This window comes from Nitrobacter sp. Nb-311A (assembly GCF_000152905.1).
Lineage (GTDB): Bacteria > Pseudomonadota > Alphaproteobacteria > Rhizobiales > Xanthobacteraceae > Nitrobacter.
Window position 1 is genome coordinate 1 of the sequence record NZ_CH672422.1, and the last position, 56,284, is coordinate 56,284.

Consider the following 56,284-nt stretch of genomic DNA (forward strand, 5'->3'; position numbering starts at 1 on the left):
GTTATGGGAACGCTGTTCGGTTTCATGCTGCGTTTCGGGGGCGCGGCTTGATCCTGTCGTCGCGCTCGCCGTTCTGGCGATTGCTGCGCCGGCGGCTGCGCAGCAGCATGGGAGCCATCCGGCTGCGGCATCACCGGCGCAGCCATCATCGTCGGTGCCGGCGTCTTCACAAGCAACGTCATCGCAGGCATCGACGCCGGCGCAGCCGTCCGCAAAGCCATCGTCCGCATCGCCGCCAACCTCGGTTGCGCCGGCGGTTCCGTCAGCGTCCGGCCCGGCTTCGGCGACATCGCCGCCTGCGGCTGAAGCTGCGTCCGGGGAAGCTTCGCCGTCGTCGCCGCCCTCATCGGATGCGGCTGCCGCCACGTCTTCGGATGCGGCCGCGCCTCTGGATCAGTCCGCTCCGGCGGCCGCGCCGTCGCCTGCGCCGAATGCTTCATCTTCCACGCTTCCGCAAGACCTGTCGCCGTGGGGGATGTTCATGCAGGCCGACATCATCGTGAAGGCGGTGATGATCGGTCTGGCGTTTGCATCCTTGGTGACGTGGACGATCTGGCTGGCGCGGGGCGTGGAGCTTGCGGCGTCGCGGCGGCGGGCGCAGAGCTGCCTGCGCAAGCTGGAGCGCGCCGGCACTCTGGCGGCGGCGCGCGCCGAGATCGCCGAGGGCTGGACCGGCAAGGGCCCGGTGTCGGATCTGATGGAGGCGGCGGAGAACGAATGCAGGCGTTCGAACGATCTGTCCTCCGAGGGCATCAAGGAGCGGCTGGCGATCGCGCTGTCGCGGATCGAGGCCAAGGCGGGGCGCGACATCGCCCGCGGCACCGGACTTCTGGCGACCATCGGGGCGACCGCGCCGTTCGTCGGGCTGTTCGGCACGGTGTGGGGCATCATGAACGCCTTCATCGGCATCTCCCATTCCAAGACCACCAATCTTGCGGTGGTGGCGCCGGGCATCGCCGAGGCGTTGCTTGCGACCGCGCTCGGGCTGGTCGCCGCGATCCCGGCGGTGATTATCTACAACGTGTTCGCGCGGGCGCTTTCCAGCTACCGGGCGCTGCTGTCGGACGCCTCCGGCGAGATCATTCAGCACATCTCGCGCGACCTCGAGCGCCAGGAGCGGGGGCTTGGCCCGTCCGTGGTGCCGCTGTCGCGCGGCCGCTCCGCCGCGGAGTGATGCGCCATGGGGGTATCGCTGAAGAACCCGCAGGACGGCGGCATCGACGAGCTGAGCGAAATCAACGTCACGCCGTTCATCGACGTGATGCTGGTGCTGCTGATCATCTTCATGGTGGCGGCGCCGTTGTCGACGGTGGACGTCGCGGTCGACCTGCCGGTGTCGAACGCGCAGCCGCAGCCGCGTCCCGACAAGCCGGTGTTTTTGACGGTGAAGCAGGACCTGGGGCTGGCGCTCGGCAATGAGGAGGTGCCGCGCAACGCGCTTCAGGCGACGCTGGACCAGCAGACCGGCAATGACCGCGAGCAGCGGGTGTTCCTGCGCGCCGACGGGACGGTGGCCTACAGCGAGCTGATGAAGGTGATGAACCTGTTGCGCGAGGCCGGCTATCTCAAGATCGCGCTGGTCGGGCTTGAGGACACCGGACAGGCGCAGGCGGGTGGCGTGGCCGCCGGTAGCAGCGTGCCGGCGGCGGCGTCGCAGCCATGAGGATCGACTGGCGCGATCCGGACGGGCGGCCCGAGGGCGCGGTGACGAGGGCCGCGGCGCTGCGCTGGACCGCGGCCGGGCTTGCGGTGGTCGCGCTGCATGCCGGCGGCATCTGGCTGGCGCTGCACTGGCCGGCGCAGGCGGAGGCGCCGGGCGATCCGCCGGCCGCGATCATGATGGAGCTGGCGCCGCTGGCGGTGGCGCCCGAGGCGCCGCAGCAGGACATCGCGCCGGGGCCGCAGATGGTGGAGGCCGAGGAGCAGCCTGACGAACCGGACAAGCCGGTCGAGGAAAAGCCCGATCCGACGCCGCCGGAGGTGAAGGAGGCCGAGGTCAAGCTGCCGGAAACCCCGAAGGTGGAGAAGGCGGAGGTGGTGCTGCCGGCCAAGGTCGAGCCCAAGCCGAAACCGAAGCCGAAGAAGAAAAAGCAGAAGAAGGCGCCGCGCACCACCGCGCCGCAGAGTTCGCAGGCGCAGCGCGCCGATCGTGCGGCCGCGCGGCCGCGGGCATGGCGTCGTCGATGTCGCCGGCCTCGTGGAAGGGCGCCTTGATGGCGCATCTCAACCGCCACAAGCGCTTCCCTCCGGCGCCGGCGCCGGCGTCGCCACCGTCGCGTTCACCATCGACCGCTCCGGCCGGGTGCTGTCGGCGCGCCTGGTGCGCTCCGCCGGAGATGGTATGCTCGATGCCGAGGCGGTGTCGCTGCCGCGCCGCGCCAGCCCCGTCCCGGCTCCACCCCCCAACATCGGCGGCGGCTCCATCACCCTCGCCGTCCCAATCAGGTTCAACAGATAATGTCAGAAAGTCTTATGCGAACACGCCTGCTCACCCTTGCCGCCGCGATCGCAATCGCAACCATGACCGCGGCCCAGGCCCAGAAACCGGCCGTGCAGCAGCCGGCCACATCAGCGGCAACGCTGCCCAACGGAGCCTCGTCGGTGAACGAAACCTTCGGCGACTGGACCGTCGATTGCCGGATCATCGAGCGGCGCAAGCAGTGCTTGTTGTCGCAGGCGCAGGGCAACAAGGAGACCGGCCGGCGGGTCTACGCCATCGAGCTGAACCCTCCCGCGGGGGGCAAGACCGAGGGCACCATCCTGATGCCGTTCGGGCTCAATCTCGATGCCGGCGCGGTGCTCAAGCTCGATGACAAGGACCTCGGCAAGGGACTGCGCTTCTCCACCTGCGTGCCGCAGGGCTGCCTGCTGCCCGTGAGCTTCCCGGCCGCGGCCACGGACGCCATGCGTAAAGGCAAGAAACTCGTGGTCGCCTCGCTCAATCTGTCCAACGGCGAAGCGGTTACGTTCAATGTGTCGCTCAACGGCTTCGGTCCTGCGCTGGCGCGCACGGGCGAACTCGCGAAATAGCGGCGTCAGAGAGAACCGATGGTCGGTAAAATCATGCTCAATCGAAAGACAGACCAGGATCAGTGCAACGCAGTTGAGTCAAACATCCACCATATCAGGAGATTGCCCATGCTGACGCTGGTTAAGGATGATCTCTCCGTCCAACAGGATTCGCAGCCGCCGGAACGACGGTCAAGATCGACGCCGCGCGAGAGCAACTATAACCGCCGCCGCTTCCTCGGCTGGCTGCGCGACGAGGTGGCGATCCTGCGCGCGCTCGGCATGGATCATCGCCGCATCGCCGCGCAACTCGACATCGAGGAGCACGACGTGCGGGCCTTCTGTCCGAAACCGAAGGTCCTGCGCCGTAATCTTTCCCGTCGCGCCATCGATGCGCTCCTCCATGGCCGCCACGCCTCGCTCGGCGGCAGGACCGTCGCCAGGCGCAGCCGCCATCTCGTCGAAATCGCCAGCGCCTACACCTGGGACGAACTCATGGCCGAGCCGGGGGTCGGATCCGTTACCGCAAACCAGATCCGGCTCTGGCTCGAGGAGCGGGGCAAGATACTCAAGAAATCGGAAACCGGTGATCGGCAGGCGCTTCGGAGTATCGGCAGGTCTGCCTGATCCAATATTTGTAAAACCTGTTGCCGCTATAAGACGCGAATGCTCGAAGCTTATCTTTCCACTATCGTATTTTCGAGCGACGCCTCTCTTCGGGCTTGCCCCGAAAATGGATGACCTGCTCGCGTAAAGAAACGCGTTAAATCAATCATAGAGCCCGGCTTCTGATTCAATCAGAAAAGTCTCTAGAATCGCGAGACGATATCCGACAGGGCTGGACGAGGCCGGTCCTTGCTGGGCGTGGTCGGGGTGCCGATATGGATAAAGCCCGCGAATCTTTCGTCCGGCTTTAACCCGAAGCCGTCGAGTACGTCGCGATCGTAGGCAAACCAACCGGTCAGCCAGTTAGCGCCGTAGCCAAGCGCGGCGGCGGCATTGACGATACTCATGGCGCTGGCGCCTGCCGACAGCACCTGCTCCCACGATGGCACTTTCGGGTGCGGCTTGATGCAACTCACCACGCCGATCACCAGCGGCGCGTCCATCAGCTGGCGCTTTTCGATTTCGATCTCTTCCTGCGGCGCGGACGGGTTTTTGCGTGCGTAGACACGAGCGATGACGTCGCCGGCGCGTGCGCGTCCGTCGCCTTCGAACACAATGAACCGCCACGGTGCGAGCTTGCCATGATCGGGCACGCGCGCGCCGATCGTGAGGATGGTCTCAATATCGGCAGACGAGGGACCGGGACCGCTCATCTCTCGCGGCTTGACCGAGCGGCGGGTACGCAGGAAATCGATAATATCGGACATAAGTGCTCTCGTTGAACTTGCCGCCGCCTGCTTGGCTTGTACAAGTGGCGACGCGATTGTGATCGATCGATTTGCGGGTAGGCGCGATGGACCGAGCTTGCTGGCGCGTAACTGAAATGTCCCTTCCTTCGTAATCCGAGCCGCTCCTACGCTATTTTTCCGCGTCTGATATCCGGCGGTATGGCTTCCTCCACGAGCGCGGCAATGGCCTCGCCGGTTGGCATCACCTTCTGGCCGTCGCTACCCAAACGGCGGATGGACACCGATTCGGTTTCGGCCTCCTTCTTGCCGACGACGAGCAAAGCAGGGATTTTCGCCAGCGAATGCTCGCGCACCTTGTAGTTGATCTTCTCGTTGCGCAAATCCAGTTCGACGCGAAGGCCGGCACGCCGCGCGGCGCTAGCGACCGCTTTGGCGTATTCATCGCCATCCGACGTGATGGTGGTGACGACCGCCTGCACCGGCGCGAGCCAGAGCGGAAAGTGGCCGGCAAAGTGCTCGATCAGGATGCCGATGAAACGTTCGATCGATCCGCAGATCGCGCGATGCACCATCACCGGCGCTTTCTTGCCGCCGTCCGCGTCGATGTAGAAGGCGCCGAACCGTTCCGGCAGATTGAAGTCCACTTGCGTTGTGCCGCATTGCCAGTCGCGGCCGATGGCGTCGCGCAAAACATACTCGAACTTGGGTCCGTAGAACGCACCCTCGCCGGGATTGATCTCGGTCTTGATGCGATTGTTCGATGCCGCGATGCGCTTGAGGACATCAGCCATCACCGCTTCGGCGTGGTCCCACGCCGCGTCCGAGCCCACCCGCTTTTCAGGACGTGTCGAGAGCTTCACCGTCAGCTCACCGTCGAAGCCGAAATCGGCATAGGTCGACAAGATCAGCTCGTTGATCTTGAGGCATTCGTCGGCGAGCTGCTCCTCGGTACAGAAAACATGTGCGTCGTCCTGGGTGAAGCCGCGCACGCGCATCAGGCCGTGCATTGCACCCGACGGCTCGTAGCGATGCACGACGCCGAATTCGGCGAGCCGCAGCGGCAGGTCGCGGTAGCTTTTAAGTCCGTGCTTGAAGAGCTGAACGTGGCCGGGACAGTTCATCGGCTTGATTGTGAACCATCGCTTGTCCTCGGCCTCGTCCCCAGCCGACTGCGCCGCGAACATGTTCTCGCGGTACCATTCCCAGTGGCCCGAAGTTTCCCACAGCGCCTTGTCGAGCATCTGCGGTGCATTGACCTCGTCATAATCTTCCGCGAGCCGCCGTCGCATATACGCGATCACGGCCTGGAAAATGGTCCAGCCCTTGGCGTGCCAGAACACCACGCCCGGACCTTCTTCCTGGAAGTGAAACAGGTCCAGTTCGCGGCCGAGCTTTCGGTGGTCACGCTTCTCGGCTTCCTCGATCTGCTTGAGATAGGCGTCAAGGTCCGCCTGGTTTGCAAAGGCGGTGCCGTAGATACGCGTCAGCATGGGGTTGTTGCTGTCGCCGCGCCAGTAAGCTCCAGCCACCTTCATCAGCTTGAATGCGTTGCCGATCTTGCCGGTGGAGGTCATGTGCGGTCCGCGGCAGAGATCGAACCAGTCGCCCTGGTAGTAGATCTTGATCGGTTCATTGCCCGGGATGGCGTCAACGAGTTCGACCTTGAAGGTCTCGCCCTTGTCGCGGAAGACCTGCTTGGTCTTCTCGCGATCCCAGACATCCTTGGTGAAAGGCTTGTCGCGCGCGATGATCTCGCGCATCTTCTTCTCGATCGCGGCGAAATCCTCGACCGAGAACGGCTCGTTGCGGAAGAAGTCGTAATAGAAGCCGTTCTCGATCACCGGGCCGATGGTGACCTGCGTGCCCGGCCACAACGTTTGCACGGCTTCCGCCAGCACATGCGCGGCGTCATGACGGATCAGTTCCAGTGCGCGCGGGTCGTCGCGACTGATGAATTCAATTCCGGCATCCCGTTCGATCGGGTCGGCAAGGTCGCTGACGACGCCGTCGAGCGCCATTGCGACAGTTCGCTTGGCTAGCGACGGCGAGATTCCCTTGGCGATTTCGGCGCCTGTGGTGCTTTTAGGGAACTCGCGTTGTGCGCCGTCGGGGAAGGTGAGGGTGATGTTGTCGGCGGGCGGGACGGGCTTCAGGTTAGCGAGGCCGTAGCGGAATCCCGATGCGGATTCGTTATCGTCAGACATCTCTTATTTCTCCTATGGCTCACTCCTGCGAACGAGCGCAGGTAAGCGGGATGCTGCGGTATAGCAGCCGATTTGCGGCATGCAACCGGTGAAAGCCGTAGCCGCCGGGTCATCCCGGAGGGAAAGCGGGTTTTGTCGCCGGTCAGCGCGCCCGATCATGGGCCGGAGGATGGTCGTCCGCCTCGTCCATCCGCGGAAGCCAGATCGCGCGCCGGGTCTCAGTCGGGCCCCCGGTTGCCAATCCGGCGGGACTCCTGAGTATCATGACCGCGGCAACAGTTTCGTCAGCACCGGAATCTCCTTATACATCCGCTTTACAATGCAGCAATCTCCGGAGCATTTGCGTTGACCAATACCATCTACGGCATCAAGAACTGCGATACCATGAAGAAGGCGCGCGCGTGGTTGGATGGCTACGGCATCGCTTATGACTTTCATGACTACAAAACCGCTGGCGTCGATCGCGCCCGCCTCAAGGGATGGGTTGCAAAACTCGGCTGGGAAGCATTGCTCAACCGCGCCGGCACCACGTTTCGCAAATTGCCGGAGGCGGACAAGTCGGGATTGACGGAAGCCCGCGCATTGGCGCTGATGATTGAACAGCCCTCGATGATCAAACGCCCGGTGCTTGAGGTAGGCGACAAGCTTCTCGTCGGCTTCAAGCCGGAGATCTATGAAAAAGAACTTCGGTTGCCGAAAACGAAGTGAAAGCGCTGCCTCGATTGATTTCGTCACGGCGCCCGTCTCAGTCGGTCACGGGAATCCGGCGCCCGATTTTCGTTGTCTGCATGGCCATCGTGGCATGTCATCGAAATTACTCATGATTTTCAAGCGACCGTTGTGAATCCGTCATCCCGGCGGAGGCCCCACAAACCGGTGGATGATCCCCTTGGTTGCGATGCTGATTGTCCACCCCCTGCCGGAAATGGTTTATGACATCCCCGCGGCCGGGACTGGCGGCCCGGTTCTTGTCTGCAAAGTGGATGCTGCGATGCTGCGTTTGTTCCGGTCCTTTCTGCCGAAAGAGGAGCGCTTTTTTCATCTGTTTGCCCGCCATTCGCAAACCGTCATGCAGGGGGCTGAAGCGCTTCAGGGAATGCTGAAGGGCGGGGAAGAAACGCCGTTTTTTTGCCAGCGGGTCAGCCAGCTTGAAAACGATGCCGACGGCATCACGCGCGAGGTGCTGACGGCGGTTCGGCGCACCTTCATCACGCCCTTCGACCGCGTCGACATCAAGAACCTGATCACATCGATGGACGACGCCATCGACCAGATGCAACAGACCGCGAAGGCGGTGGTGCTGTTCGAGGTGCGCAGCTTTGAGCCGCCGATGCGCGAGATCGGCACGCTGATCGTGGAATGCGCCAATCTGGTCCATCGCGCGCTGCCATTGCTGGAGTCGATCAGCAACAACGTCGCGATGCTGATGGCGATTACCGAGGAACTGGGCAAGCTGGAAGGCCGCGTCGATGATCTGCACGATATCGGCCTGAAAGAGCTTTTTCTGAAGCACCGCAACGCCAATGCCATGGACTTCATTGTCGGTGTCGAGATCTACGATCATCTGGAGAAGGTCGCCGACCGCTTCGATGACGTCGCCAACGAGATCAGTAGCATCGTCATCGAGCAGGTATAGGGCAGGGCCGCGCCGTGGACTCCATTGGTCTTTCGGTCCTTGTTGGCCTGATCGCCGTCGCGCTGCTGTTCGATTTCCTGAACGGACTGCACGACGCCGCGAATTCGATCGCGACCATCGTCTCCACCCGAGTGCTGCGACCGCAATACGCGGTGTTCTGGGCTGCCTTTTTCAACTTTACCGCCTTCCTGGTATTCGGCCTGCACGTCGCCAATACCATCGGCACCGGAATCATAGATCCGAACGTGATTGACGCACAGGTGATCTTCGCTGCGCTGGTTGGCGCCATTGTCTGGAACGTGGTCACCTGGGGACTCGGGATTCCGTCAAGCAGCTCGCACGCCTTGATCGGCGGGCTGGTCGGCGGCGGCATCGCCAAGGCCGGCCTCTCGGCGGCGGTCTGGAGCGGTCTGTCGAAGACTTTGCTGGCGATCGTATTGTCGCCGCTGGTTGGCTTTCTGCTGGCCCTCGTGCTGGTCGCCATCGTCTCCTGGCTGTCGGTACGCTCGACGCCGTTCGCGGTCGATCGCGCCTTCCGCATTTTGCAGTTTTTTTCGGCCTCGCTTTATTCGTTGGGCCATGGCGGTAATGACGCGCAAAAGACCATGGGCATCATTGCCGTGCTGCTGTTTTCGCAGGGCTATCTCGGCAGCGAATTCAGCGTGCCGTTTTGGGTGGTGCTCTCCTGTCAGGCCGCAATGGCGCTGGGGACCCTGATGGGCGGCTGGCGGATCGTGCGGACAATGGGTCTTCGCATCACAAAGCTGACGCCGATGCAGGGCTTTTGCGCGGAGACCGGCGGCGCGGCGACACTATTCATGGCGACGTTTCTCGGCGTCCCGGTATCGACGACCCACACCATCACCGGTTCCATCGTAGGTGTCGGCGCGGCGCGGCGGTTGTCTGCGGTGCGCTGGAACGTTGCAAGTTCTATCGTCTATGCATGGGTTATCACCATTCCCGCATCAGCGATCGTCGCCGCGCTGGCCTATTGGGCGGTGGCGCTCGTCAAGTAACGAGCTTTAGTCCGGCAATGCCGGCGACGATGAGACCGATGCAGGCGAGCCGCGCCATCGTGGCCGGATCGCCGAACAGCACGATGCCGAGGATCGCGGTTCCGACTGCGCCGATGCCGGTCCAGACTGCATAGGCAGTGCCGATCGGAAGTGTCTTGAGGGCCAGCCCGAGCAACCCCATGCTGATCGCCATGGCCGTCAATGTCAGCACCGATGGCACCAGTCGCGTGAGTCCTTCAGTGTATTTGAGCCCGATCGCCCAGCCAACTTCCATCAATCCGGCGAGAAAAAGAATGAACCAGGCCATATGGCCCTCCCAGATCGTGAAGGCAGGGCCGTCCCCGCGGGCGGTTGTGTGAGAATGCGGAAGGCCGTCCTTCCGCAGCCTTGATATGGGGCAGGCGGGACCCCCCGGCAAGCTCCCGGCGTCGCTTGAGGCGCGGCATGGAAACCCTCTTGATCCGACCGGCTTTCCCTGCCACACGCTCGCTGATGTCCGACCTCGCTCTACAGGATGAATCCACCTCGACCTCGCCATTGGCTGCCGAGGTCGCGCGCCGGCGCACCTTCGCGATTATCTCGCACCCGGACGCCGGCAAGACCACGCTGACGGAAAAGCTTCTGCTGTTCGGCGGCGCCATCAATCTCGCCGGACAGGTCAAGGCGAAGGGGGAGCGGCGCAATACCCGTTCCGACTGGATGAAGATCGAGCGCGACCGCGGCATCTCGGTGGTCACGTCGGTGATGACGTTCGAGTTCGAAAACCGGGTGTTCAATCTGCTGGATACGCCGGGTCACGAGGATTTTTCCGAGGATACCTACCGCACGCTGACCGCGGTGGATTCGGCGGTCATGGTGATCGATGCGGCCAAGGGCATCGAGGCGCGCACCCGAAAGCTTTTCGAGGTTTGCCGTCTGCGCGATATCCCGATCGTCACCTTCATCAACAAGATGGACCGGGAGAGCCGCGATACCTTCGAACTGCTCGACGAGATCGAGAAGACGCTGGCGCTCGATACCACGCCGATGACCTGGCCGGTCGGACGCGGTCGCGATTTTCTCGGCACCTACGATATCGCGACCGGCGGCATTCGTCTGCTCGAAGGCGGCGGCGCCAAGACTGGCGCGACCGAGCAGATCGATATCGCCGATCTCGCCGCGCGCAACGCCAATCTGAATGTCGATGAGATCAGGGATGAATTGGCGCTGGCAACCGAAGCCTGCAAACCGTTCGAGCTTGAGGCATTTCGGGAGGGGCATCTGACGCCAGTGTATTTCGGATCGGCGCTGCGTAATTTCGGCGTCGGCGATCTTCTGGAGGGACTCGGAAAATTCGCGCCTCCGCCTCGCGCGCAGGAGTCCAACCTGCGCAAGGTCGAGGCCGATGAACCACGCATGACCGCCTTCGTGTTCAAGATCCAGGCGAACATGGACCCCAATCATCGTGACCGCATCGCTTTCGCGCGCCTGTGCTCTGGCAAGCTCACGCGCGGCATGAAGGCGAAGCTGGTGCGGACCGGCAAGCCGATGCCTCTGTCGTCGCCGCAGTTCTTCTTTGCGCAGGATCGCGCCATCGCGGACGAGGCATTCGCCGGCGACGTGGTCGGCATTCCCAATCACGGCACCTTGCGGATCGGCGATACCCTGACCGAGGGCGAGGATGTCACCTTTGTCGGAGTGCCATCGTTCGCACCGGAAATCGTGCGCCGGGTCAGGCTTACGGATGCGATGAAAGCGAAGAAGCTGAAGGAGGCCCTGCAGCAGATGTCGGAGGAGGGCGTCGTGCAGGTCTTCCGCCCGCGCGACGGCGCGCCGGCGCTGGTCGGCGTCGTCGGTATGTTGCAGCTTGACGTGTTGAAAGCACGCCTCGATGCCGAATATTCGCTGCCGGTGGATTTCGAAGTTTGCGAGTTCCAGCTTGCGCGCTGGATTTCATCCGACGACCGCAAGAAGCTCGATGCCTTCATCGCGGCCAACGGCTCCGGCGTTGCGGACGACGTCGACGGCGACCCGGTATTTCTGGCCAAGAATGAATTCTATCTTGGCTACACACGAGAGCGCGCCGAAGGCATCGTTTTTTCGAGTGTCAAGGACGTGAAGAAGAAGCTGTAATCCCGCCGCGAAAAAACGGCCGGTGCGTGACCGGCCGTTTTCTGAAAAAGTGCAGGGTTAGCGCATTGGGCCGCCCGGGCGTGGGGCGCCGTTGATGCCTGCGGGCGGTGGCGCATTCATCGATCCGGAGGCGCCAGCATCGACGTTGCCCCGCCCTGGAGCGGCGCCGACCGTGCCTTTCGCCGATCCTTTCGGATGAACTTTCTGGGTGCGCGCCGACCCGGACGCTCTCGTGTTGCCATGGACGCTGTCGTTCTGCTGGGTCTGGCCGTAAGGCGAGGGCTGCTGCGCCTGGGCTCCCCCAATTCCGAAGGCCGTGACTGCGGCGGCGGCGACGAGAAGTCGGACGTTCATTTGCGTATGCTCCATCAGGTTGGTGGAGCGGCGATAACTGCGCTCGAACTCCCACGTTCCTCGACATTCAAGGTGATTGCTGGGTGTTGTTGCGACAAAAACGTGTTTGCCTCTGTTATTGCGCCGTGTTGCCTGAAACTCCTCAAGAATGGTAATCGAAGGCCCCGTGCTCACAGGAGGATGCGATGGGACTAATGGTGATGATTGCTGGCCTTGTTATGTCCCTCGGTGTGCATCTCGTCGCGACACGACGTGGCTTCCGCGCGCGGTTGATCTCATCCTATGGAGAAGGGCCGTACAAGATCGGGTTTTCTCTGATATCGGCGGTCGGTGTCGCGCTGACCCTCTGGGGATTTCTGAGCTATCGCGCCACCGGGATGATCGACGTCTGGCATCCGCCGCGCGTGATGAAACACATCGCCGAAGCGCTGATCCTGCCCTCCATCATTCTCGTGGTCGCATCGTACGTCCGCGGCCGCATCTACGCGAAGCTGAAGCATCCGATGCTGGCGGGGATAAAGCTGTGGGCGACGGCGCATCTGCTCGCCAACGGCGACCTCGGCTCGATCATCCTGTTCGGATCGATCCTGGCGTGGGCGGTTATCGATCGCATCTCGCTTAAGCACCGCTCGGATCCGGGCGGCCCGCCAATTCCGGTTGGCGGGGTTCGCAACGATGTCATCGCGGTTGTCATCGGTGTCGTCGTCTATATTGCGCTCGGGGCGCTATTTCATCCTTTCGTCCTCGGCGTTCCCGTTTTCGGAGCGTAGCATGTCAATCCAGTCGGCCATCAGGCGCAGGACAGCACCCGATATTCGCGCCCGCAAGAACGGCGATCCGATCGTGATGCTGACCTCGTATCATGCGCATACCGCGGCGCTGGTCGACCGCCACTGCGACGTCATCCTGGTCGGCGACAGTCTGGGCAACGTGATGCACGGTTTCGAGACCACCGTGCCGGTCACGCTCGAGATGATGATCCTGCAGGGCCGCGCGGTGATGCGGGGGTCGCAACATGCATTGGTCGTGGTGGACATGCCGTTCGGTTCCTACGAGGCTTCGAAGGAACAGGCGTTTCATTCCGCCGCGCGCCTTCTCAAGGAGACGCTTTGCGGCGCGGTGAAGCTCGAAGGCGGCGTGAAGATGGCGGAGACCATTGCGTTTCTTTCCGAGCGCGGAATTCCCGTGATGGGGCATGTCGGCTTGACGCCGCAATCGATCAACACGCTCGGCTCGTTTCGCGCGCAGGGGCGCGAGGAAGGGACATGGCAGCCGATCGAGGATGATGCGCGCGCCGTGGCGGAAGCCGGCGCGTTCTCGATGGTGATCGAAGCGGTCGCGGAGCCCCTGGCGCGCAGGATCACGGAAACAGTGGCGATCCCGACGATCGGCATCGGGGCCAGTCCCGCCTGCGATGGTCAGGTGCTGGTGCTGGAGGACATGCTCGGCCTGTCGCCGCGCGCGCCGAAATTCGTCCGGCGCTACGGCGAACTCGGCCCCATGATCGAGGCCGCGATCGAAGGCTATGCGCGCGACGTGCGCAGCCGCGCCTTTCCTGGCCCGGAATACGTTTATGCGATGAAGCAGAAAAGCTAGATCGGGAGTCCCCCGGTTCGATTTCGTCATCAACTTTATGATCGCTTAACTAGAATTTTCTCGCTATCTCAACTCTTGCGAGAACACGTTATCCGTGCGAAGAACGTTCGCCGCTCGCCAGCGGCGCGTTAACAACAACACGACAGCCACAATGGCTGTGCGCTCGGAGCACAGATGCGAATCCTTATTCTGGCCTTCGTCCTCCTGAATTTTTCAGTCGTCACATCATCCTTTGCTGATGAGTCTGGTCCGGTATTCGTTGACCAGGGTCCAGCTTGGGATATGTCCAGCCGAACCGATTTCTACACACGCGATCAAGGTTCGCGCCTCATTCCATTGGCCTGGCTCAAGGCGCTCAAACAAGCTGACGGTGCTCCATTTCTCTCCGGCCGATTGGCGAAATACGGCTACTTGCCGGCTCTCGATGCTTCGAACGAACTCCCGGTAGGTTTTTACGCGTCCGGTCCGACCGGCGCAAAGGTCGTCGGGATGACCTGCTCCGCCTGTCACACCCGCCAGATCAAGGTCGCAGACCGGCAGTACCGTATCGATGGAGGACCGGCTCTCGTCGATTTCCAATCGTTTCTGAGTGATCTTGATAAAGCGGTTGCGAGGGCAACGTCCGACGATGCCGCATTCAACACATTCGCGGCATCTGTTCTCCAGACGGCCAAGCCCGATAGCGATAAAGTTGCTGCGCTGCGGAGCGACGTCGACGCATGGTACGTTCGCTATCACACCATTATTGATCGATCTCTTCCGAACCCTGCATGGGGGTTGGGACGTCTCGATGCAGTGGGCATGATCTTCAATCGCGTGACCGGGTTGGGCATCGGCCCGGAGCCGACATTTTTGATTCCGGAGAACATTCACAGGGCCGATGCGCCGGTCCGTTATCCTTTCCTCTGGAACGCGCCCAAACAGGACAAGACGCAGTGGCCGGGCTTCGCCGATAACGGGAGCGATATCCTCGGGCTGGCCCGGAATGTCGGCGAGGTGATGGGCGTGTTCGGCAATTTCCAGCCGACGCGCGACGGCCTGTTCATCGACTTCCTGAACAACAACTCGGTGAATTTCGACGGGCTGGAAAAACTTGAGGACCTTGCAAAGAAGATCGGGCCGCCGAAATGGCCATGGTCTATCGACACCGCGCTCGCGGCCAAGGGCAAGGCGGTCTTTGAACGGTCGGCTGCTGACGGCGGATGCCAGGAATGCCATGGCCAGAAAGCCGGCAAGGAGCGCTTCCCCTTTCAAAAGACCTGGGCAACACCAATTCAGAACGTCGGGACGGACACGCGTGAGTACGATATCCTGGGATGGACGGCTAAATCGGGTGTGCTGAAAGGCGCCTACATTCCGTTCGCGACCAAGCCTCTGAAAGAAACCGACCTCGCATTCAACATTCTGTCGACATCGGTGATCGGCACGATCGGAGAGCATGTCCTGAGCTTGTCGAAAGGCGCCTCTCCACGCGCTCTTGGCGCCTCTGTTCAGTCCGAGGCCGCGCCGGGCGCACCCCAGCCCGTCGACGCCACGCGTCTCCCTGCCGTCTTGCAGGACTTGCCGGGTGCATTCAGGTTTCCCGACGCCGCGGCAACTCCTGAAACCCGTCTTCGACTGGACATGGGTGCGGGAAAATCGAACGCCGATGTTGCAACCCCCGCACCTCCAAAGGGCGCGTATGAATCGCGGGTTCTTTACGGCATCTGGGCGGCTGCTCCGTATCTGCACAATGGTTCGGTCGCGAGTCTTGCCGAGTTGCTCAAGCCTGCAAGCCAGCGGCAGCAGCGTTTTGCGATCGGTCCCGACTATGACGTGAATAACATCGGCATTGCCGCCAGCCAGACCCAGGCCGGCAACGTTCGCGAAACGACCGGTTGCGACGATCTGAACTCCGGCAACAGCCGTTGCGGCCACGAGTTCGGGACCAGTCTGCCGGACACCGACAAGAAAGCTCTTCTCGAATATCTGAAAACGCTTTAGCCGACCGGACTCGCTTTTGCCTTGTGGGTGCCATAACGCTAGGATATCGCGGTCGCCATTGGTGGGGAGCGCGGCGGCGCCGTGGCTTGCGGGACGGGAAATAATAAGTGACTGAGCTATTTAGTGAAATAGATGATGAGCTGCGGCGCGAACAGGTCCAGAAGTTTTGGAGTCGCTATTGGGCGCTAATCGTTGCCGCCGTCATTCTCGTGATTGCCGCCGTCGGCGGCTGGCGCGGATACCAGTATCTCCAGACCCAGAAGGCCGCCGAGGCCAGTTCAACCTTTGAAGCAGCGGCTGCGCTGGCCGCTCAAAACAAGCATGCCGAAGCGGAAGCGGCCTTCACCAAACTGGCGGAGACCGCGCCATCCGGATATCGTACTCTGTCGCGGCTTCGCGCCGCTGCCGAAGCCGCCAGGCACGACACCAATGCTGCGGTGAAACTTTATGATGCGATCGCCAGCGACAGTGGGCTCAGCAGCGCCGAGCGTGATCTTGCGCGGGTGAGCGCCGCCAGATTGCTGGTGGATACCGAGACCTACAATAACATGCTGCCGCGGCTCGAGCCGGCAACCGCACCCGAAGCGACTTACCGCCATACCGCGCGCGAACTTCTGGCGCTATCCGCCTGGAGCAACGGCGACACCACGGCTGCGCGGAAGTGGCTCGACATGATCAGCGAGGACGGCCAGACGCCGTCCAGCCTGCGCCGCCGCGCCGAAGCCCTGCAGGCTTTGCTGCCGCCGGTTGCGAAGAACTGAGCGGATGTGTCGAACTCAAGCTTGAACGAGAACCGTCGATGCGCTGCTCGCAACGCCTGATGACTTTCGCTGTTCTGATTTCGTTGTGCGGCGTGCTGGCCGGTTGCGGCGGTGGCGGCTTTAGCAATTGGGATCCGACCGATTTGCTCGGTTTCCTCGATACGAAGAAGAAGATTAAGGGCAACCGTCAGCCGGTTTTTCCCGAGGGTGTTCCGGGCATCGAGCAGGGGGTGCCGAAGGATCTCTACAAGAGCAACGCCGAGCCTCAGCAAGCTCAGGAACCTGTCGCGGCGCCGTCGCCGGATGAGTCGGGGCGGGCGCGACGATCAGGCAAAGTGGACGGCTCCGAGGATGCCGAAGCCTCTGCCGCTGATGCCGGCACGGCCGCTGCCGCGCCGCGTAAGCCCAAGCGTTTCGTTCATCGCCGCGCCACGTCTTTGCCAAAGGAAGAACCTTCCTCAAGGCAGCAGGCTACGCCGCCGCCACCGCCTGCCGCGCAACAGTCCGAGCCGGCGGCGTCGCCGTTCCCGGCGCCGCTGCCCAGCGGCAGCTTCGCGCGCTGACAGCTGTATCGGCGCTGGTGAAACACTGGTATTGAGACGCCGCGCGGAGCGTCGATGTCCTTCACCATTGCCATCATAGGCCGACCCAATGTCGGCAAATCGACCCTGTTCAACCGTCTGGTCGGGCAGAGACTGGCGCTCGTCGATGACGAGCCGGGTGTGACGCGCGATCGCCGCGAAGGACAGGCCCGGCTTGGCGATCTCGATTTCACGGTGATCGACACCGCCGGTCTCGACGAGGGGCCGCGGGGCTCGCTGACGGCCCGCATGCAGGAGCAGACCGAGACCGCGATTGCAGCCGCCGATGCCCTGATGTTCGTATTCGATGCGCGCGCCGGCCTGACGCCGACCGATCGCTCGTTCGCCGATTTCGCGCGCCGCGCCGACAAGCCGGTCGTTCTCGTCGCCAACAAGAGCGAGGGCAGGCATGGGGATGCCGGCGCGCTGGAATCCTATGCGCTGGGACTCGGCGATCCGATCGGCGTGTCCGCGGAGCACGGCGAAGGTATGGGCGATCTCTATGATGCATTGCGCGCCGTGATGCCGGAGCCGGCCGAAGAAGCCGACGCTGACGACAGCATCGAGTCCGGCGAGGATGTGTCGCGGCGGCCGATCCGTGTTGCGATCGTCGGGCGTCCCAATGCCGGGAAATCAACGGTCATCAATTATCTGCTCAATGAGGACCGGCTGTTGACCAGTCCGGAAGCCGGAACGACGCGAGACTCCATTTCGGTCGAACTGGACTGGCACGGGCGCGATTTCCGCATCTTCGATACCGCCGGATTGCGGCGCAGGTCGCGGATCGAGGAGAAGCTCGAGAAGTTGTCGGTGGCGGATACGTTGCGCGCCGTCAGGTTCGCCGAAGTCGTTGTCTTGATGATGGATGCGCAGAACAGGTTCGAGGAGCAGGACCTCCGCATCGCCGACCTTATCGAGCGTGAGGGCCGCGCCCTCGTCATCGCCGTTAATAAATGGGACTTGATGCAGGGCGGATCGGCGCGGATCGCATCACTGCGAAATGATGCCGATCACTGGCTGCCGCAGGTCAAGGGAGCGCCCGTCGTCGCGCTCTCAGGTCTGACCGGCGAGGGGGTCGGTGGCCTGATGACCGCGATCCAAGCTGCCTATGCCGTCTGGAACCGTCGTGTGCCAACGGCGGCGCTCAATCGCTGGTTTCAGCAGGCAATTGCAGCCAGCCCGCCGCCTGCGGTGTCGGGGCGGCGGCTGAAGCTCAACTATGCAACTCAGACCAAGGCGCGGCCGCCGAGTTTCGTGGTGTTCTGTTCGCGAGCGGACGCCGTTCCGGAATCTTATTTGCGCTATCTGGTCAACAGCTTGCGCGAGACCTTTGATCTGCCGGGCACCCCAATTCGCATCACGCTCCGCGAAAAAGCTAATCCATTCGCTCACAAGCGCAAGCGCAAGTCATAGCGCGCGGCGCAGCCGTGGATGTGCAGCCGTGGATGTGCAGCCGTGGGATCGATGTCGGGTGATCGGAACCGCTGAACCAAATGCTGCCGGTCAGCGGCTGCGAGGAGGCTGCGCTCGCTGCAGAAGATGCGCTCTGTAATTCTCCAACAAATCGGCGGCCAAATCGGCCGGAGTTCGACGATCGTTGTCGCCATTTTCGCGGGATGGCGAACTCTTGAGGGTAAAGGCGCGTATCAGTTCTACAATGGCTTGCATCGGCAACTCTCCTGACCCGATCGAACCATCCATCTCCCGGGAAGTTCCCCCGCATTTTTGTGAGTCGGCATCCCTAAACGGTTAACGCGCCGGCTGATCCCGTTCCTTAAGCTGACAGCGAGCCGAAGCTCACCACTCTGCGGCTGATGTAGTCGAATAGCTGTCCAGTCTCGCCCCAGGAGGGAAGGCACATCGGGACCATGAATTCGGCAATCTGTTCAGGCGTGTCCAGCGTATTCGGGTCTTCGCCCGGAAACACGATCGCGCGCATGCGGGTCCGGACCGGCCCAGGATCGAACAGGTTGACCCGGATCCGGGTCGTGGCGGTTTCGTTCGCCCAGCATCGCACCAGCGTATCCAGCGCGGCCTTCGAGGCCGCATACGGACCGCGATAGGCGTTGGCGCTGCCGGCGGCGCTGGAGGTGACAAATACCGCGCGTCCGGCATCCGATTGCTGCAGCAATGGCTCCATGCAGCGGATCAATTGAAAATTCGCGGTGACGTTGACCGCTATCACGTCCTGCCATGGCTTCAACTCGATGTGCCCGAGCGGCGAGGATGGGCCCGCGATGCCGGCATTGCCGACGAGAATATCGAGCTTGCCGTGGCGTTCGTTCAATGCGGCGCCTAGCCGTGCGATTCCCTCGAAGTCGGTGAGATTAAGCGGCACCAGCGTCGCGCTGCCGCCGTCCTTGCGGATGTCGTCGTCAAGTTCTTCGAGTCCGCCTTGCGTGCGAGCCACGGCGATCACATGCGCACCGGCTTTTGCAAGCGCGCGCGCGGTGGCATAGCCGATGCCACGCGAGGCGCCGCTGACGAGCGCTATGCGGGAGGCGAGCGGTTTTGTCATGGCGGGTGTATTTCGTGCTAGGGATGACGCGGATGGAGGTTCTGCGTCTTATGCCCGAATTATCTGGCGAGGCCAAAGGCAAATGGCGGCCCATGGTGACCGGCGATCTGCCGCTGCGGGTTTTTGGGAGTCCGCTCGACGAGATCGGCGGCGTCACGCTGACGCGAAAGCTGCATGACTACAGTGAAGCTGCGGTATTCATGGTCCGGCAGCTTTGACCGCAATCACTTGGCGGCGGCGTCTCCGGTCAACTAGCTTCCGCGAGCAGCGACAATTGGTGCGGTTGTGGTTCGACGTCGGTATGGTCGGTAAGATTGGTCGGATAGGCGCCTGTGAAGCAGTGGTCGGAATACTTTGGGTTCGCCGGATCGCGTCCGGGTTCGCCCATGGCGCGGTACATGCCGTCGATGGAAAGAAAGGCCAAGGAATCCGCGCCGATCATGTCTCGCATCTGCTCGAGGCTGTGGGTCGCCGCCAATAGTCCGTTCCGGTCGGGAAGGTCGATGCCGTAGTAATCAGGATGGATGATCGGCGGTGAGGCCAGGCGGAAATGCACCTCCGTAGCCCCGGCATCACGCATCATGCGGACGATTTTTCTCGAAGTCGTGCCGCGCACCAGCGAGTCGTCGATCAGGATGATGCGTTTGCCGGCGATCGCAGCCTGGTTGGCCGAATGCTTCATCCGGACGCCAAGTTCGCGGACGCTTTGGGCCGGCTGGATGAAGGTGCGGCCGACATAGTGGTTTCTGATGATTCCGAGTTCGTATGGCACCCCGGAGAATTGGCTGTAGCCCAGGGCGGCGGGCACGCCGGAATCGGGAACCGGCACCACGACATCGACTTCGGCGTGACTTTCGCGGGCCAGTTGCGCGCCGAACGCTTTGCGAACTTCGTAGACCGAGCGGCCGCCGACGATCGAATCCGGCCGTGAAAAATAGATGTATTCGAAGATGCACGGTCTTGGCGGCAGCGGCGGAAACGGCTTGTGGATTTCGGTCTGAATGGTGCCGTCGATACGATGAAACACGACGACTTCGCCGGGTTCGATGTCACGGACATATTTAGCGCCGATGATGTCGAGCGCGCAGGTTTCCGAGGCAAGGATTGGGCAACCATCGAGTTCGCCCAGCACGAGCGGACGGATGCCCCGCGGATCACGCGCTCCGACCAGCTTCTTGTTAGTTAGCGACACCAGCGCATAAGCGCCTTCGAGAGCCCGGAGCGCTTCAATATAACGCTCAATGAATCGGCCGCGTCTCGACTGTGCGACCAGATGAAGAATGGCCTCGGTGTCGGTGGTCGATTGCATCAAGGCGCCGCAGCCGACCAGTTCGCGGCGCAGCGTCAATCCGTTGGTGAGGTTGCCGTTGTGGGCGACGGCAAAACCGCCGGCATGGAGTTCAGCAAACAGCGGCTGCACATTGCGGAGGATGGTGCCCCCGGTGGTGGAATAACGGGTGTGACCGACGGCGGCGCTGCCCGGAAGACGTTCGATCACTTCGCGGCGGGAGAAGGCGTCACCGACAAGTCCGAGCCGGCGTTCGGAGTGAAAACGGTGGCCATCGAAGGTCACGATGCCGGCCGCTTCCTGGCCGCGATGCTGCAGTGCGTGAAGGCCTAGCGCGGTGATCGCTGCGGCTTCCGGATGGCCGAAGATGCCGAACACGCCGCATTTCTCGCGGAGCATATCGCCGTCGAGATCGAAATCAGTCTCGGGAGGGTGTGAGGAAGCGTCGCTGGAAAGGCTCTGCTGACAGTCCATTGCGCCTCGCTTTTCGGTCGGACCTGAGTAAGCCGTGAAGGTCAAGTCCGCGCCCCAACTACTGTTCCGCCGGTTTGCCGTCGATCAGCTTTTGCAGGCTGTCTCGGGCGGGTTTGGAGTAGCCGTCGGAGCCGGGGGATGCAGATTCCGCATCCGGCTGCTCTTCTTCGGGCTTATTCTTCTTGAGCCTGTTTAAAATGGTGTTCTCGGGATCGTCCGGCAAGAGCGACTGTAGCCAGGCGCCGGTGGAATTGAGCACCGTGAGCGATTTCGCCCCTGTGACCCAATCGGGCCGCTGCTTGTCCGGAACCAGCCAGGCGAAGAACAGGAAGGCAACGACGACGATCAGCAGACCCCGCGCCAGTCCGAACAGGAAACCAAGAGTGCGGTCGAGCGCGCCGATTCTGGAATCGAGAACCATGTCGGAAATGCGTGTCGTGATGAGCGAAATCACGATCAGGGTGCCGATGAAAACGCCGCCGATCACGGCCGCGGCGGCGAGCGTTTCGCTATTGATATAGGTCTTGGCGAACGGCAGGAGCTTTTGGAACGAATAGAGCGTGGCCAGCGCGGCGATGCCCCATGAGGCTATCGACAGGATTTCGCGCATGAAGCCGCGAATCATCGCCAGCAGGCCCGAAATCAGCATCACGGCGAGCAGAACGAGGTCGAGGATGGTTATCGGCATCGGCTGGTCAGGTCCGCTCGTAAAATCTCAAACCACGAATCGTTGTTCAATCGCTAGTCTGGCAGACGATCATACGGCACGTCCGGCCAGAGTCCGTTTCAACTGGTTGAATCAGACTCGTCGCTTATCTTTATTGTTTGAGCATGATCTTTTCCGAAAACCGGTTTCCACTTTTCGGGATCATGCTCTAGGACATTTTCGCATAACTGTCATTGGCCTTGCGGCCGCCGGATGTATAGCGGCGGCAGGCCGCGAGGTCACGCCGCTTTAGCCATCTTGACGACGGATTCGGCCGGGTGTGGCATTTTTCTCCGTGTCGGCGCGTTTGCCGGGGCGGCCTTGTCCGCGCGCGGCGATATCCGCCACCAGCGTGGTCAATCCGGCGACGGTATCAAGAGAGAGGCCAGCATCGCCGCCGATCTCTCCACGAGCCGATTCCGGCAGCACGGCACGTCCGAATCCGAGCTTGGCGGCTTCCTTGAGCCTCGCCGGGGTTTGCGCCACCGGCCTGACCGCGCCGGATAGCGAAATCTCGCCGAAATAGACCGCGTCGGTCGGAAGTTGGGCGTTTGTCAGCGAAGACACAAGCGCTGCGGCCGCGGCAAGATCGCCGGCCGGTTCGTTGATCCGCAGACCGCCCGCGACATTGAAATAAACGTCGTGCCCCGAAAGCTTGACCCCGCAGTGAGCTTCGAGAACCGCCAACACCATGGACAGCCGGCTTGAATCCCAGCCGACGACAGCACGCCGCGGTGTGCCGAGCGAGGTCGGCGCTACCAGCGCCTGTAATTCCACCAGCACTGGTCTGGTGCCCTCGATGCCTGCGAAGACCGCCGTGCCCGGACTGCCCAGATCGCGTTCCGACAGAAACAGTTCAGACGGATTGGAAACTTCGCGCAAGCCGAGCCCCGTCATCTCGAAGACGCCGATCTCGTCGGTGGGGCCGAACCGGTTCTTCACCGCGCGCAGAATGCGAAACTGTTGGGAGCCTTCACCTTCGAACGACAACACGGCGTCGACCATGTGCTCGACCACCCGGGGGCCAGCGATCTGGCCGTCCTTGGTGACATGGCCCACCAGAATCAGCGCGGCCCCGGATTTTTTAGCGAAACGAATCAGCGCCTGCGCGGAGGCGCGCACCTGGGTTACGGTTCCCGGCGCGGATTCCACCGTGTCGGTCCACATGGTCTGGATCGAGTCGATCACCACGAGGCGCGGTACCGCGCCATCGGATAGGGTGGCGACGATATCCTCAACCGAGGTTTCCGCCGCCAGTTGCACCGGCGCGTCGGCAAGCCCGAGGCGTTCGGCGCGCAATCGCACCTGCGCGACCGCTTCCTCGCCGGAGATATAGACCGCGCGATGGCCGGCGCGCGCCAGCAGGCTGGTCGCTTGCGTGAGCAAGGTCGATTTGCCGATTCCCGGATCGCCGCCGACCAGCAGCACCGAGCCGCGCACAAAGCCACCACCGGTCACGCGATCCAGTTCGGCCATGCCGGAGGAGAGGCGCGGCGCGTCCTGCGTCTTGCCGGTCAGCGTTTCCAGCGTGAACAACCGGCCCTTGCGCTTGGAGCGGATGCTGACCGGCATCGTCGTCGCGCCGGTGATGTCCTCCTCGGCCAGCGTATTCCATTCGCCGCAGGCGTCGCACTTGCCCTGCCAGCGGTTATAGGCCGCGCCGCAGTTCTGGCAGACGAAGGAGAGCGCGGATTTGGCCATTGATCGGCGTCAGGTTCGAGGCTCGGCCGGGCCGCCCTTGTAGATTCGGTAGTAGCGGCGCCCCAGGCTGGTCAGCACCTCGTAACCGATGGTGCCGAAATGGTGCGCAAGTTCGTCCACGGTGATGCCTTCGCCGATCAGTGTCGCCAGATGACCGCGCCGCACCCCCCCAGGGGAAGGGAGATCAGTGATGTCGACAGCCAACAGGTCCATGGAAATCCGGCCCGCCACCGGGCATCGCGTTCCGGCGACAACGATGTTGGCTCCGCGCGTGCCATCATTGCTGCCGCCGGCACGGAAATATCCGTCGGCGTATCCCGCCGAGACCACGGCAAGCCGGGTCGGCCGACGCGCGGTCCACGTCGCGCCGTAGCCGACGCTTTCACCTTTATCGATCGAGCGGGTCTGCACGATCCGGGCTTTCAACTCCACCACCGGCTGCATCGGATTGGCGGCTTCCGGCGTGGGGTTGACGCCATAGAGCGCGGCGCCCGGACGCACGAGGTCAAATTGATATTGCGGCCCGAGAAAAATGCCGGACGAATTCGCCAGCGAAGCCGGAACCCCGGAAAACAGCCTGGCGATCTCTCGGAACGCCGCGACCTGTCTGGCATTGAGAGGATGATTGAGGCTTTCCGCGCACGCTAGATGGCTCATCACCAGCGTGATGCCATGATCGCCTGCCTCGATCCTTGGAAGGATGCCTTGCGCTTCATCGGGGGTGAGACCCAGGCGGTTCATGCCGGTGTCGATGTGGATGGCTGCGCCGCCCGCCCAGCCGGTGCGGCGGCAAAACACGTCCCATTCTGCAAGTTCGTTGATGTCGCCGATCACGGGCCGGCAATTGATTGTCGCGAAAGCGTCACCGCAATTCTGGAAGAAGCCGTCCAGCACGTAGATGTCGGCGGCGGAAGCGGCCGCGCGGACCACGCGGGCCTCATCGAGCGTGGCCACGAAAAAGGTTTTGCATCCGGCGGCGCTCAGCGCGCGCACCACGGGCCGGGAGCCGCAGCCGTAAGCGTCAGCCTTGACCACTCCCGCACACTCGGCGGGTACGGCGGCCTTTTCCAGCTTGCGCCAGTTGGCGACGATGGCGTCGAGATCAACGGTGAGGGTGCCGATTGCCGCGGCTTGCGCAACAGTCGCTTCGGCATCGGCCGGCACGCTATTGGAGGCCATTTTGGAATCGGGCACGAGATTCATGCCGCATGGTACGCTCGGCTGCACGGCGGTTCAACCGCGCCAGCGGTATGCTTGGAAAGGCTGTAAATCGAACCCGCTTATGTTGGAGCGCGTCGTGACGGAACGAGCAGCGTCGCGAGGCGGCTGTCGAACGCGACCGCTAAATTCGCTCGGGCAGGTGGCTGTCATGTGCAAGATCGCTGAAGCGGGTGAACTGCCCCTCAAATTGCAGCTTGACCGTACCGGTCGGCCCATGGCGCTGTTTGCCGATGATGACCTCTGCAACGCCATGGGCGATGTCCATGTCGGTCTGCCATTTCTCGTGTTCGGCTGTACCTGCTTTCGGCTCCTTGCCCAGCAGGTAGTATTCCTCGCGATAGACGAACATCACGACGTCGGCGTCCTGTTCGATCGAGCCGGATTCACGAAGGTCTGAAAGTTGCGGGCGCTTGTCGTCTCGATTCTCGACCTGACGCGACAGTTGCGACAGCGCGACGATCGGGACATTCAGTTCTTTTGCCAGCGCTTTCAGGCTGGTGGTGATCTCGGTGACTTCCTGCACGCGATTGTCGCTGCGCTTGCCGCTTCCCAGCAGAAGTTGGATGTAGTCGACGATCAGCACGTCGAGCCCCTTTTGGCGCTTCAGGCGGCGGGCGCGCGCCGTCAGTTGCGAAATCGAGAGGCCGCCGGTTTCGTCGACGTAGAGCGGCAGGTGCTCCAGCTCGATGGTGTGATCACGGATCTTCTCGAAGTCGCTCTCGGTGATACCGCCGCGCCGGATATTGCTGGAGGCGATGCTGGTCTGCTCGGCGAGAATACGCGTCGCCAGTTGCTCGGCCGACATTTCGCAGGAGAAGAAACCCACGATCCCGCCGTTGACTGTCTTCATGGTGCCGTCGGGCTGAAGCTCCGACTGATGGGCCCGGGCGATGTTGTAGGCGATGTTGGTGGCGAGCGCGGTTTTGCCCATGCCCGGCCTGCCGGCAACGATGATTAAGTCTGACGGCTGCAAACCGCCCATCCGCGAGTCGAGATCCCGCAAGCCCGTCGCGATGCCGGACAGCTTGCCGTCGCGGCGATAGGCGTTGGCCGCCATGTCGAGCGCGGTTCTCATCGCCTGAGAAAATTTCTGAAAGCCGCCTTCATATCCGCCGGATTCCGCCAGTTCGTAGAGCCGGCGTTCGGCGTCCTCGATCTGCGCCCGCGGCGCGAGGTCGACCGGCGCGTCATAGGCGACGTTGACCATGTCCTCGCCGATGTGAATCAGGTCCCGGCGCAGCGCCTGCTCATAGATAGTGCGTCCGTAGTGCAGGGCGTTGATAATAGTGGTGGCTTCCGCCGCCAGACGGGCGAGGTACTGGCTGATGGTCAGGCCGCCGATGTCGGTTTCAGCGGGAACGAAAGTCTTGACTGTGACGGGCGTCGCGATCTTGCCGCTACGGATCAGGCTGCCCGCGGTCTCAAAGATGGTCCGATGCATCGGGTCGAAGAAGTGCTTCGGCTCCAGGAAATCCGAAACCCTGTAAAATGCGTCGTTGTTGACCAGAATAGCGCCGAGTAGGCCGCGCTCCGCTTCGACGTTGTGTGGCGGGGCGCGATAGGCTGGTGTGGTCGCATCAGACGCAAGCTTCAGGATGTTCGAATCAGCCATGGCTTTCGGATTCTGACCTGGATTGTTTGTGGGATACAGGGCTCGCATAAAGCGCCGCTCCGGTGGACGGCGATAGCAAGGTCCTGACCCTTATGCCCGATTCCCACATGACCTTGAATGAAACTTAAGTCGAAAAAGCAATGAACTTGACTGTCGCGGTGGCGAATCTCCGCTCGTCGAATCGCGATGATGCTCAAGCGAGACTCTGGTCTAAACGATGGTGCGTTATCACTCGCCCGCGATCTGAAGCCGTGGCCGCTGTTTTTGCTCAAGCTGGCGCAGCTTCGTTTCCCCGCGCTGGATATAGTCGCGCGTCATTGGCACGATGCCTTGCCGTTTCGTGATCTGGATCTGAAAATTCATCAGGTTCTGCTTGCGGAACGACATTTCCGACGACGCCAGATAAAATTCCCACATCCGCGCGAACCGCTCGTCGTACAGTTGTACAGCTTCCTCGCGTCGTGCCATGAAGCGCTCCCGCCACGCCTTCAGCGTCTCTGCGTAGTGCAGACGCAGGATTTCGATGTCGCAGACAAGCAGTCCCGCGTGCTCGATGGCGGGCAGGACTTCCGACAGCGCTGGAATATAGCCCCCCGGAAAGATGTACTTCGCGATCCAGGGATTGGTAATGCCCGGACCTTCGGAACGGCCGATCGAATGCAGCAGCATGACGCCGTCGGGTTCAAGCAGCTCGGCGCAGCGCCTGAAAAAGGTGTCGTAGTGGTCGACGCCGACGTGCTCGAACATCCCGACAGATACGATGCGATTGAACGATCCGGGAATATCGCGATAGTCCTGAAGCAGGAATTTCGTCGATTGCGTCAGGTTGTTTTCCGCCGCGCGGGCGTTGGACACCTGGAGCTGTTCGGTTGACAGCGTGATGCCGGTAAGGCGGGCGCCGGTCATTTCCGCGAGATACAGGCTGAGGCCGCCCCAGCCAGAGCCGATATCGAGAACCCTGTGTCCGCGTTCGAGCAGAAGCTTGGCCGCGATGTGCCGCTTCTTTGCAAGCTGGGCGTCATCCAGTGTGGTGTCCGGCTCCTCAAAATACGCGCAACTGTATTGTTTGTCCGCATCCAGGAACAGCGAATAAAGCCGCCCATCGAGGTCGTAATGGCGTGCGACATTAATTCTTGACCGCCCGCGGGGATTGAACTGATGGATGTTGCGGACGAGGTAGCGGAGCCACCACTGCAGCTTCGCCCAGCGCGGCATGATGTCGGGCTGGTCGAGGAGGATCGCCAGGAGATCAACGATTGATCCTTGTTCGACCAGCATTGTGCCATCGGTGTAGGCTTCGCCGAAGAACATTTCCGGATCGAGCAGAAGCTGGCGGGCGACTTCGTTCGTGGTCAGGCGCACCCGAACCGGTTTGCCGGTACCGTCGCCGCAGGTGAAGGTCATACCGCTCGCGGTTACGAATGTGATCGAGCCGCGCCGGACAAACTGGTTCAGAAAAAACCGTAACAAACGGTCCATCGAAACCACCATCATCACGAGGACGCGCTAACCGTCGTAACGCTGGAAGTGGCGTCCAAGTTCCATCAATAATAATGTCGCGGAAGCCGGTTCGCCAATGCTCTCACCGCAGGGCCGATATCCTGAATCGAGCCGCGGTCGTATGTTGCATCCATCTCTGCGCTTCCATTCGCAGCATAATCGGCTAAAACGTGGGCCGCCGCGGCGGCAGCGTTGTTCCGCACCCGGAGGATGAAAATGTCGAGCCGAGCGCTCAGTCTAGCGACGATGCTTGTGATCGTTGTTCTCGCGGGTGGCGTTGCCAGAGCGCAAAATCTCGAAGCGGGAAAGTCGGCGGCTCAGATATTTTCGGGGAACTGCGCCGCCTGCCACAAAGGAGTTCGCGGGCTCGTCAGGACGGTGCCGCCCGGATCGTTGCCAGGCTTTCTGCGCCAGCATTATACCACCGGGCCCACCATGGCCGGGATGCTCAGCGCCTATCTGATGTCCAGAGGTGCGACCGATCAGCGGTACCGCGTTGAGCGACCCAGGTCGCATCCAGGCGGTATGATATCCGAACCGAGACAGGCGGGGCGACGGGGCGGGAAGCCGATTCCCCAGGCTGCGCAGCCCGATCCCGCCGCGCAGAATGAAGTGCAGGCAGGCAAGGACCGGTATGGAAGGCGCATCGTTGGACCGGCCGCCGAGAGTCCCGAGACAGCAAGGCCGGCTTCGGAGGAGGCCAGCGAGCATGACAGGCGGAAGCTTCGAGACAGGAAAAAGCTTAGCAAGCAGCGAAAGCCGGCTTCGGAAGAGTCGGCGAAAGCTGGCGCCGCAGGGCAGGGCAAGTCTCCGCACGATGCTGCGACGAAGCCCGAGGCGGTGAAGATTGACGACGTAACGCCGGCCAAGGACCCAGTGTTGGAAACGGAGTCTGCCAAGGAACAGGCCGACGTGAAACAGCCTGCTCCGGAGCAAGCGCCGAAGCCGCAAGCCGTCAAGCCGGACACCCCGAAAGCTGATTCAGCCCGATCCGGGAGTGACAAGACCGGCAGAAGCAAGCCAGACGAACCTGGTGTTGACAAACTTGAAGCCAGGGAGTCCACGTCCCAAAACAGCAAGGCGGGCAGCACGTCACCTGACGCTGTGCCCACCAGTGAACCGAAAGCGGTGCCGTTGCGCGCTGATCCCGTTCCGGCGGTGACGCCTGCGCCGAAGGTTGGCGAAGCCGACGCCCGGTCGCCGTTGGAGGCGGGGAGTTCCACGCCGGCGTCAGCCTCCACCGATTCTGCGGCCGCGCCGTCGAAAAAAACTTCGCCTGAGATGGAACCGGCACCGCCTCCGTTGGAGCCTGCCGCTTCGTCCGCGCCACCACCGGCTCCCGACCGGTAACCGCCTCCCTTCGAACCGGGTCGGGCAGACGGTCAGGCCATTGATACCAGCCCGCCGCCATGGCGTTCCAGTCGTCCGGCCAGTTCCAGTTCAAGCAAGACCGTGCGCACGACGGCCGGCGGGACATCCGCCATGCGAATCAGATCGTCAGGCCCAATCGGCGCCGGACCAAGCAGGGCGACGATACGCGCACGGGCGCTTGCCGCAGGCTCGTCGGTCCAGGTGCCGCCGCGCTCCGGTTCTTCGGCGGGTAGATCGACCGGTCGTCTCATGATCGGTCGAACGGCATTGATGACGTCGGCTGCCTGGGTAATCAGAGTCGCGCCCTGCTTGATGAGATCATTTGTCCCGGCGGCGCGAGGATCGAGGGGCGAGCCCGGCACGGCGAAAACCTCGCGGCCTTGCTCGGCGGCGATCCGGGCCGTGATCAGCGAGCCGGACCGATGCGCGGCCTCGACCACGACAACCCCGATCGCCGCACCCGAGATCAGGCGGTTGCGCCGTGGGAAATCACGGGCGCGCGGCACATGTCCCATCGGCATTTCAGAAATTGCGCCGCCGTCTTCCAGTACTGCCGCCAGCAGATCTTCATGCTCCAACGGATAGATGCGGTCATGGCCGCCGGCAAGCACCGCGATGGTACCGCGTGCCACACTTGCACGATGCGCCGCCTGATCGATGCCGCGCGCCAGTCCTGATACGATGACGAAACCGGCATCGCCGAGATTATGCGCCAGCATTTGCGCGAACTTGTGACCGGCGCCGGATGCATTGCGTGAACCGACGATCGCGATCATGGGACGCTCCATGACATCGAGGTTGCCGCGAACACCAAGCAGCGGCGGTGCGTCGTCAATCGTTGCGAGGTACGGCGGATAGCCGGTCTCTCCCGGCGCCAGCAAGCTGACGCCGATCCGCCGGGCGGCGGCCAACTCGTTCCGTGCCTCGGCTTCGGCGCACAATCGGCCCGGACGCGAAGCACCGCCCCGTCGCGCCAGATCGGGCAACCGGATGAGGGCCTCACTGGCGCTGCCGAAATGGTTCACGAGCGAACGAAAGGTCCGAGGCCCGACGTTCTCGGACCGGATAAGCCGCAGCCAATCGATCCGCTGCGCTTCGTTCAGCCGCCTGTCTGGATTCCGGATGTCCACGCCTGCCCCCAAAGCTAGACCGTTTTCGAGCGAAGTGGATACCGGTTCGCGTGAAGAAAACGCATCAAAACAACAAACTGGAGCTCGCTCTTCGTAAAAAGTTGAAATGCTCCAGGTGAGCTGTGCCCAAGTTGTCGCCAGGGAGCAACCTCGGATGCGGCGTTAATCAATTTGATTCGAGAACGCCGTTACGCTTTCGCTCCAATCCGGCCTTCGCTGCCGGCGGAAAGACGCCGGATGTTCTCGCGGTGTTTGAGCCACAACAGGACGGTCAGCACCGCAAACAGCAACGCCAGCTGCGGGTGCCCGAGCCACCACAACAGCAGCGGCGTGAGAAGACTGGCGATGAGTGCCGATAGTGACGAGTAGCGTGTCGTGAACGCGACGAGCAGCCAGATTGCGCAGAAGGCGAGCGCTGCCGGCCAGCACAGGCCGAGCAGCACTCCGATATAGGTTGCGACGCCCTTGCCGCCATGGAATTTAAGCCACACCGGAAAGAGGTGACCGAGAAACGCGCCGAGTGCCGCGGCCATGGCCGCCGCGGGTCCCCATAGCAATCCTGCAAGGAACACGGCGGCAGTGCCTTTGAGCATGTCCCCGACGAGCGTTGCCGCAGCGAGTCGCTTGTGTCCGGTTCGCAGCACGTTGGTTGCGCCGATATTGCCGGAGCCGATCGAACGCAGGTCCTGCGTTCCGGCTATCCTCGTCAAAATCATCCCGAACGGAACTGAGCCGAACAGGTAGCCGAAGACGAAGGCGATCACGGTAATGATGGAAGACATCGTGAGGGGCTCCGGGCGTCACTTCGCAGATGTAAACCATATATCGACGCCATCGCGCCATGGCAGACATATCAAAACAAAGAATGAGGGGGCGCTGCCGCTGCGGCGTCAGACGTGCTCGAAAACCGTGCGCCCGCCGACGATGGTGCGGACGACTCGACCCGAGAAGCGGGATTCGTCGAACGGCGTATTCTTGCATTGCGATTTGAGATCTGCGGGATCGAGAATCCAGGGGACGTCAGGATCGATCACGATCACATCGGCAGGCGCGCCCGGTCGTAACGATCCGCCCGGTAGACCGAGCAACTCTGCGGGCCGCGTCGACATGGCCCGGATCAAGGTCTTGAAATCGAGTTCCTGATTGTGCACGAGCCGCAGCGCCGCCGTCAGCATAGTCTCCAATCCGATCGCGCCGGCCACAGCTTCCGCGAACGGCAGGCGCTTGGTTTCCACGTCCTGCGGATTGTGGTCGGACATCACCACATCGATCAGGCCCGACGCCAGCGCTGCGATCATTGCGCGGCGATCGTCCTCGCTACGCAGCGGCGGCGACAACTTCAGAAACGTGCGGTACGGACCGATATCGTTTTCATTCAGTGTCAGATGATTGATCGACGCGGACGCGGTGACCTGAAGTCCGGCGTCCCGCGCTCGCATGAGGATATCGAGCGATTCCGTACAGGTCAGCGACGCCGCGTGGTAGCGGCCGCCGGTGAGTCCGACGAGCCGCATGTCGCGCTCCAGAATCACCGCTTCCGCCGCCGTCGGAACGCCTGTCAATCCGAGACGGGAGGACAGTTCGCCCTCGTTCATGACGCCTTCGCCGACCAGATGGATATCTTCTGTATGGTGGACGATCAGAGCGTCGAAATCGCGGGCATAGGTGAGGGCGCGGCGCATCACTTGCGCGTTCATCACGGAGCGAGCCCCATCGGTGAATGCAACCGCGCCTGCCTCCTTCAAGAGGCCGATCTCGGTCATTTCCTTGCCGGCAAGACCCTTGGTCAGCGCCGCCATCGGATGAATGTTGACGATCGCGGTATCCCGCGCGCGGCGCAGCACGAAATCGACGGTTGTGGAATTGTCGATCACCGGCGAGGTGTCGGGCTGGCAGACAATGGTGGTGATCCCGCCTGCGGCGGCGGCGTGACTTGCGGATGCAAAGGTTTCGCGATGACCGGCGCCCGGCTCGCCGACGAACGCCCGTATGTCGATCAGCCCTGGCGCGACGATCTTGTCGGCACAGTTGATGATGTCAGTGCCTTCGGGCACGCCCGTCGCGCCGATGCCGCTGCGCGCGTCACGAATGACTCCGTCGGCGATGAGTACATCCCCGGGGGCGTCGAGATCGCGCGCGGGGTCGACGATGCGAGCGTTGGCGAGCAGGACGGGGCGGTGACTGCTCAGCATGACGTCGCACTCGCTTTGCTCAACGAGTCGAGCGTCCTCCTCGACGAGTCGAAGCCGCCGTGACTATGCCCTCTCCCCTTGCGGGAGAGGGCGGCGGGTCCGCTGAACGGAACGGGAGGGGTGAGGGGGCCGTACCCCTCACCCGTTTCCATGCGTTGAGAATCCGAGCAGCCCTCTCCCGCAAGGGGAGAGGGCATAAAAACCCGCGCCGCATACGACGAATGTGGAATGATGGGTCTCAGAACCACGGTTTGGAATTTGGTCGCGCTACGCATTCGGCAGGTTCCTCGCCAGCGCCTCCAGCACAGCCATCCGCACCGCTACGCCCATTTCCACCTGTTCGCGGATCAGCGACTGCGTGCCGTCCGCAACGATCGAGTCAATCTCGACTCCGCGATTCATCGGTCCCGGATGCATGACCAGCGCGTCAGGCTTGGCGTAGGCGAGCTTTTTCTGGTCGAGGCCGAAATAGTGGAAATATTCGGAGCTCGACGGCACGAACGAGCCGCTCATCCGCTCGCGTTGCAGGCGCAGCATCATCACGATATCCGCGCCGTCCAGCCCCTCGCGCATATCGCGGGCGATCTCGACGCCCATGCGTTCAATGCCCGGCGGCAGCAGCGTGGAGGGCGCAACGACGCGGACGCGCGCGCCCATGGCGTTGAGCAGGATGATGTTGGAGCGCGCGACGCGTGAGTGGAGCACGTCGCCACAAATCGCGACCAGAAGTCCCTCCAGTCGTCCTTTGTTTCGGCGGATGGTTAAAGCGTCCAACAGCGCCTGGGTCGGATGTTCGTGAGCGCCATCGCCGGCATTGATGACGGAGCCGTCGACCTTGCGCGCCAGAAGCTCCACCGCGCCGGAAGCTGAGTGACGCATCACCAGGATGTCCGGATGCATGGCATTGAGCGTCATCGCGGTATCGACCAGCGTCTCGCCCTTGCGGGTCGATAACGACGATACCGACATGTTCATCACGTCGGCGCCGAGCCGCTTGCCGGCGATCTCGAATGACGATTGGGTGCGGGTCGAAGCCTCGAAAAACAGATTGATTTGGGTGCGCCCGCGCAAGGAGGTGCGTTTCTTGTCCACCTGGCGGTTCAGCTCGACGTATTCTTCGGAAAGGTCGAGGAGGCCGGTAATGTCGGCGACGGAAAGGCCCTCGATGCCCAGCAGATGCCGGTGTCCAAGGACAAAACTCGATTTGGCTGACGATGTCATTAAAGCCAGAGCTATAGGCAGAGTTTCCCCGTCGAGCAAGGCCGAACAGCCTGCAGGTGGGTTTTCCCCCGCCGAAGTGGAACTCACGGTAAACGAAGGCAGACGTCGGGGTGAACTCGCCGCGGTTCCGGCATAGAGTGGTATAGGTATCAGTGCTGGCGGAGGTGGTTCATGACGCAACCATTCAGGACGCACGAGGTCTTCAACCAGTCACCTCCGTTCGAGGATGTCGATCTGTTTACGCTCGACCGGCCGCTGGCGGAGGCGGTGGCGGCGAACGGCGGAGCCGCCGCCCGCGATGAAATGGAGGCGTTCGGAAAGCACTGGGGTTCAACGGCGATGGCGGCGCGCGGTCGTCTCGCCAACGAGAACCCGCCGAAGCTGCGGTTGTTCGATGCGCGCGGTAACCGGCGCGACGAGGTCGAATTCCATCCGGCCTATCATGAACTGATGGCGAACAGCGCTCGTGCCAGCCTACACAATTCCACTTGGACGGCCGACGGTAAACCCGCGGCCGGTGCGGCGGAAGTGGTGCGGGCGGCAAAATTCTACATGGCTGCGCAGGTCGAGACCGGACATCTTTGCCCGATCACCATGACCCGCGCCTCGGTAGCGACGCTCGCGGTGCAGCCGGATCTGCTGGCGGAGGCGATGCCGGTAATCGCAACCTGCAGCTATGACCCGTCGTTCGCGCCGTGGCGGACCAAGCGCGGCATGACGCTCGGCATGGGCATGACCGAGAGGCAGGGCGGCACCGACGTCCGCGCCAACCAGACCCGCGCCGTGCGGGATGGCGACGCCTATCGTATCACCGGCCACAAATGGTTCATGTCCGCGCCGATGTGTGATGCGTTTCTGGTGCTGGCGCAGGCCGATGGCGGACTGACATGCTTCTTCATGCCGCGCTTTCGTCCGGACGGCTCGGTCAACACGATCCATCTCCAGCGACTGAAGGACAAACTCGGCAATCGCTCCAACGCCTCGTCCGAAGTGCAATTCATCGAAGCCTATGCCCGGCGTGTCGGTGAAGAAGGCAAGGGCATTCGCACCATCATCCAGATGGTGCAGTTAACAAGGCAGGATTGCGCCATCGCCTCTGTCGGCCTGATGCGCTCGGGGCTGGCGCATGCGCTGCATCACGCACGTCATCGCAGCGTGTTTCAGAAACGTCTGGTCGATCAGCCCTTGATGCAGGCGGTTCTTGCCGATATGGCGCTGCATGTGGACGCGTCGCTGGCATTGGTGATGCGGTTGTGTCGCGCCTTCGATGAAGCTTCGTCCGACCCTAAAGCGGCGACTTGGATGCGGCTTTTGACGCCCGCGGTAAAATACTGGATCTGCAAAAGCTCGCCGGGCTTTCTATCTGAAGCGATGGAGTGCCTTGGAGGAAACGGCTATGTCGAGGAGAATGTTCTGCCTCGTCACTATCGCGAGGCGCCGGTTAACGCGATCTGGGAAGGCTCCGGCAACGTGATGTGCCTCGACGTGCTGCGGGCGCTGGCTCGCGAAGGAGAGGCGGCTGTCGCCGTGCTCGAAGATTTCGTGGTGGATACCATGGGTCTGCCCGGCGCGGCCGAAGCGGTGGCATTTCTTGCCAAGACATTCCGCCGGCCTGACGGGGAGCGCGTCGCGCGCCAGGCGGTGGAGACGCTCGCGCAACTGGCCGCAGCAGCGGCGCTCAACCGGACCGCGCCCGATCAGGCAGCGTTATTCGCGGCCACGCGTTTTGGCGGTACGCACGGACGCATGTTCGGGACGGCAGAATTGTCCGCCGCCCAGAGCCGCGATCTGCTCGAGCGGGCGCTGCCGTAAGGGGGTGGGAAATGCCGACCAGAGTGACCGCAATCGGAAGTGATCCTTTAACGCCGCCGCCGTTGGCTCCTTCGCCGCGCGTGCCGCGCGCCTGGAAATTTTTCGGCACCAGTCTGTGGGGGATCGTGGTGTTCGCCGCGATGTTTGCGGGGCAGCTATCCGTTCTTGCTTATTTCCTGATCACTGATGACTCGCCGTTCAGTTTTGACAAGGTCGCGGAACAGGCTGAAAGCGGTCTGACGGTCGCGCTGTCGGTGGTCATGGGACTGCCCGCGGTTCTGCTCGCATTGTGGATCGCGATCCGGCTGTCGGGAGTGCCGTTTTCAGACTATCTCGCGCTGCGCTGGACCTCGTGGCGATACCTGCTGCTCGGTATCGTCGCCATGGTCGTGCTCGTCCTCGGCTGGGAGGGGGTATCCAATGCGGTGGGACACGAAAGCTCGGCTGCGTTCATGGTCGATGTGGCAAAATCGGCCCGCGCCGATGGCGCGCTGTGGCTTCTGGTGATTTCATTTTGCGTTGTGGCTCCGTTCAGCGAGGAACTCCTGACGCGCGGATTCCTGTATCGGGGCTGGTCGGAGTCGTTTTTGCGCCCCGCGGGCGCGATCTTGCTGTCATCGGTGGTATGGACCGCGATGCACCTTCAATACGACTGGTTCTTCTTCGGGCAGATCTTTTCCATCGGGTTGCTGTTCGGTTACCTCCGCTATCTCAGCGGCTCGATCTGGCCGACCGTGATTCTGCATGGCCTCAACAACCTCGCGGCGACGCTGCAGACGTTATGGCTCGCCAATCAGCCGTGATCACCGGGTCCTGACGATCGCCGCTGTGCCGCAAGCCGGTCCAACGCGCCCTGCAGAATGAAGATCGCGGCGTGTTCGTCGATGACCCTGGCGCGCCTTGCGCGGCTCATGTCCAGTCCGATCAACTCGCGCTCGACGGCCGCCGTCGAGAGCCGCTCGTCCCATAGCCCGATTGCGAGATCGGTGAGCCTGGCCAGATTGCGCGCAAAAGCACGAGTCGACTGCGCACGCGGTCCTTCACTGCCGTCCATGTTGATCGGTAATCCAAGAATGAAACCTTTCGCATGACGTTCGCCTGCAATGGCGAGAAGCCGCGCGGCATCCGCCGTGAACGCCTTGCGACGAATGGTTTCCACGCCGGTGGCGAGGCGCCGATCCGGATCGGACACCGCGACGCCAATGGTCCTGGTGCCGAGGTCGAGTCCGACAAGCGCTCCGCGCTCAGGCCAGTGCGCGGCGGCTTCGATCAAGGGGAGGACGGGGGCAGGCATGGGGACCGCATATCATGTCATGCGCAGGATCGGCAGGGCAAAAGGGGCCACGGAGCCCGCTTGCGCCCTTCGCAATCATGAATGGTTGCGGCGCGAAAGCCGGGTCTGCTATAGAAGTCTTTCATCGTTCACGGAAACGGTGAAAGACTCAATCTCTTTGATTTGACGCGTTCTTTGATTTGACGCGTTTTCTTCACGCGAACCGGTATCCACTTCTCTCGAAAACGCTATAACGTTTGTCAGGCGGCAACAACTTACAACAGACGCCTGCGGGGGGCTTACAATATGTCCGTCGATGCCGCTACCGTCCGCCGCATCGCGCATCTCGCGCGCATAGCGGTCGATGACGCCGAGGTTCCCCATCTGCAGGGTGAACTGAATGCGATCCTGGCCTTCGTTGAGCAGTTGCAGGAAGTGAATGTCGACGGTGTCGAGCCGATGACGTCGGTGACGCCGATGGCGATGAAAATGCGGCCCGACGCGGTGAATGACGGCGAGATCGCTGATAAGATCGTCGCCAACGCGCCGGTGACTCATGACCACTTCTTTCTGGTGCCGAAGGTTGTCGAATAACCTGGTTTTGATTTGATGTGCCTGCTCTGCGGCGATGAAACGGCCTATCGGGCCTATATGGATTACCTTGACGCCATGGAACGCCAGGGCCGGACAGCCGATCCCGATGAGGCGATGAACGCCGTTCTCGACAGACTTCAGGCCACCGATATGGCGCCTGCCGATGACCCCCGGAACGACAGGACGCTGTCGCCCTTTTTTTGCAGCGCGGTTGATAAATGACGAACCTGACTTCGCTCACGCTGGCCGAGGCTCGTGACGGTCTCGCGCGCAAATCGTTCACCTCGCTCGAACTGGCCGACGCGCATCTTGCGGCGATGGAGCGGGCCCGCGTCTTGAACGCTTATGTGCTGGAGACGCCGGAGCGGGCAAGGGAGATGGCGCGCCAAGCTGATGAGCGGATTGCCAAAGGCGAGGGCGGACCGCTCAATGGCCTTCCGCTCGGCGTGAAGGATCTGTTTGCGACGGAAGGCACGCGGACCACCGCGTGTTCGCGAATCCTCGATGATTTCAAGCCGCCTTATGAATCCACGGTGACGTCGCAACTCTTCACGCGCGACGGCGCCGTGATGCTCGGCAAGCTCAACAATGATGAATTCGCGATGGGGTCGTCGAACGAGACCTCCTGCTTCGGTCCGGTGGTCAATCCGTGGCGGCGGCAAGGCTCCGACGTGAAACTGGTGCCCGGCGGATCATCCGGCGGATCGGCTTCGGCGGTGGCTGCCGGATTGTGTCTCGGCGCAACCGCGACCGATACCGGCGGATCAATCCGCCAGCCCGCAGCCTTCACAGGCACGGTCGGCCTCAAGCCCACCTACGGGCGCTGCTCCCGATGGGGCATCGTCGCGTTTGCGTCGTCGCTCGATCAGGCGGGGCCTATCACGCGCACCGTGCGCGATGCGGCGATCCTGATGCGCTCGATGGCCGGTCATGACCCAAGGGATACGACTTCGGTGGATCGTGCCGTGCCCGACTATGAAGCCGCGGTCGGCAAATCCGTGAAGGGAATGAAGATCGGCCTTCCCAGGGAGTACCGGCTGGAGGGGATGCCCGCTGAAATCGAGAAGCTGTGGTCGCAGGGTGCCGAATGGTTGAAAGCCGCGGGCGCCGAACTGGTGGAGGTGTCGCTGCCCCACACGAAATACGCGCTGCCCGCTTACTACATCGTCGCACCGGCCGAGGCCTCCTCAAACCTCGCGCGCTACGATGGCGTCCGTTACGGCGCCCGTGCCGGAGGTAGCAATATCGTCGAAATGTATGAAAATACGCGCGCGAAAGGTTTTGGTGCGGAAGTCCGCCGTCGCATCATGATCGGAACCTACGTTTTGTCAGCAGGTTATTACGACGCCTATTACCTGCGCGCACAAAAGGTTCGTACCTTGATCAAAAAGGATTTCGAGGATTGCTATGATGCGGGGGTCGACGCGATCCTGACGCCGGCGACGCCGTCCGCTGCTTTCGGCATCGGCCAGAAGGTTGGTGGAAATCCGATCGAGATGTACTTGAACGATATCTTCACCGTGACGGCGAATATGGCGGGCTTGCCGGGCATTGCCGTGCCTGCGGGCAAGGATTCCCAGGGACTTCCGCTCGGACTGCAATTGATCGGCCGTCCGTTCGACGAGGAGACGCTCATTTCGCTCGGCGAGGTCATCGAACTGGCCGCTGGACGCTTTACACCGGAGGTGTGGTGGTGACGCCGGATGCTTTCAAAGCCAGCTTAACGAACGCCGAACCGCCGCCGGGCGTTTCGGTTCCGCTCGAGGCGCTATGGTGGGCCGCCAAGGGCGACTGGAACAAGGCGCACGTCATCGTGCAGCCGGTGGTGGGGCCGGAGGCAGCGTGGGTGCATGCCTATCTCCATCGGCTCGATGGCCGCGAGATCGGCAACGCCGCTTACTGGTATCGCCGCGCCGACAAGCCGTTTGGAAAAGGCTCGTCCGAGGACGAGTGGAGCCAGATCGTCGCGGAATTGCTGGGAGGCGGCAACGGCTAGCCGAGTTTGGCGGTGCGGCTGCCCGCCGACTTGATCGCCGCTCAATATGCTGAGCCGGCCCCCGCATTGACCGCGACGGAAGATATGCCGTCGAGACGGATTGCCATTCACCGTGCCGCGAACCATAGTCGGCGCGCGATTGGCGGGGCGACTTCACGATCATGCGTTCAGCATTTGCTGTCATCGGACTGTGCGCGGTGCTGCTTGGTTGCGCGTCGATCCAGAATGCGCCTGTCAACCAGCCGGGCAGCAGCGCCGATCTTGTGGGCCAACTGCATGAAAACTTCGAAGAGCGCGCCGCCACCGACGACGATCTGGTAGCGCTGTCATTCTCGGGCGGCGGTACGCGCGCGGCTGCCTTTTCCTTCGGTGTGCTGGAAGAACTGGCGCAGACGCCGGTGCGCGGTGGCGGCGCATCCATGATCGATCGTATCGATTTCATTTCCGGGGTGTCCGGAGGGTCGGTGACCGCGGCCTATTTCGGATTGCGCAAACGTGCGGCCCTTGCCGACTTCCGCGAACGGTTTTTGCTCCGTAATGCCGAGGAGGGACTTCAAACCGATCTGAACCTTGCTACGCTTGGCAGAGCGTTCGCCGGAGGCATCAACGACTCCAGCGGGTTGCCGCGTTGGCTCGATGCCAACCTGTTTCATGGCGCGACCTTCGCTGATCTGCGAAAGACGGTGCGCCCGCGGGTGTGGATCAGCGCCTCCGACATCTACAATCGCACGCCCTTTGTCTTTGGCGCGACCGCGTTCAGCGCGATGTGCAGCGACCTCGCGTCGTACCCGCTGGCAAATGCGGTGGCGGCGTCGGCGGCGGTGCCTGTCGCGTTCGCGCCGGTGGTGATTCAGACATTTCCGGGTCGATGCAAGGATCCGCTGCCTGCCTGGATCGTGAGGGCGCGCGACAATCGCAATGCGCCGCCGATGCTGAGCGCCTTTGCGAAAGCCATCAGCCGCTATCATGACGGCGAAATTCCCTACATCAAACTGCTCGATGGCGGTCTGGTCGACAACTACGGCTTGTCCGGTTTCACCATTGCGCTGTTGTCGGCGCGTGCGCCCTATGAACCGCTGTCACCCGAGCAGGCCGTCAAAATCCGGCGCGGACTGTTTGTGGTCGTGGATGCCAAGACCGGTGTTTCAGGCAACTGGATCAATACCATTGAAGGTCCGAGCGGGGCCGACCTGGTCAAGGCGGCGGCGAGTACCGCGATCGATGCCAGCGTCGGCGCGGGTTACACGGCCTTCGAGCGCACCATGGGTGACTGGCAGGCGGGGCTGGTCCGTTGGCGCTGCGGCCTGTCGGCGGCCGAGCGCGTTCGTTACGGGGCGCGTCCGGGTTGGAATTGTCGCGATCTGAAATTTTTCGTAGGCCGGGTCGGCTTCGATCAACTCGATCCCGCGCGCGCCGCTCGTCTCAAAACCGTTCCGACCCGATTCCACCTGCCGCCGCAGCAGGTGGACGAGGTCATCGCGGCGGGCCGGGACGCATTGCGGGCAAGCTCCGCGTTTCGCGCGTTTGCCGGGCGCATGTAAACAAGCGTAGACCGCGCAGGTAAACACATAAGGAGAGGGTTTCCCAATCCTGAGCCCCGGAGTAAAAGCTGCGTATGAACGCACCTGTCAAACCGTCCAACCTGATCAAAGGCGCAACCGGCGACTGGGAGATGGTGATCGGGATTGAAGTCCACGCCCAGGTCACCTCCAACGCGAAGCTGTTTTCCGGCGCCTCGACCGCCTTCGGCGGCAATCCCAACAGCCACGTTTCGTTCGTCGATGCGGCGATGCCGGGAATGCTGCCGGTCATCAACGGGGAATGCGTCCGCCAGGCGGTGCGGACCGGCCTCGGACTGAACGCCAGGATCAACCTGCGGTCGGTGTTCGACCGCAAGAACTACTTCTATCCCGACTTGCCGCAGGGCTATCAAATCAGCCAATACCAGTCACCGATCGTCGGGGAGGGTGAAGTCGTCGTCGATCTTGCTGACGGCACGAGCTTTACGGTCGGGATCGAGCGTCTGCATCTCGAACAGGACGCCGGTAAATCGCTGCATGATCAGCACGCGGATATGAGCGCGATCGACCTGAACCGCTCCGGCGTAGCGCTGATGGAGATCGTATCCAAGCCAGACCTGCGCTCATCTGAACAGGCCAAGGCCTATGTGACGAAACTGCGGACGATCCTGCGCTATCTCGGCACCTGCGACGGTGACATGGAGAAAGGCAACCTCCGCGCCGATGTCAATGTCTCCGTGCGCCGGCCGGGCGAGCCCTTCGGCACGCGCTGCGAGATCAAGAACGTCAACTCCATCCGCTTTATCGGTCAGGCGATCGAACACGAGGCGCGCCGCCAGATCGGCATTCTCGAGGACGGCGACAGCATCGATCAGGAAACGCGGCTGTTCGATCCTGACAAGGGCGAGACCCGCGCGATGCGCTCCAAGGAAGAGGCGCACGACTACCGCTATTTCCCGGATCCCGACCTGCTGCCGCTGGAGTTTTCGCAGTCCTTCGTCGAGGCGTTGAGAGCGGATCTGCCGGAATTGCCCGACCAGAAGAAGGCGCGCTTCATCGCGGATCTCGGCCTGACACCGTATGACGCCGCGGTGCTTGTCAGCGAGCATGAGTGCGCCAACTTCTACGAGTCTGTTCTGGGCGGTCTTGCGGATGCGCGACGCGATGGGAAAGTTGCCGCCAACTGGGTGATCAACGAACTGTTCGGACGCCTCAATAAAGAGGGCTTGAGCATCGCGGCGTCGCCGGTATCGGCGTCCCAACTCGCTGCGATCATCGACTTGATTGGCGAGGGAACCATCTCCGGCAAGATCGCCAAGGATCTGTTCGAGATCGTTTGGACCGAGGGCGGTGACCCGCGGGTGCTGGTGGATGAGCGCGGGATGAAGCAGGTCACCGACATGGGTGCGATCGAGAAGCTGGTCGCCGACATCGTCGACGCCAACCCGGACAAGGTCGCGCAGGTGCGCGCCAAGCCGCAGATGATCGGCTGGTTCGTCGGTCAGGTGATGAAAGCGTCCGGCGGCAAGGTCAACCCGCAGGCGGTGAACGATCTGCTCAAGACCAAGCTTGGTCTATAACCTTCGACCGCCGGTTCAACTCCGCGCGCGGCTGCATTCCTCACACCGACGATTTGCTGCCGCGCGAGCCGGCCGTAACGAGCCTCGACGAGCTTACGCCGATTGCTTTCGCAACCCGCTCCAGCATGCCGGTAACGCTCGGCCGGGCGATGAGAGCGGGATCGGGTTTGCGAATCGAATTTCGCGATTCGCAAAACCAATGCGTCGTGGCGGGCGCCGAACGGCGGCGTTCAAGGCTATCCATGAAAATATTTTTATTGCCAAAAATTGCGACTCGGAGTCCGCACCCATATCGACTTCACTGGCGCGGTGACTCGATGCGACGCGTGCCGCGTATCCGTCGCTGATTTGTTGAATGCAGAATATCGTTGCGGCGCAGTCGTTTCCTTAAAAATTTTGAAAAGCGCTTGCGCTGACTTTCGCGTCTTGTCGGCGTCGCTCATCAACGAGTCTCCGCATCATGGTGATGCGCGCTGCCGTCGTGCCGCCGTGAGACATCAACACTTCCTTAAGCGAGACGCTGTTTTTTTCAATATGTTGGTGTATTCGAAGAATGTGCATCTCTGATTCCCGAGTGCATGTAGCGACTAAGCCATCTCACTAACTCTGGAGGGCAACATGGCGAAGAAAGCGAAGAAGGCGAAAGCTAAGGCGAAAACAAAGAAGGTGAAGAAGACGAAGAGCGCAGTGAAGAAAACTGCGAAGAAGACCCGCAAGGTCGCCAAGAAGAAGAAGTAAGTTCGCCTTGGAATCGCCGGCAGCTTGATGCCGGCGACGTTGTAGAAGCCGAAGAGAGTTTGTTTCCAAGGCAGATTCGGTTCGGGCTTCGGCGACGAGAGAGGGTGTCGGCGAGACATCAGGTCAAACGGTCGGATCGTCGTTTCGGAACTCCCCCGCAACAACTGGTCCGAAGGAAGAGCGCGATGGGTTTCATCGCCGGTCTTCGTCGACGCGGATATCAAGGTCCGCGATCACCGGCAGCCTTGGCTGCGGTGAGAGTTGGTCCTGACGTGTTCACCGACGCCCTCGTCCAGCCGCTGGCGTGGCTTAGCCCCGGCGCTGCCGTTTCTCATCATCTTGCAGTTGACTATCGCGGGAATGCCGCGGAGCGAGGCTCGCGGGCATCCGGCCTTTTATTTGCGCGCGTGGTCGGCTGGCTGGAACGATGGTTAGCAGTTTCTCAAATGTAACAGTAAATCGAATCGTGTAAAATCGCGAAAAGTCCCATTAAATAAAGGCTTTTCGATCCGGCGTAACTTCTTTCCGGAATTAGTATTCACGTTCGATTCATCGCAATACTTAAACTGCTCTTCAAATTTAACCTCCATGATCCGTGTGTCTGGACGGCACGCCGGCAAACGGCGGCTGGATCCGGCGGGGTGCTGACAGGTGGATGGGGCCGCACGCGAAGCAGGGCGGCAATTAAAAAGGATCAGAGGGATGTTTCAGGGGCAGATCGACTTTGAGACGGCGGTGCCAGTAAGCGCTGACGCCATTCAGGATATTCTTTTCGAGCGGGGCCTGTACTGGGCGAGCGGTCGGGCCGGCCTGGTCGATCTGGTGGCCGCGCATAAATGGTTCAATCTTGCCGCGCTCAAGGGGCACACTGAAGCGGGCGCGATGCGCCGCGAGGTTGCGGCGCTGATGTCCGAGGCCGAGATTGTCATGGCGCAACGCGACGCGCGAGCCTGGATGGCAGTGCACTGAGCTGCTTTGCCGCAACCGTCTTGCCTGCCTCCTGGCAGAGTTCGGCGCAGGCGAACTTCGAAGTGCGGTCGATGGCCATGAACAGGCGCAGCTTGCCCTCGGCCGTCTGGACCTCGGCGATGTCGATGTGGAAGTAGCCGATCGGATAGGCTTTGAACTTTTTCTTCGGCTGCTTGTCGCCTTCGAGATCCGGAAGCCTGTTGATCCCGTGACGGTGCAGGCAGCGGTGCAGTGAAGAGCGCGTCAGGTGCGGGATCGTCGGCTGAAGCGCGTGGAGGCAATCATCGAGCGGCAGCAGCGTGTGGCTGTAACGCTTCGATAGCGCTCTCAGGCTCTCTTCACTATTTTGTATTGCTCGACGGATTGCCTCTGTCGTCGTGGCGCTTCCGTGGTGAACCTGGCCCACAGCGCATCCTTCCATCCCAGCGAAAGAGTGCAGATAAGCGACGAGTCTGTTTCAACGCAGTTGGAAACAGACTCTCGCGTCGCGAGACGGCGGCAGCGTCACATCCCTCGATAAATGCATTTGCAAACGAGTTGCAATAAAAATATACTTGGTCCATACCGGGTCAATGGATGTGAAGGCACCTTCATTGACACCTGAACCGGTACCGGAGCCGTCGCAGGGCCCCCTTTTGGATACGGTTGGCTGGCATTCGGAAGCGTCGGTCCGCCCAAGCCTTGAAGAGGTCCATGCGACGGTGCGGGTTCCCGCGGGCGGGCACTGGCTGCGCCGTCTTTTTGCCTTTGCCGGGCCCGGCTACATGGTCTCGGTCGGGTATATGGACCCCGGCAACTGGGCCACCGATATCGCGGGCGGCTCGCAGTTCGGCTACACGCTGCTGTCGGTCATCCTGCTGTCGAACCTGATGGCGATCCTGTTGCAGGCGCTTGCCGCCCGGCTCGGTATCGCCGCTGGCCTTGATCTTGCGCAGGCGTGCCGCGCCAGCTATTCGCGGCCGGTCAACTTCATGCTCTGGCTGGCCTGCGAGGCCGCGATCATCGCCTGCGATCTGGCCGAGGTGATCGGCACGGCGATCGCGCTGCAACTGCTATTTGGCATCCCCTTGATCGGTGGCGCGCTGATCGCGGCGCTGGATGCGTTTCTGCTACTGCTGTTGATGAATCGGGGCTTCCGTTTCCTCGAAGCCTTTGTGGTCGCGCTGCTGATCGTGATCGCTGTCTGCTTTGCGATCCAGATCGTCGCCGCCGCGCCGCCGGTCGCCGAGGTGCTGCGCGGTTTCGCGCCGTCGCGCGAGATCGTCACCAACCCGGAGATGCTTTACATCGCCATCGGCATCATCGGCGCGACGGTCATGCCGCATAACCTCTATCTGCATTCCTCGATCGTGCAGACGCGCGCTTACCCGCGAACGAAGGAGGGGCGGCGGAGTGCGATCCGCTGGGCCACCGCCGACAGCACGCTGGCCTTGATGCTGGCCTTGTTCGTCAACGCCGCCATCCTGATCGTGGCCGCCGCGGTGTTTCACGACAGCGGTCACACCGGGGTGGCGGAAATCGGCGACGCGTTCAAGCTGCTTTCGCCGCTGCTGGGTCTCGGCATCGCATCAACACTGTTTGCGGTTGCGCTTCTCGCCTCCGGCATCAATTCCACGGTGACGGCGACGCTCGCGGGCCAGATCGTGATGGAAGGCTTTCTGCATTTGCGGATGCCGATGTGGGCGCGGCGGCTCGTCACGCGCGGCATCGCCATCGTTCCGGTGATCGCCGTCACGGCCATCTACGGTGACAGCGGCACCGCGCAGCTTCTGGTTCTCAGCCAGGTCGTGCTGTCGATGCAGTTGCCGTTCGCGGTGATCCCGCTGGTTCGCTTCGTCTCGGACCGGCGCAAGATGGGCGACTTCGCGATTTCAGCCGGGACCGCCGCCACAGCATGGATCATTGCCGGCGTGATCGTGATCCTGAATGTGAAGCTGCTGTTCGATACGATTGGCGGATAGGACGCCAATGAGCGCGTGCGTTATCTGAAGGCGACGATTCGATCCTGGGTAACGTCTTGTGGCCCAAATGAGGAGAGCATTCGATGACCGTCAGCCAACTGACCGCTGCCGCCTCATCGGCGCTATGGCTGATCTGTCGCGTCGCCTGTCGATTGACTGTTCTCATCCACACGCAGCCAGCCCGTGGGCGCAAGGCGCTGCTGCGGTAGGAAGCGGCCTTTGTAATCCATCTTCCGCGATCCCTCGATCCAGTAGCCGAGATACACATAGGGCAGGCCGAGTTGCCGCGCGCGAGAGATGTGATCGAGGATCATGAATGTGCCAAACGAACGGTTCTGTTCGGACGGCTCGAAAAATGAATAAACCATCGAAAGACCGTCGCTCAGCACATCGGTGAGCGCCACTCCCACGAGATCGCCGTGTTCGTTGTCGCTGCCCACCGGACCGCGCCGGCGATATTCGATGATGCGGGTCTCGACGTGGCTGTCTTCCACCATCATGGCGTAATCGAGCACGGTCATATCGGCCATGCCGCCGTGGCGGTGACGCTGGTCGAGATAGGCGCGGAATATCGAATATTGCTCCGACGTCGGCATTGCGGGACGCAGGTTGCCGACGATGTCGGCGTTGCGCGCCAGCACCCTGCGGGAACTGCGCGATGGCCGAAATTCATCTGCGATCACCCGCACGGAAATGCAGGCCCGACACTGGTCGCAAGCCGGACGATAGGCGATCGACTGACTGCGGCGAAAGCCGCCATGAGTCAGCAGATCGTTGAGTTCGCCTGCCTTTTCACCCACCAGGTGAGTAAAAACCTTGCGTTCGCTGCGATCGGGCAGATAAGGACACGGCGAAGGCGCCGTCAGATAAAATTGCGGGGTATCTCGCGAGTGCTGGGTCACGGCGCCTTGTCAGCCTCCGAAACGGATTGTGTTTCAACATCGCGCTCCCAGGGCCGACCGTCAATCCGGGTCGCCGCGATATCAATAGCTTCCATATGGTTGCGCAACTGTCGCAAGGTCCGAATTGTTGATGATGACGGTTCCCAACAACATGTCATGCAACATGCGTCGCCGGTTATTGAACAGGCCGACCAGCAGGATAAGCGGCGTAAACATCGACACCGAAATCCAGAACAGGATCGCATGCATTGCGCCGAGCACGAAATAACTCGGCTCGCCGGACCATGTGCGCATTTCCAGCCCCATGGCCCGCATCCCGATGGTCGCCGAATGCGGTCCGCCAAGTGACGCGCCGTAGTAGACGACGGCCCAGATCAAGGAGGCGGGTGACACCAGCCAGAACAGCGCCCAACCGAGCCCGAGCGTGACGACGCCGAACACTGCGATGAAAATCACCCCAAGGATCACGGGTATCGAAAGCACCAGCAGATCGATCAGAAACGCGAAAAAGCGCCGGATCAAGACGCCGCGAAATAGCTCGGGCTGCATCCAGGGATCGAACGCATGCCGCTGGAACTCGGCAGAATTTCCATTCTGCGCATTGAAGCCACCATCGACCATGTCCAATCCTCCAAGGCGTTCAGCCACGATATCCCGCGCCATCCCTCGACATGGCGACGTGCCGCAGGGGTTGCAAGTCCCAGAGGCTGAGAGGGGTGTACGGAACGATCGCAGATGGCCAGTGGGGACGTCAGCCGTTTTGTTTCAGCTTCTCCGCCGCCGCAGCAGCAAAATAGGTGAGCACGCCGTCGGCGCCGGCGCGTTTGAAAGCAACGAGGCTTTCCATCATCGCCCGGTCACGGTCAATCCAGCCGTGGCCAGCGGCCGCGGCGATCATCGCGTATTCGCCGGAGACCTGGTAGGCGAAGGTCGGCATTCCGAACGTGTCCTTTACGCGCCGCACGATGTCGAGATAGGGCATGCCGGGCTTCACCAAGATCATGTCGGCGCCTTCGGCAATATCGAGTTCGACTTCACGCAGCGCTTCGTCGGAGTTGGCGCTATCCATCTGATATGTGCGCTTGTCTCCGGTTAGCGCCTTGGCCGAACCGATGGCGTCCCGGAACGGGCCGTAAAACGCGGACGCATACTTCGCGGCATACGCCATGATCTGAACATCGATGAACCCGGCCTCGTCGAGAGCCCTTCGAATCGCACCGACGCGGCCGTCCATCATGTCGGACGGAGCAATGATATCGCAACCGGCTTCCGCCTGCACCAGCGCCTGCTGGACCAGCACCGCAACGGTCGCATCGTTGAGTATCTTTCCGTCCTCAACCAGACCGTCATGGCCATGACTGGTGAAGGGGTCGAGCGCCACGTCGCAGAGCACGCCGAGGTCCGGAAATTCCCGCTTGATGGCCCGGACCGACTTGCAGACCAGATTCTTGGCATTGAGGGCTTCGCTGCCGGAAAGGTCTCGCAAGGCGGGGTCCGTGTAGGGGAACAGCGCGATGCAGGGGATGTTCAGCTTGAGCGCCCGTTCAGCGTCACGCACGCACTGATCCACGCTCAGTCGGTCAACCCCGGGCATCGAGGGAATAGGCGTCCGTCCATCGGCGCCATCGGCGACGAACAGCGGCCAAATGAGGTCGTCGGTTGTCAGAACGCTTTCACGGACCAAGCGGCGGGCCCATTCCGCCTTGCGGTTACGACGAAGCCGGGCCACGAGATCGAGCGGAGGTGCGCCGATCGCGGCATCGCGGCGGGGTCCATCCCGCATTTCAATGGGGCGCCCGTATTTTATCGCCATGTTGCCGCCGCTCCTGAAGGCCAGAACCCAATTGGATTTTTGTAGCACCAGGAACCGGCTTCGTCACCGCGCTCATGCGCCTCGATGCAATGCAATTGATTTTATGGTTTTGGAAAGTCATGAATCGGTCTCGCATGGCCGTTGGTTCCGATTGTGAGCATCCAGATGTCTAAAACCTCATCGCGTGAGCAGATCCCGCGAGATCAAGCCATATCGGTGGCAGGAAGTTCGGCGACACGGACAGAAACCGACGAAAATCTCTGGACCCGGCGACTGGTCCTGTTTCTGCGTGTCATGGCGATGCTTTCGCTCGCCTTTGGGCTCTATCATTGGGCTCAATTGACCGGATTCATCGGCGGCGAGGACGACGCCTTTGAGAACCAGACGGTGGCCTGGCAGGCGGCGACGGTCTACTTCGCCGTGATCGAGCTTGTGGCGGCCGTGGGCCTATGGCTAGCCACGCCATGGGGGGCTGTCGTGTGGCTTACCACGGTGGTCTCGATGGCGGTGGTCGAACTAATGTTTCCGGCGATCTACGGCGGCCGCCTGGCCATCGTCGGATTGGAGACTGCAATGCTCACGGCCTATCTGGCGCTGGCATGGATGGCCGCGCGCGAACGGCCGCCATAGATGAGAAACGCGTCGAGCGTTGGGTCGATATAAAAGCGTGGTTTGAACTGCAGCGGCCTCGCCGCGGGACATCGTTATTTCCTGGGGAGGTCAGGTAAAGTTTTCCGAGAATTTTTTGCAGTAAGAATTCGGTCACCCTAACGGTCCGGTCATCTGTATTGACCGAATATTTCAGATCTGGGCGAACCTGTTTCTGAATGCAACAGGAGCTGCACACGAAGCGTGAACAAGCTCCGCGGAAACGTCAATGAAAGGTTGCAAAACGCCTTTATCTGACGGTTTAAGCGTGGATTCACTGTCTTAAATTCATGATGTCTTTATTGTCTTATTTAAGCTGATCTTCAAACGCCTCCCCTAAGGTCTCAGCTATCAGGCGGAACACAAGTTTCGTCGAATAAGTCGAAAAAAACGACAACAGGGGATGTCAACATGAAAGCCGTTGCGAAGGCTCACGAGCCCGCGGAACAGATCGCCGGCCAGGCACCGGTGCAGTCGCTCTATCTCGAGGCGTTGACCTTGGTTGAGCGACTGCATCGCAGACTGCTCGATGTCATCAAAGATGAATTCGATCGTCGCGGTCGGGCCGACATCAATTCGGTACAGGCACTTCTTCTCTATAACATCGGCGACAAAGAACTTACGGCTGGCGAATTGCGGACCCGCGGCTATTATCTCGGCTCCAACGTTTCGTACAATCTGAAGAAGCTCGTCGAGCTCGGATTCCTCGATCATCAACGTTCGCGCGTTGATCGCCGCTCGGTGCGAATCCGCTTGACCGCGCAGGGTCAGGAAATCCGTCGCATCGTCGATGCGCTTTATCAAAAGCACGTCAAGACGGTCGAACAGGTCGGCGGCATTTCAAACGAGGAGTTCGCAACGCTGAACAAGTCGTTGCACCGCCTCGAGCGCTTCTGGACTGACCAGATTCTGTATCGGCTCTGAGCTTTCTCCGGAACTGGGCGAAGCCGGCGCCAAGATCGGCCGCCCGTTCTCGGATATTCTGAACGCGATAATCCCCGCATTATACGCATCGGCCCGGCCCGTCCGGCGCCGGTGCGCTTTGTCGTTTTGTGGTGCGAGTGATAGCAGCGCTGGCTGCCGCGGCCTGAAATGCTGTTTGCCGTTCGCTTCACGGTTACGGTCGATTGCGATACAGACGGAGAGCACATGAAAGGTCTGCTCACATGATCACTGAAATCGCGCAAATCGAGATCAGGCCGGGCAGCGAGAAGGATTTTGAGGCAGCGATGTCGCAGGCTCAAATGATCTTTAACCGCTGCAAGGGCTGGAAGAACTTTGAGTTGCATAGGTCTATCGAGAGACCGTCACGCTACAGGCTGCTGATCAAATGGGAAACGCTTGAAAACCACGTCGTTGATTTTCGCGAATCCTCAAATTTCATCGAATGGCGCGCGCTGGTCGGGCCGTTCTTCGCTTCGCCCCCTGAGGTCGAGCACACCGAAACGGTGGCGACTTCCAGCATCTGAGGGGCCGGATAGATAGAGCCTTTCCGCTTTGGATTGAATCAGAAGCGGGACTCCATGATGCGACGCGTTCTCTTCGCGAACCGGTGTTCACTTCGCTCGAAGCGCATTAGCTTTGGGCGGGCGCGGTTTGATCCGGCCAGACGTGGTTCAGCACCACCTTGATGACCGCAATCAACGGTAGCGCCAGCGCCAGACCCCACACTCCGAACAGCACGCCCAGGAAAATTTGTGCCGCGAACAGCGTCGCCGGCGGAATGCTGATGGCATGGCGCTGGATCAGCGGCGTCAATACGTTGCCTTCAAGAAATTGTACGGCGAGATAGAGCATGAAGGCGCTGATGATCGCGGTGAGTCCAGAGCCGAGGCTCGCCAGCACGATGAGAGCACCCGCAAGGATGGCGCCGACATTGGGGATGAACGTCAGGAGCCCGGTAACGAAGCCCAGCACCAGCGCGCCGGGAATGCCGATCAGGGTCAACCCGATCCATGTCAGCAGGAACAGCGTGGCCATCGTAGCCATTTGGCCGAGCAGCCAGCGGCGCAGCGTCTCGCTGATGTCGTCGATGAGGCGCGTTGCCTTGGGTAATCGCCGTGTCGGCACGAAACGCAGGATGCCGTCTCGATAGATTTTGGGCTGTGCCGCCAGCAGCAACCCAAGGAATATGACGATGAAGAAATTCCCGACGCCCTCAAAAACATGAGCCAGAATTTTGATGGTCTGACTGACGATCGCGCCGGTTCCGGAAGCGATGGTGCTGGCGTCGGGAAGTTTCGGGCCACGCGACGGCGAGGCTGATGTAGTGGGCGTCGGCAGGGTATCGACATCAATTGGCCCCGTTCTGGTGCCCACGTTGAGGAAGCTGGTATCGATCCCCTGCTTCTCGAGAAAATCCTTGGCGTTACCCAACTGCGCACGGAGAGTCGAACTCAAGGCCGTAACCTGTTGGGCGATGGTCGTGCCGCCGAGCACAACCACACCGGACAACAGTCCGGTGAACAGGATACAGACGATCACCAGCCGCAGGGTTTGATTGCCGCCGAATATCCGGCGCAGCAGATCGGCCATGGCCGTGAGGAACACCCCGAACAGAATTCCAGCGAACAGCATCAGCAGCGTCGCTGCCGAATACCACGCCAGTGCGAGGGCCGCGCCGAAGGCGACAATGCCGATGCCGCCGGACGCGATGGAGCGGGCAAGAGACCGCCGTTCGAAGCCCTGACCGTCAGGCGAACCGTCCACGTTGAACCTCACCGATTCCCAAAGCAGGCACTCTTTCCGCAAACGCCGCAGGGATCAAGCGGGCCGCGACCTTGCGAGCCACGACCATCAACAAAAAGGGCGCCTTGTGATGGGCGCCCTTCAGATTCTCGAAAGCTGCGGGGAGGCAGCGCAGGTTGCCGGTTACAGCGAGTAGTACATTTCGAATTCGACCGGATGCGGCGTCATCTCGAAGCGCTCCACCTCGGTCATCTTCAATTCGATGAAGGCGTCGATGAAGTCGTCGTCGAACACGCCGCCGGCCTTGAGGAAGGCGCGATCCTTATCGAGGTTTTCCAGCGCTTCGCGCAATGAGCCGGACACCGTTGGAATCTGCTTCAGCTCTTCTTTCGGCAGATCGTAGAGGTCCTTGTCCATGGCGGGGCCGGGATCGATCTTGTTCTTGATGCCGTCCAGGCCTGCCATCAGCATCGCCGCGAAGGCGAGATAAGGATTGGCCATCGGGTCGGGGAAGCGAACCTCGACACGCTTGGCCTTTGGCGAGGTGGTGTAGGGGATGCGGCAGGAGGCGGAGCGGTTGCGCGCCGAATAGGCGAGCAGCACCGGTGCCTCGAAGCCCGGGACCAGCCGCTTGTAGGAGTTGGTGGATGGGTTGGTAAAGGCGTTGATCGCCTTGGCGTGCTTGATGATGCCGCCGATGTAGTACAGACAGGTTTCCGACAGGTCGGCGTACTTGCTTCCAGCGAAAGTCGGCTTACCGTCCTTCCAGATCGATTGATGAACGTGCATGCCCGAGCCGTTGTCGCCGTAGACCGGCTTCGGCATGAAGGTGGCGGTCTTGCCGTAGATGTGCGCGACCTGATGAATGCAGTATTTATATATCTGCATCTGGTCGGCCATGTAGGTCAGCGTATCGAACTTCATGCCGAGTTCGTGCTGGGCGGATGCCACCTCATGATGGTGCTTCTCGACTTTCACGCCCATGCGGGCCATGGCGCCGAGCATCTCCGATCGCATGTCCTGGATCGAGTCCTGCGGTGGAACCGGGAAATAGCCACCCTTATTGCGGATGCGATGACCTAGATTGCCTCCTTCATACTCGGTATCGGAATTGGTCGGCAATTCGGAGGAATCGAGCTTGAAGCCGGTGTTGTAAGGCGTGGTCTGAAAGCGCACGTCATCGAACACGAAGAATTCGGCTTCCGGGCCGATGTAGATCGCGTCGCCGATGCCCAGCGATTTTACCATCGCTTCGGCTTTCTTCGCGATCCCGCGTGGGTCGCGGTTATAGGGCTCGCCCGTGGAAGGCTCCAGGATGTCGCAGGTGATCACCATGGTGGTCTCGGCGAAGAATGGATCAATCGACGCCGTCGCCGGATCGGGCATCAGCATCATGTCGGATTCGTTGATCGCCTTCCAGCCGGCAATCGATGAACCATCGAACATCGTGCCTTCGGCGAAAAACTCTTCGTCGACCATGCTGACGTCGAAGGTAACGTGCTGCCACTTGCCGCGCGGATCAGTGAATCGCAGATCGACGTATTTTACGTCGTTGTCCTTGATTGATTTCAGGACGTCATTGGCGGTTTTCATAAATGCCCCTTGTCTGTGCTGGTCTTCGTAACCGGCGGCACGAAGCGGCCGTCGGTATGGCTTGTGTGGATGGCGTTCTCAAAGGGTCTAGTGATCCGATTCTAACATTCGCATCCCGTTTCAGCGTGCCTTCTTGCGAAGGTGAGAATCGAAGGACCACTAGCAAATATAAGTTGCTAGTGGAGTTTTGAATTTGACATTCGCATCCGCGACGCGCGGCCGAATGGGTCGCGAATGTCAAATTCACTCCACTAGATTGCGTCGAGGCCGGATTCTCCCGTTCGGATCCGAATAGCCTCTTCGATATTGGATATGAAGATCTTGCCGTCGCCAATGCGGCCGGTTTGGGCGGCGCGTCTGATGGCCTCGACGGCTTTTTCGACCAGGTCATCGCCGATCACAATCTCGATTTTGACCTTGGGCAGAAAGTCCACCACATATTCCGCGCCGCGATAGAGTTCGGCATGTCCTTTCTGCCGGCCAAAGCCTTTTGCTTCGATCACGGTGATACCTTGCAATCCGATTTCCTGAAGAGCTTCTTTTACTTCGTCGAGCTTGAATGGCTTGATGATGGCTTCGATCTTTTTCATTGAACGTCTCCTGGCGCTTCCAATGTCCAGCCAGTGGCTGATGCGCGCACGCACCGCCGCCTGCAGCAGCGGTCATGCACTGGATTTCGGACGGACAAAAGTCGCGGGACACGCTTCATTGCCTGCCAGTGGACACACTGGTCGAATTTTCCCCTTCAAAGCAGGGTTTATGCCAATACGCAAATGTGCAGGAAATATCCATGCTATCAAAACGATTAAGAGGATTTGGACATATCTTAGGAGAGCTTCCGAATAGCGGTCAGCCTATAAATTAGGCGTTGCGTTTATTTTTTGTGCAGCGATGGGCCCCGCTAGGCCGGCAGCTTATTGTGTCGGATTTGGGATCATGGAGATTCTGACGACTGGCGAAATGGAGCAGGCCGACCGGCTCGCAATCGCGGGAGGCGCGTCGGGTTTTGCTTTGATGCTTCGGGCGGGACAGGCGGTCGCGAACGCCGCCGCCGACCTCGCGGAGGAGGGGCCGGTTCTGGTTATCACCGGATGCGGCAACAACGGCGGTGATGGGTTTGTTGCTGCTACAGAATTGGCGGCGCGCGGCTACGACGTTTCGGTGATCTCGCTGTGCGAGCGAAACAGCCTCAAGGGCGATGCCGCGCTCGCTGCAAAGGGTTGGAAAGGGCCGGTGCTGCCTTGGGACCCCTCCGCACTCGGTTCGCCCGCGCTGATCATCGATGCGCTGTTCGGAGCAGGCCTCAATCGGCCGGTCAGGGGTGACGCCCGTGTGATGATCGAGGCTATCATCGCCAACGGCGCGCCCGTGCTCAGCGTCGATCTGCCGAGCGGTATTAACGGCACCACCGGCACAATCATGGGCGCGGCGATACGTGCTACCGAAACAGTGACGTTCTTTCGCAAGAAGCCGGCACATCTGCTGCTGCCAGGCCGGATGCATTGCGGCCGGGTGCGTGTGGTCGATATCGGGATCGCCGATGTTGTATTGGATGAAATTCGTCCGATAACCTTCGAGAATATCCCGGACTATTGGCAGAGCGCGTTTCCGGTCCCGCGTATCGACGGGCACAAATATGTGCGCGGCCATGCCGTTGTCGTGTCCGGTAATCTGACATCCACGGGCGCTGCCCGGCTGTCCGCGCGCGGCGCGCTGCGGGCCGGAGCCGGTCTCGTCACAGTGCTCTCGCCGGACGATGCGCTGGGCGCGAACGCCGCCGCGCTGACTGCCGTGATGGTGCGCCGCATGAACGACGCGGCCGGCTTCGCGGAATTCCTGGCGGATCGGCGTCTCAATGCCTGCATCATCGGTCCGGGCGCCGGGATCGGCGACGAAACCCGCGCCCTTGTGTTCACGGCCCTTGCAGCGGGGCGGGCGATGGTGCTCGACGCCGACGCGCTGACGAGCTTCGCCGATACCCCGGATCGCCTGTTCGAGACCATCAGGCAGTCGGGAAGCTCCGACATTGTCCTGACGCCGCACGAAGGCGAGTTTCATCGTCTTTTCAGTGAGATGAATAATAAACATCCACTTCGATCAAAACTTGAGCGGGTGCGTGGTGCGGCGCAGCGTTCGGGAGCGGTGGTCCTGCTCAAGGGGGCTGATACGGTGGTGGCTGCGCCGGACGGCCGCGCGACGATTGCGGCCAACGCCCCGCCATGGCTCGCGACGGCAGGCTCGGGCGACGTACTGTCCGGCATGATCGGCGGACTACTGGCGCAGAATGTGCCGGCCTTCGAGGCGGCGTGCATGGGGGTCTGGATGCACGGCGAGGCGGGGCAGGAGGCGGGACCGGGAATGATCGCCGAGGATTTGCCGGAGGTTCTGCCCGCGGTCTGGAGGCGGCTCTACGATCGGTTCGGGATTGACTATTAAGATCATGATATGTCAGGCTATTCCACCGAAAACCAGCCGACTTTCCGGGGCGCGCTCCATTCCACGGCCATGGACTCGATCAGCCAGGCTCCGGCGACGTCGGCGGCAAAGGCGATGCGCTGGGTCTGCCCGGTATCGACCAGCACTGTGTCCAGCCAGAACGGTTTCCACCCATCGTCGAGCCGGTCCAGCAGGCGGGCGTGATGACCGTGCAGGTGAA

The 56,284-nt window shown here is 61.6% G+C and carries 55 protein-coding genes and 2 pseudogenes (1 of these 57 cut by a window edge); 32 read left to right on the plus strand and 25 right to left on the minus strand.

Annotated features, from left to right (window positions below; translation table 11 throughout):
- Positions 1-440, minus strand: a pseudogene (locus NB311A_RS23265) (hypothetical protein); the annotation flags it as partial.
- 35 nt (positions 441-475) lie between these two features.
- On the opposite strand from NB311A_RS23265, the gene exbB reads away from it, so the two are divergent.
- From exbB to NB311A_RS17985, 6 genes are all read left to right on the plus strand, one after another.
- Positions 476-1,174, plus strand: coding sequence for a tonB-system energizer ExbB (gene exbB / locus NB311A_RS23270; protein WP_009796379.1), 699 nt, complete (start codon positions 476-478; stop codon positions 1,172-1,174).
- Between the two features lie 6 nt (positions 1,175-1,180).
- Entirely contained in the window at positions 1,181-1,663 is a 483-nt protein-coding gene (exbD, locus tag NB311A_RS17970; RefSeq protein ID WP_009796378.1) for a TonB system transport protein ExbD, read from the plus strand.
- Positions 1,660-2,214 carry a hypothetical protein gene (locus NB311A_RS17975; protein WP_009800088.1) on the plus strand — a complete coding sequence of 185 codons (555 nt, stop codon included), beginning with the start codon at positions 1,660-1,662 and terminating at the stop codon, positions 2,212-2,214. The genes exbD and NB311A_RS17975 overlap by 4 nt, the downstream gene beginning before the upstream one ends.
- A complete protein-coding gene (locus tag NB311A_RS22775; protein ID WP_245257031.1) occupies positions 2,198-2,458 on the plus strand; it encodes an energy transducer TonB in 261 nt (86 codons plus the stop codon). Before NB311A_RS17975 ends, NB311A_RS22775 begins: the two co-directional genes overlap by 17 nt.
- Before the next feature lie 14 nt (positions 2,459-2,472).
- Positions 2,473-3,030 (plus strand): invasion associated locus B family protein, encoded by a 558-nt coding sequence (locus NB311A_RS17980; RefSeq protein ID WP_245257032.1) that lies wholly within the window; start codon positions 2,473-2,475, stop codon positions 3,028-3,030.
- A gap of 108 nt (positions 3,031-3,138) precedes the next feature.
- Positions 3,139-3,636 (plus strand): hypothetical protein, encoded by a 498-nt coding sequence (locus NB311A_RS17985; RefSeq protein ID WP_009800091.1) that lies wholly within the window; start codon positions 3,139-3,141, stop codon positions 3,634-3,636.
- A gap of 182 nt (positions 3,637-3,818) precedes the next feature.
- Here NB311A_RS17985 and NB311A_RS17990 read toward each other — a convergent pair whose 3' ends face one another.
- Positions 3,819-4,382 (minus strand): nitroreductase, encoded by a 564-nt coding sequence (locus NB311A_RS17990; RefSeq protein ID WP_009800092.1) that lies wholly within the window; start codon positions 4,380-4,382, stop codon positions 3,819-3,821.
- A 146-nt stretch (positions 4,383-4,528) separates the two neighbouring features.
- A complete protein-coding gene (thrS, locus tag NB311A_RS17995; protein WP_009800093.1) occupies positions 4,529-6,568 on the minus strand; it encodes a threonine--tRNA ligase in 2,040 nt (679 codons plus the stop codon).
- A gap of 345 nt (positions 6,569-6,913) precedes the next feature.
- On the opposite strand from thrS, the gene NB311A_RS18000 reads away from it, so the two are divergent.
- The 3 genes from NB311A_RS18000 to NB311A_RS18010 all read left to right on the plus strand — a co-directional run bounded on the left by NB311A_RS18000 (position 6,914) and on the right by NB311A_RS18010 (position 9,220).
- Entirely contained in the window at positions 6,914-7,276 is a 363-nt protein-coding gene (locus tag NB311A_RS18000; protein ID WP_009800094.1) for an ArsC family reductase, read from the plus strand.
- 283 nt (positions 7,277-7,559) lie between these two features.
- Positions 7,560-8,204: a DUF47 domain-containing protein gene (locus NB311A_RS18005; protein WP_040675995.1), complete on the plus strand. Its 645-nt coding sequence runs from the start codon at positions 7,560-7,562 to the stop codon at positions 8,202-8,204.
- Positions 8,205-8,218: 14 nt separating this feature from the next.
- Positions 8,219-9,220 carry an inorganic phosphate transporter gene (locus NB311A_RS18010; protein ID WP_009800096.1) on the plus strand — a complete coding sequence of 334 codons (1,002 nt, stop codon included), beginning with the start codon at positions 8,219-8,221 and terminating at the stop codon, positions 9,218-9,220.
- Here the strand turns inward: NB311A_RS18010 and sugE are convergent.
- Entirely contained in the window at positions 9,213-9,527 is a 315-nt protein-coding gene (gene sugE, locus NB311A_RS18015) for a quaternary ammonium compound efflux SMR transporter SugE (RefSeq protein WP_009800097.1), read from the minus strand. The genes NB311A_RS18010 and sugE overlap by 8 nt on opposite strands.
- Before the next feature lie 185 nt (positions 9,528-9,712).
- Here sugE and NB311A_RS18020 point away from each other — a divergent pair, with 185 nt between their 5' ends.
- Positions 9,713-11,332: a peptide chain release factor 3 gene (locus NB311A_RS18020; RefSeq protein WP_009800098.1), complete on the plus strand. Its 1,620-nt coding sequence runs from the start codon at positions 9,713-9,715 to the stop codon at positions 11,330-11,332.
- A 57-nt stretch (positions 11,333-11,389) separates the two neighbouring features.
- Here the strand turns inward: NB311A_RS18020 and NB311A_RS18025 are convergent, their stop codons facing one another.
- Positions 11,390-11,686, minus strand: coding sequence for a hypothetical protein (locus NB311A_RS18025; protein WP_245257033.1), 297 nt, complete (start codon positions 11,684-11,686; stop codon positions 11,390-11,392).
- Positions 11,687-11,871: 185 nt separating this feature from the next.
- Here NB311A_RS18025 and NB311A_RS18030 point away from each other — a divergent pair, with 185 nt between their 5' ends.
- The 6 genes from NB311A_RS18030 (at position 11,872) to der (ending at position 18,020) form a co-directional block, all read left to right on the plus strand.
- A complete protein-coding gene (locus tag NB311A_RS18030; protein WP_040675961.1) occupies positions 11,872-12,456 on the plus strand; it encodes an NnrU family protein in 585 nt (194 codons plus the stop codon).
- 1 nt (position 12,457) lies between these two features.
- Positions 12,458-13,282: a 3-methyl-2-oxobutanoate hydroxymethyltransferase gene (panB, locus tag NB311A_RS18035; protein ID WP_009800101.1), complete on the plus strand. Its 825-nt coding sequence runs from the start codon at positions 12,458-12,460 to the stop codon at positions 13,280-13,282.
- A gap of 174 nt (positions 13,283-13,456) precedes the next feature.
- Positions 13,457-15,265 carry a di-heme-cytochrome C peroxidase gene (locus tag NB311A_RS18040; protein WP_040675964.1) on the plus strand — a complete coding sequence of 603 codons (1,809 nt, stop codon included), beginning with the start codon at positions 13,457-13,459 and terminating at the stop codon, positions 15,263-15,265.
- 107 nt (positions 15,266-15,372) lie between these two features.
- Entirely contained in the window at positions 15,373-16,026 is a 654-nt protein-coding gene (locus NB311A_RS18045) for a tetratricopeptide repeat protein (protein WP_009800103.1), read from the plus strand.
- Between the two features lie 38 nt (positions 16,027-16,064).
- Positions 16,065-16,589 (plus strand): hypothetical protein, encoded by a 525-nt coding sequence (locus NB311A_RS18050; RefSeq protein WP_009800104.1) that lies wholly within the window; start codon positions 16,065-16,067, stop codon positions 16,587-16,589.
- A gap of 54 nt (positions 16,590-16,643) precedes the next feature.
- Entirely contained in the window at positions 16,644-18,020 is a 1,377-nt protein-coding gene (gene der, locus NB311A_RS18055; protein ID WP_009800105.1) for a ribosome biogenesis GTPase Der, read from the plus strand.
- A 361-nt stretch (positions 18,021-18,381) separates the two neighbouring features.
- Here the strand turns inward: der and NB311A_RS18065 are convergent, their stop codons facing one another.
- Positions 18,382-19,125, minus strand: coding sequence for an SDR family NAD(P)-dependent oxidoreductase (locus tag NB311A_RS18065; RefSeq protein WP_009800107.1), 744 nt, complete (start codon positions 19,123-19,125; stop codon positions 18,382-18,384).
- A 32-nt stretch (positions 19,126-19,157) separates the two neighbouring features.
- Here NB311A_RS18065 and NB311A_RS18070 point away from each other — a divergent pair, with 32 nt between their 5' ends.
- Positions 19,158-19,343: a hypothetical protein gene (locus NB311A_RS18070; RefSeq protein WP_040675966.1), complete on the plus strand. Its 186-nt coding sequence runs from the start codon at positions 19,158-19,160 to the stop codon at positions 19,341-19,343.
- A 29-nt stretch (positions 19,344-19,372) separates the two neighbouring features.
- On the opposite strand, the gene purF is transcribed toward NB311A_RS18070, so the two are convergent.
- The 6 genes from purF to NB311A_RS18100 form a co-directional block, all read right to left on the minus strand.
- Entirely contained in the window at positions 19,373-20,887 is a 1,515-nt protein-coding gene (gene purF, locus NB311A_RS18075) for an amidophosphoribosyltransferase (RefSeq protein WP_009800109.1), read from the minus strand.
- A gap of 58 nt (positions 20,888-20,945) precedes the next feature.
- Positions 20,946-21,575: a CvpA family protein gene (locus NB311A_RS18080; protein WP_009800110.1), complete on the minus strand. Its 630-nt coding sequence runs from the start codon at positions 21,573-21,575 to the stop codon at positions 20,946-20,948.
- Between the two features lie 267 nt (positions 21,576-21,842).
- On the minus strand, positions 21,843-23,294 hold the full coding sequence (gene radA, locus NB311A_RS18085; protein WP_009800111.1) for a DNA repair protein RadA: 1,452 nt from the start codon (positions 23,292-23,294) through the stop codon (positions 21,843-21,845).
- 9 nt (positions 23,295-23,303) lie between these two features.
- Positions 23,304-24,497 (minus strand): alanine racemase, encoded by a 1,194-nt coding sequence (gene alr, locus NB311A_RS18090; RefSeq protein WP_009800112.1) that lies wholly within the window; start codon positions 24,495-24,497, stop codon positions 23,304-23,306.
- A 139-nt stretch (positions 24,498-24,636) separates the two neighbouring features.
- A complete protein-coding gene (locus NB311A_RS18095; protein WP_009800113.1) occupies positions 24,637-26,127 on the minus strand; it encodes a replicative DNA helicase in 1,491 nt (496 codons plus the stop codon).
- 228 nt (positions 26,128-26,355) lie between these two features.
- Positions 26,356-27,606 carry a cyclopropane-fatty-acyl-phospholipid synthase family protein gene (locus NB311A_RS18100; protein WP_040675996.1) on the minus strand — a complete coding sequence of 417 codons (1,251 nt, stop codon included), beginning with the start codon at positions 27,604-27,606 and terminating at the stop codon, positions 26,356-26,358.
- Between the two features lie 237 nt (positions 27,607-27,843).
- On the opposite strand from NB311A_RS18100, the gene NB311A_RS18105 reads away from it, so the two are divergent.
- On the plus strand, positions 27,844-28,977 hold the full coding sequence (locus NB311A_RS18105; RefSeq protein WP_131522937.1) for a hypothetical protein: 1,134 nt from the start codon (positions 27,844-27,846) through the stop codon (positions 28,975-28,977).
- 32 nt (positions 28,978-29,009) lie between these two features.
- Here the strand turns inward: NB311A_RS18105 and dprA are convergent, their stop codons facing one another.
- From dprA to NB311A_RS18125, 4 genes are all read right to left on the minus strand, one after another.
- The gene (gene dprA / locus NB311A_RS18110) at positions 29,010-30,128 is read right to left on the minus strand and encodes a DNA-processing protein DprA (protein WP_009800117.1); all 1,119 of its coding nucleotides are present in this window, start codon (positions 30,126-30,128) and stop codon (positions 29,010-29,012) included.
- Positions 30,129-30,316: 188 nt separating this feature from the next.
- Positions 30,317-30,910 carry a glycerol-3-phosphate 1-O-acyltransferase PlsY gene (gene plsY / locus NB311A_RS18115; RefSeq protein ID WP_009800118.1) on the minus strand — a complete coding sequence of 198 codons (594 nt, stop codon included), beginning with the start codon at positions 30,908-30,910 and terminating at the stop codon, positions 30,317-30,319.
- A 108-nt stretch (positions 30,911-31,018) separates the two neighbouring features.
- Positions 31,019-32,320, minus strand: a complete 1,302-nt coding sequence (locus NB311A_RS18120; RefSeq protein WP_009800119.1) for a dihydroorotase — start codon at positions 32,318-32,320, stop codon at positions 31,019-31,021.
- 267 nt (positions 32,321-32,587) lie between these two features.
- Complete coding sequence (locus NB311A_RS18125; protein WP_009800120.1) at positions 32,588-33,541, minus strand: aspartate carbamoyltransferase catalytic subunit; 954 nt, start codon at positions 33,539-33,541, stop codon at positions 32,588-32,590.
- 171 nt (positions 33,542-33,712) lie between these two features.
- Here NB311A_RS18125 and NB311A_RS18130 point away from each other — a divergent pair, with 171 nt between their 5' ends.
- The gene (locus tag NB311A_RS18130; RefSeq protein ID WP_009800121.1) at positions 33,713-35,353 is read left to right on the plus strand and encodes an acyl-CoA dehydrogenase family protein; all 1,641 of its coding nucleotides are present in this window, start codon (positions 33,713-33,715) and stop codon (positions 35,351-35,353) included.
- Between the two features lie 11 nt (positions 35,354-35,364).
- Positions 35,365-36,156 carry a CPBP family intramembrane glutamic endopeptidase gene (locus NB311A_RS18135; RefSeq protein WP_009800122.1) on the plus strand — a complete coding sequence of 264 codons (792 nt, stop codon included), beginning with the start codon at positions 35,365-35,367 and terminating at the stop codon, positions 36,154-36,156.
- On the opposite strand, the gene ruvX is transcribed toward NB311A_RS18135, so the two are convergent.
- Positions 36,147-36,647 carry a Holliday junction resolvase RuvX gene (gene ruvX / locus NB311A_RS18140; protein ID WP_009800123.1) on the minus strand — a complete coding sequence of 167 codons (501 nt, stop codon included), beginning with the start codon at positions 36,645-36,647 and terminating at the stop codon, positions 36,147-36,149. The genes NB311A_RS18135 and ruvX overlap by 10 nt on opposite strands.
- A 285-nt stretch (positions 36,648-36,932) precedes the next feature.
- Here ruvX and gatC point away from each other — a divergent pair, with 285 nt between their 5' ends.
- The 7 genes from gatC to NB311A_RS18180 all read left to right on the plus strand — a co-directional run bounded on the left by gatC (position 36,933) and on the right by NB311A_RS18180 (position 44,023).
- Positions 36,933-37,220: an Asp-tRNA(Asn)/Glu-tRNA(Gln) amidotransferase subunit GatC gene (gene gatC / locus NB311A_RS18145; protein ID WP_009800124.1), complete on the plus strand. Its 288-nt coding sequence runs from the start codon at positions 36,933-36,935 to the stop codon at positions 37,218-37,220.
- Positions 37,221-37,235: 15 nt separating this feature from the next.
- Complete coding sequence (locus NB311A_RS18150) at positions 37,236-37,442, plus strand: hypothetical protein (RefSeq protein ID WP_009800125.1); 207 nt, start codon at positions 37,236-37,238, stop codon at positions 37,440-37,442.
- The gene (gatA, locus tag NB311A_RS18155) at positions 37,439-38,917 is read left to right on the plus strand and encodes an Asp-tRNA(Asn)/Glu-tRNA(Gln) amidotransferase subunit GatA (protein ID WP_009800126.1); all 1,479 of its coding nucleotides are present in this window, start codon (positions 37,439-37,441) and stop codon (positions 38,915-38,917) included. The genes NB311A_RS18150 and gatA overlap by 4 nt, the downstream gene beginning before the upstream one ends.
- A complete protein-coding gene (locus NB311A_RS18160; RefSeq protein ID WP_009800127.1) occupies positions 38,908-39,216 on the plus strand; it encodes a hypothetical protein in 309 nt (102 codons plus the stop codon). Before gatA ends, NB311A_RS18160 begins: the two co-directional genes overlap by 10 nt.
- 161 nt (positions 39,217-39,377) lie before the next feature.
- Positions 39,378-40,757, plus strand: coding sequence for a patatin-like phospholipase family protein (locus NB311A_RS18165; RefSeq protein WP_009800128.1), 1,380 nt, complete (start codon positions 39,378-39,380; stop codon positions 40,755-40,757).
- A 74-nt stretch (positions 40,758-40,831) separates the two neighbouring features.
- Positions 40,832-42,316, plus strand: coding sequence for an Asp-tRNA(Asn)/Glu-tRNA(Gln) amidotransferase subunit GatB (gatB, locus tag NB311A_RS18170; protein WP_009800129.1), 1,485 nt, complete (start codon positions 40,832-40,834; stop codon positions 42,314-42,316).
- Between the two features lie 1,440 nt (positions 42,317-43,756).
- Positions 43,757-44,023 carry a hypothetical protein gene (locus NB311A_RS18180; protein ID WP_009800131.1) on the plus strand — a complete coding sequence of 89 codons (267 nt, stop codon included), beginning with the start codon at positions 43,757-43,759 and terminating at the stop codon, positions 44,021-44,023.
- Here NB311A_RS18180 and NB311A_RS18185 read toward each other — a convergent pair.
- Positions 44,013-44,429: pseudogene (locus NB311A_RS18185) on the minus strand (IS481 family transposase); the annotation flags it as partial. The gene NB311A_RS18180 and the pseudogene NB311A_RS18185 sit on opposite strands and share 11 nt — an antisense overlap.
- Positions 44,430-44,595: 166 nt before the next feature.
- Between NB311A_RS18185 and NB311A_RS18190 the strand changes: the two are divergent.
- The gene (locus tag NB311A_RS18190) at positions 44,596-45,984 is read left to right on the plus strand and encodes an Nramp family divalent metal transporter (protein ID WP_009800133.1); all 1,389 of its coding nucleotides are present in this window, start codon (positions 44,596-44,598) and stop codon (positions 45,982-45,984) included.
- Between the two features lie 122 nt (positions 45,985-46,106).
- On the opposite strand, the gene NB311A_RS18195 is transcribed toward NB311A_RS18190, so the two are convergent.
- The 3 genes from NB311A_RS18195 to hemB form a co-directional block, all read right to left on the minus strand.
- Positions 46,107-46,886, minus strand: coding sequence for an arginyltransferase (locus NB311A_RS18195; RefSeq protein ID WP_009800134.1), 780 nt, complete (start codon positions 46,884-46,886; stop codon positions 46,107-46,109).
- Between the two features lie 81 nt (positions 46,887-46,967).
- Entirely contained in the window at positions 46,968-47,507 is a 540-nt protein-coding gene (locus tag NB311A_RS18200; protein ID WP_040676002.1) for an RDD family protein, read from the minus strand.
- A 130-nt stretch (positions 47,508-47,637) separates the two neighbouring features.
- Positions 47,638-48,699, minus strand: a complete 1,062-nt coding sequence (gene hemB, locus NB311A_RS18205; protein WP_040675975.1) for a porphobilinogen synthase — start codon at positions 48,697-48,699, stop codon at positions 47,638-47,640.
- A 165-nt stretch (positions 48,700-48,864) separates the two neighbouring features.
- Here hemB and NB311A_RS18210 point away from each other — a divergent pair, with 165 nt between their 5' ends.
- The 3 genes from NB311A_RS18210 to NB311A_RS18220 all read left to right on the plus strand — a co-directional run bounded on the left by NB311A_RS18210 (position 48,865) and on the right by NB311A_RS18220 (position 50,816).
- Positions 48,865-49,329: a DUF6163 family protein gene (locus tag NB311A_RS18210; protein WP_040675978.1), complete on the plus strand. Its 465-nt coding sequence runs from the start codon at positions 48,865-48,867 to the stop codon at positions 49,327-49,329.
- 429 nt (positions 49,330-49,758) lie between these two features.
- Positions 49,759-50,271 carry a transcriptional regulator LdtR gene (ldtR, locus tag NB311A_RS18215; protein WP_009800139.1) on the plus strand — a complete coding sequence of 171 codons (513 nt, stop codon included), beginning with the start codon at positions 49,759-49,761 and terminating at the stop codon, positions 50,269-50,271.
- Positions 50,272-50,513: 242 nt separating this feature from the next.
- Positions 50,514-50,816 (plus strand): antibiotic biosynthesis monooxygenase, encoded by a 303-nt coding sequence (locus tag NB311A_RS18220; RefSeq protein ID WP_009800140.1) that lies wholly within the window; start codon positions 50,514-50,516, stop codon positions 50,814-50,816.
- A 106-nt stretch (positions 50,817-50,922) separates the two neighbouring features.
- Here the strand turns inward: NB311A_RS18220 and NB311A_RS18225 are convergent, their stop codons facing one another.
- The 3 genes from NB311A_RS18225 to NB311A_RS18235 all read right to left on the minus strand — a co-directional run bounded on the left by NB311A_RS18225 (position 50,923) and on the right by NB311A_RS18235 (position 54,218).
- The gene (locus tag NB311A_RS18225; protein WP_009800141.1) at positions 50,923-52,068 is read right to left on the minus strand and encodes an AI-2E family transporter; all 1,146 of its coding nucleotides are present in this window, start codon (positions 52,066-52,068) and stop codon (positions 50,923-50,925) included.
- Between the two features lie 150 nt (positions 52,069-52,218).
- Complete coding sequence (gene glnA, locus NB311A_RS18230; RefSeq protein WP_009800142.1) at positions 52,219-53,628, minus strand: type I glutamate--ammonia ligase; 1,410 nt, start codon at positions 53,626-53,628, stop codon at positions 52,219-52,221.
- Between the two features lie 251 nt (positions 53,629-53,879).
- Positions 53,880-54,218, minus strand: coding sequence for a P-II family nitrogen regulator (locus NB311A_RS18235; protein ID WP_009800143.1), 339 nt, complete (start codon positions 54,216-54,218; stop codon positions 53,880-53,882).
- Positions 54,219-54,564: 346 nt separating this feature from the next.
- Here NB311A_RS18235 and NB311A_RS18240 point away from each other — a divergent pair, with 346 nt between their 5' ends.
- Entirely contained in the window at positions 54,565-56,064 is a 1,500-nt protein-coding gene (locus NB311A_RS18240; RefSeq protein WP_009800144.1) for a bifunctional ADP-dependent NAD(P)H-hydrate dehydratase/NAD(P)H-hydrate epimerase, read from the plus strand.
- Between the two features lie 17 nt (positions 56,065-56,081).
- On the opposite strand, the gene NB311A_RS18245 is transcribed toward NB311A_RS18240, so the two are convergent.
- On the minus strand, positions 56,082-56,284 hold the end of the coding sequence (locus NB311A_RS18245; RefSeq protein ID WP_009800145.1) for a multicopper oxidase family protein. Its footprint extends 1,138 nt past the window's final position; only the last 203 of its 1,341 coding nucleotides appear in the window; the start codon falls outside the window, past its right edge; its stop codon occupies positions 56,082-56,084.

Coding starts and splice junctions, on each gene's coding strand:
- exbB (WP_009796379.1), top strand. CDS start 476: ATGTTCATGCAGGCCGACATCATCGTGAAGGCGGTGATGATCGGTCTG.
- exbD (WP_009796378.1), top strand. CDS start 1,181: ATGGGGGTATCGCTGAAGAACCCGCAGGACGGCGGCATCGACGAGCTG.
- NB311A_RS17975 (WP_009800088.1), top strand. CDS start 1,660: ATGAGGATCGACTGGCGCGATCCGGACGGGCGGCCCGAGGGCGCGGTG.
- NB311A_RS17980 (WP_245257032.1), top strand. CDS start 2,473: ATGCGAACACGCCTGCTCACCCTTGCCGCCGCGATCGCAATCGCAACC.
- NB311A_RS17985 (WP_009800091.1), top strand. CDS start 3,139: ATGCTGACGCTGGTTAAGGATGATCTCTCCGTCCAACAGGATTCGCAG.
- NB311A_RS17990 (WP_009800092.1), bottom strand. CDS start 4,382: ATGTCCGATATTATCGATTTCCTGCGTACCCGCCGCTCGGTCAAGCCG.
- thrS (WP_009800093.1), bottom strand. CDS start 6,568: ATGTCTGACGATAACGAATCCGCATCGGGATTCCGCTACGGCCTCGCT.
- NB311A_RS18005 (WP_040675995.1), top strand. CDS start 7,560: ATGCTGCGTTTGTTCCGGTCCTTTCTGCCGAAAGAGGAGCGCTTTTTT.
- sugE (WP_009800097.1), bottom strand. CDS start 9,527: ATGGCCTGGTTCATTCTTTTTCTCGCCGGATTGATGGAAGTTGGCTGG.
- NB311A_RS18020 (WP_009800098.1), top strand. CDS start 9,713: ATGTCCGACCTCGCTCTACAGGATGAATCCACCTCGACCTCGCCATTG.
- NB311A_RS18025 (WP_245257033.1), bottom strand. CDS start 11,686: ATGAACGTCCGACTTCTCGTCGCCGCCGCCGCAGTCACGGCCTTCGGA.
- NB311A_RS18030 (WP_040675961.1), top strand. CDS start 11,872: ATGGGACTAATGGTGATGATTGCTGGCCTTGTTATGTCCCTCGGTGTG.
- panB (WP_009800101.1), top strand. CDS start 12,458: ATGTCAATCCAGTCGGCCATCAGGCGCAGGACAGCACCCGATATTCGC.
- NB311A_RS18040 (WP_040675964.1), top strand. CDS start 13,457: ATGCGAATCCTTATTCTGGCCTTCGTCCTCCTGAATTTTTCAGTCGTC.
- NB311A_RS18050 (WP_009800104.1), top strand. CDS start 16,065: ATGCGCTGCTCGCAACGCCTGATGACTTTCGCTGTTCTGATTTCGTTG.
- der (WP_009800105.1), top strand. CDS start 16,644: ATGTCCTTCACCATTGCCATCATAGGCCGACCCAATGTCGGCAAATCG.
- NB311A_RS18065 (WP_009800107.1), bottom strand. CDS start 19,125: ATGACAAAACCGCTCGCCTCCCGCATAGCGCTCGTCAGCGGCGCCTCG.
- NB311A_RS18070 (WP_040675966.1), top strand. CDS start 19,158: ATGGAGGTTCTGCGTCTTATGCCCGAATTATCTGGCGAGGCCAAAGGC.
- purF (WP_009800109.1), bottom strand. CDS start 20,887: ATGGACTGTCAGCAGAGCCTTTCCAGCGACGCTTCCTCACACCCTCCC.
- NB311A_RS18080 (WP_009800110.1), bottom strand. CDS start 21,575: ATGCCGATAACCATCCTCGACCTCGTTCTGCTCGCCGTGATGCTGATT.
- radA (WP_009800111.1), bottom strand. CDS start 23,294: ATGGCCAAATCCGCGCTCTCCTTCGTCTGCCAGAACTGCGGCGCGGCC.
- alr (WP_009800112.1), bottom strand. CDS start 24,497: ATGAATCTCGTGCCCGATTCCAAAATGGCCTCCAATAGCGTGCCGGCC.
- NB311A_RS18095 (WP_009800113.1), bottom strand. CDS start 26,127: ATGGCTGATTCGAACATCCTGAAGCTTGCGTCTGATGCGACCACACCA.
- NB311A_RS18100 (WP_040675996.1), bottom strand. CDS start 27,606: ATGGACCGTTTGTTACGGTTTTTTCTGAACCAGTTTGTCCGGCGCGGC.
- NB311A_RS18105 (WP_131522937.1), top strand. CDS start 27,844: ATGTCGAGCCGAGCGCTCAGTCTAGCGACGATGCTTGTGATCGTTGTT.
- plsY (WP_009800118.1), bottom strand. CDS start 30,910: ATGTCTTCCATCATTACCGTGATCGCCTTCGTCTTCGGCTACCTGTTC.
- NB311A_RS18120 (WP_009800119.1), bottom strand. CDS start 32,320: ATGCTGAGCAGTCACCGCCCCGTCCTGCTCGCCAACGCTCGCATCGTC.
- NB311A_RS18125 (WP_009800120.1), bottom strand. CDS start 33,541: ATGACATCGTCAGCCAAATCGAGTTTTGTCCTTGGACACCGGCATCTG.
- NB311A_RS18130 (WP_009800121.1), top strand. CDS start 33,713: ATGACGCAACCATTCAGGACGCACGAGGTCTTCAACCAGTCACCTCCG.
- NB311A_RS18135 (WP_009800122.1), top strand. CDS start 35,365: ATGCCGACCAGAGTGACCGCAATCGGAAGTGATCCTTTAACGCCGCCG.
- ruvX (WP_009800123.1), bottom strand. CDS start 36,647: ATGCCTGCCCCCGTCCTCCCCTTGATCGAAGCCGCCGCGCACTGGCCT.
- gatC (WP_009800124.1), top strand. CDS start 36,933: ATGTCCGTCGATGCCGCTACCGTCCGCCGCATCGCGCATCTCGCGCGC.
- NB311A_RS18150 (WP_009800125.1), top strand. CDS start 37,236: ATGTGCCTGCTCTGCGGCGATGAAACGGCCTATCGGGCCTATATGGAT.
- gatA (WP_009800126.1), top strand. CDS start 37,439: ATGACGAACCTGACTTCGCTCACGCTGGCCGAGGCTCGTGACGGTCTC.
- NB311A_RS18165 (WP_009800128.1), top strand. CDS start 39,378: ATGCGTTCAGCATTTGCTGTCATCGGACTGTGCGCGGTGCTGCTTGGT.
- gatB (WP_009800129.1), top strand. CDS start 40,832: ATGAACGCACCTGTCAAACCGTCCAACCTGATCAAAGGCGCAACCGGC.
- NB311A_RS18180 (WP_009800131.1), top strand. CDS start 43,757: ATGTTTCAGGGGCAGATCGACTTTGAGACGGCGGTGCCAGTAAGCGCT.
- NB311A_RS18190 (WP_009800133.1), top strand. CDS start 44,596: ATGGATGTGAAGGCACCTTCATTGACACCTGAACCGGTACCGGAGCCG.
- NB311A_RS18200 (WP_040676002.1), bottom strand. CDS start 47,507: ATGGTCGATGGTGGCTTCAATGCGCAGAATGGAAATTCTGCCGAGTTC.
- hemB (WP_040675975.1), bottom strand. CDS start 48,699: ATGGCGATAAAATACGGGCGCCCCATTGAAATGCGGGATGGACCCCGC.
- NB311A_RS18210 (WP_040675978.1), top strand. CDS start 48,865: ATGTCTAAAACCTCATCGCGTGAGCAGATCCCGCGAGATCAAGCCATA.
- ldtR (WP_009800139.1), top strand. CDS start 49,759: ATGAAAGCCGTTGCGAAGGCTCACGAGCCCGCGGAACAGATCGCCGGC.
- NB311A_RS18220 (WP_009800140.1), top strand. CDS start 50,514: ATGATCACTGAAATCGCGCAAATCGAGATCAGGCCGGGCAGCGAGAAG.
- glnA (WP_009800142.1), bottom strand. CDS start 53,628: ATGAAAACCGCCAATGACGTCCTGAAATCAATCAAGGACAACGACGTA.
- NB311A_RS18235 (WP_009800143.1), bottom strand. CDS start 54,218: ATGAAAAAGATCGAAGCCATCATCAAGCCATTCAAGCTCGACGAAGTA.
- NB311A_RS18240 (WP_009800144.1), top strand. CDS start 54,565: ATGGAGATTCTGACGACTGGCGAAATGGAGCAGGCCGACCGGCTCGCA.